This window comes from Vibrio sp. 1557 (assembly GCF_033340175.1).
Taxonomy (GTDB): domain Bacteria; phylum Pseudomonadota; class Gammaproteobacteria; order Enterobacterales; family Vibrionaceae; genus Vibrio; species Vibrio alginolyticus.
Genome location: NZ_JAWOVZ010000008.1, coordinates 57,672 through 115,342, shown reverse-complemented (window position 1 = coordinate 115,342; position 57,671 = coordinate 57,672). Strand labels below are relative to the sequence as shown.

The 57,671-nt window shown below is 45.1% G+C and carries 56 protein-coding genes (2 of these 56 cut by a window edge); 26 read left to right on the top strand and 30 right to left on the bottom strand.

Features of this window, described 5'->3' with window-relative positions; all coding sequences use genetic code 11:
* Window positions 1-334 carry the 5' portion of a GNAT family N-acetyltransferase gene (locus tag R7070_RS12240; RefSeq protein ID WP_025768243.1) on the bottom strand. The gene continues 152 nt to the left of window position 1, outside the view, so the window shows 334 of its 486 coding nt (coding positions 1-334); the start codon lies at window positions 332-334; its stop codon lies beyond the left edge, outside the window.
* Between the two features lie 931 nt (window positions 335-1,265).
* Between R7070_RS12240 and R7070_RS12235 the strand changes: the two genes are divergently transcribed.
* From R7070_RS12235 to R7070_RS12200, 8 genes are all read left to right on the top strand, one after another.
* The gene (locus R7070_RS12235) at window positions 1,266-1,559 is read left to right on the top strand and encodes a hypothetical protein (RefSeq protein ID WP_033905520.1); all 294 of its coding nucleotides are present in this window, start codon (window positions 1,266-1,268) and stop codon (window positions 1,557-1,559) included.
* Complete coding sequence (locus R7070_RS12230) at window positions 1,556-2,005, top strand: YaiI/YqxD family protein (protein WP_005380310.1); 450 nt, start codon at window positions 1,556-1,558, stop codon at window positions 2,003-2,005. Before R7070_RS12235 ends, R7070_RS12230 begins: the two co-directional genes overlap by 4 nt.
* Before the next feature lie 194 nt (window positions 2,006-2,199).
* Entirely contained in the window at window positions 2,200-3,189 is a 990-nt protein-coding gene (locus R7070_RS12225) for a ketoacyl-ACP synthase III (RefSeq protein WP_005385334.1), read from the top strand.
* Window positions 3,186-4,172, top strand: a complete 987-nt coding sequence (locus R7070_RS12220; protein ID WP_033905521.1) for an NAD-dependent epimerase/dehydratase family protein — start codon at window positions 3,186-3,188, stop codon at window positions 4,170-4,172. The genes R7070_RS12225 and R7070_RS12220 overlap by 4 nt, the downstream gene beginning before the upstream one ends.
* The gene (locus R7070_RS12215) at window positions 4,141-5,004 is read left to right on the top strand and encodes an MBL fold metallo-hydrolase (RefSeq protein ID WP_005380307.1); all 864 of its coding nucleotides are present in this window, start codon (window positions 4,141-4,143) and stop codon (window positions 5,002-5,004) included. Before R7070_RS12220 ends, R7070_RS12215 begins: the two co-directional genes overlap by 32 nt.
* Window positions 4,992-6,260 carry a F390 synthetase-related protein gene (locus R7070_RS12210; protein ID WP_213889679.1) on the top strand — a complete coding sequence of 423 codons (1,269 nt, stop codon included), beginning with the start codon at window positions 4,992-4,994 and terminating at the stop codon, window positions 6,258-6,260. The genes R7070_RS12215 and R7070_RS12210 overlap by 13 nt, the downstream gene beginning before the upstream one ends.
* Complete coding sequence (locus tag R7070_RS12205; protein ID WP_138939018.1) at window positions 6,248-7,360, top strand: ATP-grasp domain-containing protein; 1,113 nt, start codon at window positions 6,248-6,250, stop codon at window positions 7,358-7,360. Before R7070_RS12210 ends, R7070_RS12205 begins: the two co-directional genes overlap by 13 nt.
* A complete protein-coding gene (locus tag R7070_RS12200; protein WP_213889676.1) occupies window positions 7,357-8,430 on the top strand; it encodes a hypothetical protein in 1,074 nt (357 codons plus the stop codon). The genes R7070_RS12205 and R7070_RS12200 overlap by 4 nt, the downstream gene beginning before the upstream one ends.
* 106 nt (window positions 8,431-8,536) lie before the next feature.
* Here the strand turns inward: R7070_RS12200 and R7070_RS12195 are convergent, their stop codons facing one another.
* The 3 genes from R7070_RS12195 to R7070_RS12185 form a co-directional block, all read right to left on the bottom strand.
* On the bottom strand, window positions 8,537-10,123 hold the full coding sequence (locus R7070_RS12195; RefSeq protein ID WP_005380301.1) for an AbgT family transporter: 1,587 nt from the start codon (window positions 10,121-10,123) through the stop codon (window positions 8,537-8,539).
* A gap of 229 nt (window positions 10,124-10,352) precedes the next feature.
* Window positions 10,353-10,478 carry a type B 50S ribosomal protein L36 gene (ykgO, locus tag R7070_RS12190; RefSeq protein ID WP_005380299.1) on the bottom strand — a complete coding sequence of 42 codons (126 nt, stop codon included), beginning with the start codon at window positions 10,476-10,478 and terminating at the stop codon, window positions 10,353-10,355.
* Window positions 10,479-10,481: 3 nt separating this feature from the next.
* Complete coding sequence (locus R7070_RS12185; protein ID WP_005380295.1) at window positions 10,482-10,742, bottom strand: type B 50S ribosomal protein L31; 261 nt, start codon at window positions 10,740-10,742, stop codon at window positions 10,482-10,484.
* Window positions 10,743-10,865: 123 nt separating this feature from the next.
* Here R7070_RS12185 and tsaA point away from each other — a divergent pair, with 123 nt between their 5' ends.
* The 5 genes from tsaA to R7070_RS12160 all read left to right on the top strand — a co-directional run bounded on the left by tsaA (window position 10,866) and on the right by R7070_RS12160 (window position 14,745).
* Window positions 10,866-11,561, top strand: a complete 696-nt coding sequence (gene tsaA, locus R7070_RS12180; protein ID WP_025768239.1) for a tRNA (N6-threonylcarbamoyladenosine(37)-N6)-methyltransferase TrmO — start codon at window positions 10,866-10,868, stop codon at window positions 11,559-11,561.
* A gap of 111 nt (window positions 11,562-11,672) precedes the next feature.
* On the top strand, window positions 11,673-13,388 hold the full coding sequence (locus R7070_RS12175; protein ID WP_005380292.1) for a proline--tRNA ligase: 1,716 nt from the start codon (window positions 11,673-11,675) through the stop codon (window positions 13,386-13,388).
* A 179-nt stretch (window positions 13,389-13,567) separates the two neighbouring features.
* A complete protein-coding gene (locus R7070_RS12170; protein WP_005380291.1) occupies window positions 13,568-14,236 on the top strand; it encodes a tellurite resistance TerB family protein in 669 nt (222 codons plus the stop codon).
* Window positions 14,237-14,347: 111 nt separating this feature from the next.
* A complete protein-coding gene (locus R7070_RS12165) occupies window positions 14,348-14,554 on the top strand; it encodes a YaeP family protein (protein WP_005391765.1) in 207 nt (68 codons plus the stop codon).
* The gene (locus tag R7070_RS12160) at window positions 14,554-14,745 is read left to right on the top strand and encodes a DUF4250 domain-containing protein (protein WP_005380289.1); all 192 of its coding nucleotides are present in this window, start codon (window positions 14,554-14,556) and stop codon (window positions 14,743-14,745) included. Before R7070_RS12165 ends, R7070_RS12160 begins: the two co-directional genes overlap by 1 nt.
* 104 nt (window positions 14,746-14,849) lie before the next feature.
* Here the strand turns inward: R7070_RS12160 and R7070_RS12155 are convergent, their stop codons facing one another.
* Window positions 14,850-16,214 (bottom strand): sodium-dependent transporter, encoded by a 1,365-nt coding sequence (locus tag R7070_RS12155; RefSeq protein ID WP_033905531.1) that lies wholly within the window; start codon window positions 16,212-16,214, stop codon window positions 14,850-14,852.
* Window positions 16,215-16,592: 378 nt separating this feature from the next.
* Between R7070_RS12155 and R7070_RS12150 the strand changes: the two genes are divergently transcribed.
* Complete coding sequence (locus tag R7070_RS12150; protein WP_213874854.1) at window positions 16,593-19,139, top strand: Ig-like domain-containing protein; 2,547 nt, start codon at window positions 16,593-16,595, stop codon at window positions 19,137-19,139.
* 90 nt (window positions 19,140-19,229) lie between these two features.
* Here the strand turns inward: R7070_RS12150 and R7070_RS12145 are convergent, their stop codons facing one another.
* A complete protein-coding gene (locus R7070_RS12145; RefSeq protein WP_005385316.1) occupies window positions 19,230-19,973 on the bottom strand; it encodes a YggN family protein in 744 nt (247 codons plus the stop codon).
* 61 nt (window positions 19,974-20,034) lie between these two features.
* On the bottom strand, window positions 20,035-20,514 hold the full coding sequence (locus tag R7070_RS12140) for a GreA/GreB family elongation factor (RefSeq protein ID WP_053349827.1): 480 nt from the start codon (window positions 20,512-20,514) through the stop codon (window positions 20,035-20,037).
* A 76-nt stretch (window positions 20,515-20,590) separates the two neighbouring features.
* On the opposite strand from R7070_RS12140, the gene R7070_RS12135 reads away from it, so the two are divergent.
* Complete coding sequence (locus tag R7070_RS12135; protein WP_256900255.1) at window positions 20,591-22,516, top strand: ATP-dependent DNA helicase RecQ; 1,926 nt, start codon at window positions 20,591-20,593, stop codon at window positions 22,514-22,516.
* Here R7070_RS12135 and dinB read toward each other — a convergent pair.
* Together dinB and R7070_RS12125 are read right to left on the bottom strand one after the other, a co-directional pair.
* On the bottom strand, window positions 22,513-23,577 hold the full coding sequence (gene dinB, locus R7070_RS12130) for a DNA polymerase IV (protein WP_025768236.1): 1,065 nt from the start codon (window positions 23,575-23,577) through the stop codon (window positions 22,513-22,515). The two genes, R7070_RS12135 and dinB, sit on opposite strands and share 4 nt — an antisense overlap.
* A 76-nt stretch (window positions 23,578-23,653) precedes the next feature.
* Complete coding sequence (locus tag R7070_RS12125; protein ID WP_005380277.1) at window positions 23,654-23,887, bottom strand: DUF2789 domain-containing protein; 234 nt, start codon at window positions 23,885-23,887, stop codon at window positions 23,654-23,656.
* 187 nt (window positions 23,888-24,074) lie between these two features.
* Between R7070_RS12125 and R7070_RS12120 the strand changes: the two genes are divergently transcribed.
* Window positions 24,075-25,292, top strand: a complete 1,218-nt coding sequence (locus tag R7070_RS12120; protein ID WP_005380276.1) for a response regulator — start codon at window positions 24,075-24,077, stop codon at window positions 25,290-25,292.
* Window positions 25,293-25,450: 158 nt separating this feature from the next.
* Here the strand turns inward: R7070_RS12120 and nqrM are convergent, their stop codons facing one another.
* The 9 genes from nqrM to bolA all read right to left on the bottom strand — a co-directional run bounded on the left by nqrM (window position 25,451) and on the right by bolA (window position 33,494).
* Window positions 25,451-25,684, bottom strand: a complete 234-nt coding sequence (gene nqrM, locus R7070_RS12115) for a (Na+)-NQR maturation NqrM (RefSeq protein WP_005380273.1) — start codon at window positions 25,682-25,684, stop codon at window positions 25,451-25,453.
* 22 nt (window positions 25,685-25,706) lie between these two features.
* The gene (locus R7070_RS12110) at window positions 25,707-26,711 is read right to left on the bottom strand and encodes an FAD:protein FMN transferase (RefSeq protein ID WP_005380272.1); all 1,005 of its coding nucleotides are present in this window, start codon (window positions 26,709-26,711) and stop codon (window positions 25,707-25,709) included.
* A 157-nt stretch (window positions 26,712-26,868) separates the two neighbouring features.
* Window positions 26,869-28,092 carry an NADH:ubiquinone reductase (Na(+)-transporting) subunit F gene (nqrF, locus tag R7070_RS12105; RefSeq protein WP_005380271.1) on the bottom strand — a complete coding sequence of 408 codons (1,224 nt, stop codon included), beginning with the start codon at window positions 28,090-28,092 and terminating at the stop codon, window positions 26,869-26,871.
* A 33-nt stretch (window positions 28,093-28,125) separates the two neighbouring features.
* A complete protein-coding gene (nqrE, locus tag R7070_RS12100) occupies window positions 28,126-28,722 on the bottom strand; it encodes an NADH:ubiquinone reductase (Na(+)-transporting) subunit E (protein ID WP_005380270.1) in 597 nt (198 codons plus the stop codon).
* A 7-nt stretch (window positions 28,723-28,729) separates the two neighbouring features.
* Complete coding sequence (locus tag R7070_RS12095; protein ID WP_005380269.1) at window positions 28,730-29,362, bottom strand: NADH:ubiquinone reductase (Na(+)-transporting) subunit D; 633 nt, start codon at window positions 29,360-29,362, stop codon at window positions 28,730-28,732.
* Complete coding sequence (locus tag R7070_RS12090) at window positions 29,362-30,132, bottom strand: Na(+)-translocating NADH-quinone reductase subunit C (RefSeq protein WP_005380267.1); 771 nt, start codon at window positions 30,130-30,132, stop codon at window positions 29,362-29,364. Before R7070_RS12090 ends, R7070_RS12095 begins: the two co-directional genes overlap by 1 nt.
* Window positions 30,122-31,366: an NADH:ubiquinone reductase (Na(+)-transporting) subunit B gene (locus R7070_RS12085; protein ID WP_005380265.1), complete on the bottom strand. Its 1,245-nt coding sequence runs from the start codon at window positions 31,364-31,366 to the stop codon at window positions 30,122-30,124. The genes R7070_RS12090 and R7070_RS12085 overlap by 11 nt, the downstream gene beginning before the upstream one ends.
* Before the next feature lie 5 nt (window positions 31,367-31,371).
* Window positions 31,372-32,712: a Na(+)-translocating NADH-quinone reductase subunit A gene (locus R7070_RS12080; RefSeq protein WP_005380264.1), complete on the bottom strand. Its 1,341-nt coding sequence runs from the start codon at window positions 32,710-32,712 to the stop codon at window positions 31,372-31,374.
* A 473-nt stretch (window positions 32,713-33,185) separates the two neighbouring features.
* The gene (bolA, locus tag R7070_RS12075) at window positions 33,186-33,494 is read right to left on the bottom strand and encodes a transcriptional regulator BolA (RefSeq protein WP_005380262.1); all 309 of its coding nucleotides are present in this window, start codon (window positions 33,492-33,494) and stop codon (window positions 33,186-33,188) included.
* Window positions 33,495-33,737: 243 nt separating this feature from the next.
* On the opposite strand from bolA, the gene R7070_RS12070 reads away from it, so the two are divergent.
* The 4 genes from R7070_RS12070 (at window position 33,738) to R7070_RS12055 (ending at window position 37,463) form a co-directional block, all read left to right on the top strand.
* Entirely contained in the window at window positions 33,738-34,892 is a 1,155-nt protein-coding gene (locus R7070_RS12070) for a methyltransferase (RefSeq protein WP_005380260.1), read from the top strand.
* A 32-nt stretch (window positions 34,893-34,924) separates the two neighbouring features.
* The gene (locus R7070_RS12065) at window positions 34,925-35,494 is read left to right on the top strand and encodes a YajG family lipoprotein (RefSeq protein WP_005380259.1); all 570 of its coding nucleotides are present in this window, start codon (window positions 34,925-34,927) and stop codon (window positions 35,492-35,494) included.
* The gene (locus tag R7070_RS12060) at window positions 35,494-36,039 is read left to right on the top strand and encodes a peptidylprolyl isomerase (protein WP_005380258.1); all 546 of its coding nucleotides are present in this window, start codon (window positions 35,494-35,496) and stop codon (window positions 36,037-36,039) included. Before R7070_RS12065 ends, R7070_RS12060 begins: the two co-directional genes overlap by 1 nt.
* Before the next feature lie 71 nt (window positions 36,040-36,110).
* On the top strand, window positions 36,111-37,463 hold the full coding sequence (locus R7070_RS12055; RefSeq protein WP_005380257.1) for an AmpG family muropeptide MFS transporter: 1,353 nt from the start codon (window positions 36,111-36,113) through the stop codon (window positions 37,461-37,463).
* Window positions 37,464-37,526: 63 nt separating this feature from the next.
* On the opposite strand, the gene R7070_RS12050 is transcribed toward R7070_RS12055, so the two are convergent.
* From R7070_RS12050 to R7070_RS12035, 4 genes are read right to left on the bottom strand one after another with little or no spacing between them, the layout of a single operon-like run.
* Complete coding sequence (locus tag R7070_RS12050) at window positions 37,527-38,186, bottom strand: ChrR family anti-sigma-E factor (protein ID WP_005380256.1); 660 nt, start codon at window positions 38,184-38,186, stop codon at window positions 37,527-37,529.
* Window positions 38,183-38,767 carry an RNA polymerase sigma factor gene (locus R7070_RS12045; RefSeq protein ID WP_017636022.1) on the bottom strand — a complete coding sequence of 195 codons (585 nt, stop codon included), beginning with the start codon at window positions 38,765-38,767 and terminating at the stop codon, window positions 38,183-38,185. Before R7070_RS12045 ends, R7070_RS12050 begins: the two co-directional genes overlap by 4 nt.
* A gap of 44 nt (window positions 38,768-38,811) precedes the next feature.
* On the bottom strand, window positions 38,812-40,170 hold the full coding sequence (locus R7070_RS12040; RefSeq protein WP_213867031.1) for a DUF4397 domain-containing protein: 1,359 nt from the start codon (window positions 40,168-40,170) through the stop codon (window positions 38,812-38,814).
* Entirely contained in the window at window positions 40,167-40,763 is a 597-nt protein-coding gene (locus R7070_RS12035) for an LON peptidase substrate-binding domain-containing protein (RefSeq protein ID WP_017636020.1), read from the bottom strand. The genes R7070_RS12040 and R7070_RS12035 overlap by 4 nt, the downstream gene beginning before the upstream one ends.
* A 323-nt stretch (window positions 40,764-41,086) precedes the next feature.
* Here R7070_RS12035 and R7070_RS12030 point away from each other — a divergent pair, with 323 nt between their 5' ends.
* The 4 genes from R7070_RS12030 (at window position 41,087) to csdA (ending at window position 44,690) form a co-directional block, all read left to right on the top strand.
* The gene (locus tag R7070_RS12030) at window positions 41,087-41,884 is read left to right on the top strand and encodes an outer membrane protein OmpK (RefSeq protein WP_005380251.1); all 798 of its coding nucleotides are present in this window, start codon (window positions 41,087-41,089) and stop codon (window positions 41,882-41,884) included.
* A gap of 108 nt (window positions 41,885-41,992) precedes the next feature.
* Window positions 41,993-42,883, top strand: a complete 891-nt coding sequence (panE, locus tag R7070_RS12025; protein WP_256900256.1) for a 2-dehydropantoate 2-reductase — start codon at window positions 41,993-41,995, stop codon at window positions 42,881-42,883.
* Window positions 42,880-43,479: a DJ-1 family glyoxalase III gene (locus R7070_RS12020; RefSeq protein ID WP_006742560.1), complete on the top strand. Its 600-nt coding sequence runs from the start codon at window positions 42,880-42,882 to the stop codon at window positions 43,477-43,479. Before panE ends, R7070_RS12020 begins: the two co-directional genes overlap by 4 nt.
* On the top strand, window positions 43,479-44,690 hold the full coding sequence (gene csdA, locus R7070_RS12015; RefSeq protein ID WP_017636018.1) for a cysteine desulfurase CsdA: 1,212 nt from the start codon (window positions 43,479-43,481) through the stop codon (window positions 44,688-44,690). The genes R7070_RS12020 and csdA overlap by 1 nt, the downstream gene beginning before the upstream one ends.
* Before the next feature lie 33 nt (window positions 44,691-44,723).
* Here csdA and R7070_RS12010 read toward each other — a convergent pair whose 3' ends face one another.
* The 5 genes from R7070_RS12010 to R7070_RS11990 all read right to left on the bottom strand — a co-directional run bounded on the left by R7070_RS12010 (window position 44,724) and on the right by R7070_RS11990 (window position 49,143).
* Window positions 44,724-45,644: a GGDEF domain-containing protein gene (locus tag R7070_RS12010; RefSeq protein WP_025768228.1), complete on the bottom strand. Its 921-nt coding sequence runs from the start codon at window positions 45,642-45,644 to the stop codon at window positions 44,724-44,726.
* A gap of 309 nt (window positions 45,645-45,953) precedes the next feature.
* On the bottom strand, window positions 45,954-46,382 hold the full coding sequence (gene csdE, locus R7070_RS12005) for a cysteine desulfurase sulfur acceptor subunit CsdE (protein WP_256900257.1): 429 nt from the start codon (window positions 46,380-46,382) through the stop codon (window positions 45,954-45,956).
* Window positions 46,383-46,401: 19 nt separating this feature from the next.
* Window positions 46,402-47,211, bottom strand: coding sequence for a tRNA cyclic N6-threonylcarbamoyladenosine(37) synthase TcdA (tcdA, locus tag R7070_RS12000; protein WP_005380241.1), 810 nt, complete (start codon window positions 47,209-47,211; stop codon window positions 46,402-46,404).
* 99 nt (window positions 47,212-47,310) lie between these two features.
* Entirely contained in the window at window positions 47,311-48,414 is a 1,104-nt protein-coding gene (gene mltA / locus R7070_RS11995) for a murein transglycosylase A (protein WP_054577574.1), read from the bottom strand.
* A gap of 273 nt (window positions 48,415-48,687) precedes the next feature.
* Window positions 48,688-49,143 carry a DUF2850 domain-containing protein gene (locus R7070_RS11990; protein ID WP_005380234.1) on the bottom strand — a complete coding sequence of 152 codons (456 nt, stop codon included), beginning with the start codon at window positions 49,141-49,143 and terminating at the stop codon, window positions 48,688-48,690.
* Between the two features lie 162 nt (window positions 49,144-49,305).
* Between R7070_RS11990 and argA the strand changes: the two genes are divergently transcribed.
* Both argA and R7070_RS11980 read left to right on the top strand, forming a co-directional pair.
* Window positions 49,306-50,643 carry an amino-acid N-acetyltransferase gene (argA, locus tag R7070_RS11985; RefSeq protein ID WP_012841478.1) on the top strand — a complete coding sequence of 446 codons (1,338 nt, stop codon included), beginning with the start codon at window positions 49,306-49,308 and terminating at the stop codon, window positions 50,641-50,643.
* 416 nt (window positions 50,644-51,059) lie between these two features.
* Window positions 51,060-51,248: a hypothetical protein gene (locus tag R7070_RS11980; protein WP_005380230.1), complete on the top strand. Its 189-nt coding sequence runs from the start codon at window positions 51,060-51,062 to the stop codon at window positions 51,246-51,248.
* A gap of 34 nt (window positions 51,249-51,282) precedes the next feature.
* On the opposite strand, the gene recD is transcribed toward R7070_RS11980, so the two are convergent.
* The 3 genes from recD to recC form a co-directional block, all read right to left on the bottom strand.
* Window positions 51,283-53,430, bottom strand: a complete 2,148-nt coding sequence (gene recD, locus R7070_RS11975; RefSeq protein ID WP_225466433.1) for an exodeoxyribonuclease V subunit alpha — start codon at window positions 53,428-53,430, stop codon at window positions 51,283-51,285.
* Window positions 53,430-57,104, bottom strand: coding sequence for an exodeoxyribonuclease V subunit beta (recB, locus tag R7070_RS11970; RefSeq protein WP_225466464.1), 3,675 nt, complete (start codon window positions 57,102-57,104; stop codon window positions 53,430-53,432). The genes recD and recB overlap by 1 nt, the downstream gene beginning before the upstream one ends.
* A 326-nt stretch (window positions 57,105-57,430) precedes the next feature.
* A protein-coding gene (gene recC / locus R7070_RS11965; RefSeq protein WP_225466432.1) for an exodeoxyribonuclease V subunit gamma crosses the window boundary here: on the bottom strand, window positions 57,431-57,671 show its final stretch. 3,251 nt of this gene lie beyond the right edge of the window; the window shows 241 of its 3,492 coding nt (coding positions 3,252-3,492); its start codon lies off the right edge, out of view; its stop codon occupies window positions 57,431-57,433.

Genomic DNA, 57,671 nt, shown 5'->3' with positions numbered 1-57,671 from the left:
TCACCTTATTCAAGCCCAACTCACGGCACGCTTTGGGGAAAAATGCTTTTAGTGCTTCTGTTGCTAACCCTTTACCCCAATATGATTTATCAAAAATAAACCCTAATTCAGGTTCGGAATCGAGATTAGCAATGAACACGTGCCCCATATAGTCACGACTGGTGCTCTCTAGCACTGCCATACTATAAATGTTCTCATCATCCAGTATTTTCTCAAACATCTGTTTGGCAGACGCAACTGTATACGGACCATTCAATTCAGCACGGTTTTTCGCACAGCAATTCAGCATGACGAATTCTAGTTGCAACGACTCATTGTAGGGTAGAAGAAGCATTCTTCTGGTTACTATGGCCACATCTGTTCCTTGATTACAACAAACTTAATCCATCCGCAGATCACAAACTCGATGAGCTGAACATGCTCAATGATTGCGGGCTAACACCTTGTAGAGAAGCCGAAAGTTAAACCAACTGGTTGGAAAGGATATTGATCTGAGTTGTTTTTTATTAAGTGTTATTAGGAATTTATATATTTTGTGATATTGATATCCCCAAATAACATCGAGATGCTTAATTCAATGAGAACACTGGATATCGTTTTTATATAAGAAAGACCCCGACACATAAGTATCGGGGTCATGGTCTTACTCGCAGCAGTCCGGCTACTAAAAGTGCTCCATGCATCATCCATAATAGTGGCTGATTCCGTCAGCTTATTCCTTACGTCGCCGTCCTAGCGGTGTCCTTATCATCCTGACTGCTAACATTCCTCGTTAGCACACGTCACTTGTTCCTTGAGCGGTGTCCCTTGCATCTTCCTGATGCTGTCCATAACCTCAATCCTAGAGGGGTCCATTGTCTATCCTTAGTCATCAACATCCTATTGATGATCGTATCCTTACAATGTCCTACGCTCCATGCTTGATTAATCATCCTGACCAACCAAATCGTCTTCCTGACGATAACCAAATCCTTGGTGCTTTCCTGTTCCATGTCTGCTTCCTGCTGACAACTCTCAATTTACGCCTTTTCCAAAAATAGACAATCTATCTAAGATAAATATTTGGCTCCCACATTGGTTAACAAGTTGTTAAATCATTATTTATCAGAAACTTAAGCTCTTCAGCTTCTCTTTTTCCGCTTACGAAATCGTTTTCTCTCACAACCTATGTAAGAGATCTCTCACACTACACTCTCCAAAATGCCATTCGCCAAATTAGCGCACTCAACGTATGATGATAGATATATCGTTGTTAAGGATTAAAAATGTTAACTCAAGACGTTACTAAAGAATTAGAAGCGGCAATGGAACAGTTGCAACAACAAGGAAAAGAGCCAACCGTAGCGTTAGTGAAAGCACGATTGAAAACGCCAGTTCCAATGCCAGCGTTAATCACCGCAATAAAAAGTTGGAAGAGTGCTCAACGCGTACCCAAGGTTGAAATCGCAGCACAACACCACACCGATAATGATCGTCTTGAAGCCCTAGAACACACCGTAAAAATGCTAGCCATTCGTATTGAAGAGTTAGAAGCGAAACTCAGTGAGAAATCATCATGAAGTTATGGGTAGATGCAGACGCGTGTCCGAAAGTTATTCGCGAAACCATTGTGCGTGCCGCCGAGCGTACGGGGATTGAATGTACGTTTGTCGCTAACCACGTTGTCCCTGTGCCGAAAAGAGACAACATCCACTCGCTACAAGTCCCTGCGGGATTTGACATCGCAGACAACGAAATCGTCAAGCGTGTAGAAGCCAACGATTTGGTGATCACGTCAGATATTCCGCTTGCAGATGAGGTTATCTCTAAAGGCGCTCAAGCCCTCAGTTCTCGTGGCGAGCTCTATACAAAAGACACCATCAAAGCTCGCCTAAATATCCGCGACTTTATGGAAACCATGCGTTCAAGCGGAATTCAGACAGGTGGGCCCGCCGCGCTTTCTCAAACCGATCGACGCGAATTTGCAAACCATTTGGATCGTATTTTGGCGAAATTTAAGAAGTAACCCTCACTCTATTCATATTGAGCCAGCAAATAAAAGCCTGGCTCATTCCTGAAAATTCATTCTCAGCATTGCACCCAAAGCGTGCTCTTACTCCCATTTGTTTTGTTCTGTTTATTTTTCATCTCGCTCACCATAGCTTCAATATGCAACGTGGTTTATTTTGAACGACGTTTTTAATAAGTGTATAGAGAATAATGGGCTTTAACATCGTTTCCAGTGGAAGCTACCTGCCAACGAATCAATGGTCTGATCGAGAGATGGATCACTTCCTAAAATTAGCGCCAGGGACCTGCCGAAATAAATTCGACGTTGAATATCGTCATGTAGCCAATACAAAAGAGACCGCTATTTACATGGCGGTGCAGGCAATAGAGCAGTGTTTAGGAAACACACATACCTTAAGCTCCGTTGATCTCCTTATCTACGCTAGCGGTACACACCACCAGTCTCTACCCTACGACGCTTCAGCGGTTCTCGCCGCGTTAGACGCTCCAACATGGCTAGAAAGCTTTGATTTGAACAGCACCTGTTTATCCTTTCTCTCTGCGCTTGATCTTGCTCAGAGTCTATTCTTAGCAAAACGGTACCGTCGGATTCTTATTGTCACCAGCGAACTCGCCACTGGCATCACACTGAATCGAAATTTTACGCTCAAACCAGAAGTTGCAACCTTATTCGCGGACGGTGCCGCCGCATTTTTGCTCGAAGAACACAACGATGATGGATTGCTCACCAGTCACTTTGAAACGCATCATACCGGGTATTCATTTTGTCAAATTAAGGGCGGAGGTAGTCATATCAATCCGCATACCTCCGAGCATCAAGCCTATTTAAAAAGTTGCCAGTTTGAGATGGAGGGCAAAGCACTCTTTAAGCATGTGCGTAAAGCCTTACCAGCGTTTCTAAAAAAAGGGTTTGACGCCTCTCCGGTAACACTCGGCGATATTGATTATTTTCTTCCTCATCAAGCCAGCGCGCATGGATTAAAAAAACTGCCTTCACTCACCGGGCTACCAACAGAGAAAACCGTTAATCACTTTTCGACTTTGGGAAACCAAGTCGCCGCCTCACTCCCAATTAACTTACACTGGCTGCGTAATCAGCCAGAAACCGCAGGAAAACATGTGTTATTAGCTGGCACCGCCGCAGGGTTGTCGCTAGGGATGGGAGTGCTAAAACTATGAAGATATTGGTCACTGGTGGCAGCGGGATGTTGGGTAGCGCAATTCTGAGAATGTTTCACCAGCAACATGAACTGCACTTTACAGCACGAAACACAGTCATCGCTAAACAACTCGCCGAGCAATTCGATGTTATCCCACATATAGTCGATTTAAGAGACCACTCAGCAGTTCATGCGGTATGCCAAGGTATGGATGCAATCATCCATTGTGCCGCTCTCTCAAGCCCATGGGGAAAGTGGCAGGCGTTTTATCAAGCCAATGTAGATGCCACCAAAAACCTCGTCAATGCGGCTAATACCCATCAAATCTCGCGTTTTATCCATATTTCCTCCACCAGCGTCTACTTTGACCATCAAGACCGTTGGAATATTCGAGAAACCGACGCCATAGCTTCATACTGGTGTAATGATTACGCACACACAAAATACCTATCGGAAATTGAAGCCGTAAAAGGCCAAAGCAAAGCGATCATTTTAAGACCGCGTGGCATTTTTGGACCCAATGATCGCGCGATTATCCCAAGAGTGCTTAAGGCGATAAAAAACAACACTCTGCTTCTGCCATCGGGTAGAAATCCTGTGGTTGATCTGACCTATGTCGACAACGTTGCCCATGCAGCGATGCTCGCTTGCACTCAGGCAGACCGACTTCAGCATGGTGATGTGTTCAACATTTCCAACAACGAACCAATGCCAATTGAGACTGTTCTGCAAGCTTTATGTGAGGGGTTAAACCTAAAAGTAACGTTACAATCATTACCATACGGTGTGGTATCACCATTATTAAAGCTCAGTGAGCAAATACGAAGGCACTTACCACATCAGCCAGAACCAAGGCTCACCTCATACAGCGCAGGATTGTTTAACTATCATCAAACTCTGGATATCAGCAAGGCTAAACAAACACTGAATTACCAACCGCTTTTTTCAATTCAAGAAGGAATACAGCAGTATGCAAACTGGTCTAAAAATAAAAATCTTTGAGGCTGGACACTGCGTACACCCAGGCTTTGTTGTCAAACCAGGTTCTGGTATCAAGCCTAGAGCATTTCCGGCAGCCGTTGCGTTAATTCAGCACCCAACACAAGGCAACATCCTGTTTGACACGGGATATCACGAGCATTTTTTTAGCGCGACTCGTCCCTTCCCTGAACGTTTTTATGCTTGGACAACACCTTGTCGCTATAAAAAAGAACACGGAATTGTTGCGCAGTTAGCAAAAGAAAGTCTCAAACCTCATGATATTGAACACTTAGTGCTCTCCCACTTCCATGCTGATCACATTGCTGCCGTGTCTGAGTTTTCCCACTCTCAATTGCATTGCCAACAAAAAGGGGTAGATGCAATTACTAAAAGTGGTCGAATTGGAGGCGTAAGAAAAGGATACCTAAAAGCTCTACTTCCTCCACAGCTTGAACCTAACTTATTCATTCATAGTGATTTTTCTGTACCAATCAGCCAAATTCTTCCTCAGTGCCAAGGTGTTAATTTGCTCTGTAAAGACATGTTCGACGATGGATTTATTTATATGGTTAGCTTGCCAGGCCATGCAGCTGGCCAAGTGGGCTTGCTAGTTAAAAGAGACCAAAGTTGGCTGTTCTTACTCGCCGATGCATGCTGGTTAATCGAGAGCTTGAGTGAAAATATCGATCAACATTGGCTGGCGAACATGCTTTGCGATGATACAAAAGCCTATAAAAACACCCTCTCCGAGTTGAGAAGTTGCTACCAACAAACCCACCACTTTGTTCGCTTCGTGCCTTCACATTGTCAGGAAACTATCCAGCAGCTAATCAAAGAAGGATGGATGAAGTGAGAACGCTTATCTCAGAATTCTGGCGAACCCGCTACCGCCCCTTCGGCTCAAGGGAACAAGTCGAAACATGGCAGCAACAACACTTAACGCAGCACTTGGATTGGGTATGCCGTCATTCACCGTATTACCGCTCACTTCAAGGTGCACCACTCAGTGATTTCCCTATCATGAATAAGCAAACCATGATGGAGAACCTCTCGGAGTTGAATACGAAAGGCTTAGATGCTGAACAGCTAATGCAACAAGCACTCGACGCAGAACAGTCACGCAACTTCGCCGCTTCGAAAGTTGGCGATGTTACTGTTGGGCTTTCTTCGGGCACATCAGGCATGCGCGGGTTGTTTCTTGCTGACAAACAGGAAACACAACTATGGGCTGGCAATATATTGGCTCGCCTGTTGCCCAACCTATGGCAAAAACACCGAATTGCTCTAGCCTTGCGCGCCAACAGCCCACTGTATAAATCCGTCGCGAAAGGGCCTGTAACATTTTTTTATGCCGATTTAACCAAACCTTACCAAGAATGGATAAAAGAGCTGGATGAGTTCCAACCCACGCTTTTGGTTGGTAGTGCGCAAGCTCTTCAGCTCTGCGCCCAGTTCAGCGGTCAATTTGGTCAACCCGCAATTCAACCACAGCGGATCATTTCTGGTGCAGAAGTCCTAACCGAGAGTGACCGTCACTTTATTTCTCAACGGTTCGACAGCGAACTCCATGAAGTCTATCAATGTACTGAAGGTTTTCTTGCATGTACGGATCAGCATGGACAAATGCGCTGGAATCAAGATGTTGTTTACATCGAAAAACATTGGCTGAATACCGAACGTACTCATTACAGCCCAATCATTACCGATTTTCGTCGTAAAACTCAGCCAATTATTCGTTATCAGCTCGACGATATTATTGAGAATAAACAGGATAATGGCGTATTTGAACCTCTTGGCACGGTTGCCGGACGATGTGGTGATCGCCTCACGCTAAACGCAAACCACGTCCCAGTTACGGTGTTACCAGATCTCATCTACCGCGCTATAACACTATCTGCCAAAGGTCGCGTGGATTACCGAATCACCCAAACAGGGTCACAAGCCATTCAAATTGAAGCGGATGTTCACCACCATCGGGTTATACACCAAGCCTTGATAAAGTTGTTTGACCAATTGCGGCTTGATCCTGTCAGATTCAGTTACCGCCCTGCGCCTATTTGGACGCCAATGAATAAACAACGACGTGTGGTGAACATATGCGGGTCTTAATCACCGGAGCCCGAGCACCAGTTGCACTAGAGTGGGCAACCATGTGTATTCATCATGGACATGACGTAATTCTCACCGATTCGCTAAAAAAACCTCTAGGATCGTTTTTGCGAGGCATCGAGTCTTATATCCCCACCGCTTCACCTCGATTTGCGTTTCCCACCTATCAACAGCAGATCCTAAAAATCATTACTCAGATGCGTATTGATATAGTGATACCCACTTGTGAAGAAGTTTATTACTTGGCTCATGTTGCCAAACAATGCCCAGAAGTAGATTTTTTTCTGCCCAATGTGGGACTACTCAATGCCCTGCACAACAAGTTGACCGTCTTTGAACAGCTTCAAAGTTTGCCAGAAATCACACTTCCAAAAACTCGTTTGGTCGCTGATAAAAGTGAGATTGAAATTAATAAGAGAACCGTTCTAAAGCCCGTTTACTCTCGGTTTGGCGGGCAAGTCATAAGAGATGTGACAACTCAGTCTATTTCTGCCGCCACGATATCGCCCCTTTACCCTTGGGTTCAGCAACAAAAAATCCATGGGACTCCGGTGTGTAACTATGCCATTTTTGAACATGGTGACCTTAAAGCACACCAAGCTTATGTGCCGAAATACTGTGTAAACGGCTCGGCCGCCAGTGCTTTTCAGCCGATCTCGTGCGAACGACTAGATACATTTATCGCAGCTTTTGGTAAACGTCATACTTATCATGGGCAAGTGTCGTTTGACTTCATCAAATCACAAGATGAACTCTACGTGATTGAATGTAACCCAAGAGCCACCAGTGGTTTGCACCTACTCTCGTCTCGATGCAACCAACTGCTTCCTAATATGGAGTTTACCAGTCCTTCCAAGCAGCGATTGCATCATTTAGGTCCAATAACACTCATCGCGAAAGGTGGATTATCCCTGTTCAAGGCTCGAACTTGGCAAGATTGGTGGTCTGGAGTGAATGTGATGCAACAGCATAACTTACCGGCCGGGAGCCAAATCCGGAGTATGTTTGAATTACTCCGGTTAGCTAGGCAGAACAAGACGAAGTGGAGCGACGCTTCTACCGTTGATATTGAGTGGAATGGAGAGGCATTGAACTCATGACACTTTCCTCTCAAGAATGGCATAAAACTTTTTTCACTCTTATGCAGTCGAATCCCATTGATGAATGCACAGCAAGCTTTGGTTGCTACTATATCGATGATGTTGCCATTCCCTACTCCGTAACACCAAAAATACCAAACAACTGTTATGCCGTGTCCCCTATGACACTGCTTAGTGGCTACGCCGAAGAAGAGCTTCACAAAGTCAAAAATGTGGTTGTTCGATGGGTATGTAAGTTACTTATTAATATGACTAAACCAATCTTATCACTGGCTGGATTGGATCAAGTCCAAACGCTCAACAATCAGTGCTTGTCCACCAATATGTATAGCGAACAATGGGCAGCCTTAAATCTCGATGAACTGCGTCGCGTCGCACTCGATCAATACCCCACCTTTCCCTTGGTGCTTCGCTCCCTCAACCAGCGTCAGCATTTATACTTAATTCAGCGATTGAAGCAGCCAAAATGGCAAAGCTTGGTAACACGACAAGTGTATTTACTTGATGATTGGCAAGCGTTCAGCTTCAACCGAGATTTAACGAAAGACTTCAAACTGCTTAATGATAAAGATTGGCAGTTTAGGTCACTGACCACTGATGAAGAATTTCAGCGTGCCAAAGAGTTATATGACATGCTTTACCTTGATAAATACAGCCTCAATAACATCCAGTTTTCAAGCCAATATTTAAAACAGGCGAGCCAGAACAAATTAGTACATTTAGTGGGACTGTTTTATCAAGAAGAGATGCTGGCTACGTTAGGCATTGTAGAAATTGATAATGATATGACTTGCCCAATTTTTGGCTACGATACCAATAAGCCACAACGCCTCGCATTGTATCGTCGAATATCGGCCTATACCATCCGCCATGCCATGATATACCAGCGTCGCTTTAATATGAGCTCAGGCGCTCCGGCTTTTAAACGCAACAGAAAAGCCCGGCCAGAAATTGAATTTAGCTATGTTTATATTGCGCACTTACCTTGGTACAAACGCATAATTTGGAAAAGCTTGTGCTGGCTCACTCAGCACTTTTATCGCCCTTTGTTGATACGTTTTCAGCTATAAACCGACATCTATAATCAGGTAAGCCTGCGTACACAGTCTCAATCGATAAAAAAGCCTGCGACGTTCGCAGGCTTTTTATAATGGAGCTGTGTGAGGTAACCGTTTTCTACGGTGTGTAGTATGTTGCTGCGCCAGGGCCTACTGGTAAACCAAATACGAATACCCATAGGTAGAACAGCACACTCCAACCTACAATGAAGCAGATTGAGTAAGGTAGCATGGTCGCGATCAGCGTACCGATACCTAAGTTCTTCATGTAACGAGTCGCTACGGCAAGAATCAAACCAAAGTAGCTCATCATTGGAGTAATGATGTTTGTCGTCGAGTCACCAATTCGGTAAGCAGCCTGAATCGTTTCCGGTGCATAACCAACAAGCATCAACATAGGAACAAAAATCGGAGCCGTTACTGCCCACTGTGCCGATGCCGAACCAATCATTAGGTTGATAAATCCACACATCAGGATGAAGGCAAAGAACAACATTGGGCCAGTTAAGCCAATTTCTTGCAGGAAGCTAGCGCCAGCAACCGCGAATACCTGACCGAAGTTAGTCCATTTAAAGAAAGCAACGAACTGAGCCGCAAAGAAAACTAATACAATGTACATGCCCATAGAAGACATAGATTTCGCCATTGCATCAATTACATCGCGATCCGTCTTCATCGTGCCAACAACTTTACCAAACACAAAGCCTGGAATAGCAAAGAACACAAAGATGAATGCCACGATACTTTTCAGGAATGGTGAACCTGCAATTGTACCTGCATCAGAACGTAGAATGCCGTCTTCTGGAACAACCGTCCAAGCAAGCAGCGCTGAAACAACCAGTACAGCAACACCTGCTAGTTTTAGGCCTTTCTTCTCAATGTCTGTTAAGCCACCCATTTTGTCGTTCGACAAATCTTCTGAGGCTTCTTCTTCACTGTATTTGCCAAGCTTTGGCTCAACAATTTTTTCAGTAACAAACGCACCTGTGATTGCAATGAAGAATGTCGACACAAACATGAAGTACCAGTTAACTTCTGGACCAACAGTGTAAGTTGGGTCAATCATTTGCGCCGCCGTTTCAGTAATGCCTGACAACAGCGGGTCAACCGTACCAATAAGTAGGTTTGCTGAGTAACCACCAGATACACCAGCGAACGCCGCAGCAAGACCGGCAAGTGGATGACGACCTAAAGAATGGAACAGCATTGCAGCCAGTGGAATAAGTACCACATAGCCAAGCTCTGATGCCGTATTTGAAATGATACCCGCGAAAACGACCGTCACTGTTACCATGCGTTGAGATGCACCCATTACTAAGCCACGCATTGCTGCAGATAGCAAGCCTGAGTATTCAGCAATAGCAACACCCAACATCGCAACCAATACCGTACCCAAAGGTGCAAAGCCGACAAAGTTTTTCACTAGATTGGTAACGATTAGTTCAAGGCCATCAGCGTTAAGCAAGCTAACGACATGAATCATGCCATCCGCGGCACGACCTTTTGCACCCTCAGGACGAGGATCAACTACGGAAACTTCGAAGTATCCTGCAATACCCGACATCACCAGAATGGCTAAACAGAAAATGGCAAATAGTGTGATCGGGTGGGGTAATAAGTTCCCCAAATATTCGACAGTATCCAAAAAGCGCGTAAACAGCGGCTTCTTAGGCGAGTTTTGTTTAATTGAATCAGATGAACTCATCTGTTCCCTCCTTGTTTTTATTCCTATGCAAATGTGACAAAAATGTCAAAAAGCGTGCGAAGGGTACTTGAGTAGAAGGTCAAATAAAAGCCCTAAATGTTACAAACTGTGACAAACAGAGGCATTTATAACCAACATTGAATAAAAATGTAGATATTTCATCCATGTAAGATAATTAACTCAACATTATCAATTAAACAAAACCATAAGTTAGATATATGCAGGTTGATTACTTTTGCACAGCTTTGAATCTCGGGTTCGTTTTACAAATGACATAAAGACGCCCTCTCCGTTTTACAATCTGGCAATCCGGATGACGACTTTTTGCACTTTTTAATGATTTTACTACCTTCATGATTTATTCCTTTTCGCTCTTAAATTGACCAAAACGACGGTTGAAGTTCGCAATGCGACCTTCGGTTTGTACAACGCGCTGTTTACCGGTGTAGTACGGGTGAGAAGCTGACGACACATCTAACGTAAAGTAAGGGTAAGTTTTGCCATCTTTCCATTCTATGGTTCTCTCCGTTTTCAACGTAGAACCAACGACAAAGTACTTATCTACACTGGTGTCGTGGAACACCACAGGACGATATTCAGGGTGGATTCCTGGTTTCATAATACTTTTCCTTTTAATTGAATTGTTATGTTATAACATTTTAATTAATAATCATTATCAACAAGAAAAGCAAGAGAAATTTGTGATACTTTTCATCTCAATGAATTCTTAAAGATGTCCACCATGTATTCCATCGAACCCATCGGCGTCATTGAGACACCGTACAAAGAAAAGTTTGCAGTTCCGCGCCAACCACGCTTAGTACCAGAGGCTAAAGCACGCGTAAAACTGTTAGGTGCAGCAAATAGCCCTGAAGCAGTGCGTGGGCTAGAACAGTTCTCTCACGTTTGGTTGTTGTTTCTATTTGATCAGAATCTGGAAGCTGGTTGGAAACCAACTGTACGTCCGCCACGATTAGGCGGCAATGAACGAATTGGTGTCTTTGCCTCGCGCTCGACTTTCCGTCCAAACGGAATCGGAATGTCAGCCGTTGAAGTGAAAGGAGTCACTAAGCAAGGCGATCAAATCTATCTTGATTTAGGCAGTGTAGATCTCGTGGATGGGACACCGATTGTGGATATTAAGCCTTATATTCCCTATTCGGATTCTATTTCGGAAGCACAAGGCGGATACGCAGACCAAGAACCAGAAAAGTCACAAGTCACCTTTTCTGCTCAAGCATTAGCAACGATAGAAAATCGACCCGATACTGACTATGTAAGATCAGTCATTGAACAAGTTCTGGCACAAGATCCTCGCCCTGCATATAAGAAAAACAAGCCGGACGACAAAGAATATGCGGTAAATTTGTTCGACTTGAACGTAAAGTTCACAGCAACAAGCAACTTAATAACGGTTACCGCTATTGAAAGCTTTTGACAAACGCAATTGGCTGATATTATAGACGGCTAACAAATTTCCCTTTAGGGAACTCCCATACTCCTGCTTATTCAAGCTTGAGTATCTAACTTAAATAAACGGATAAATTTAATGCGTACCAGTAATTATCTTCTTTCTACTCTGAAGGAGACTCCAAACGACGCAGAAGTAGTGAGCCACCAGCTCATGCTACGTGCAGGTATGATCCGTAAGCTGGCTTCAGGTTTATACACCTGGCTACCTACTGGTCTACGTGTACTGCGTAAAGTCGAAAACATCGTTCGTCAAGAAATCGACAATGCAGGCGCAGTCGAAACTTTGATGCCCGTTGTTCAGCCGTTTGAACTATGGGAAGAGACAGGCCGCAGCGAAAAGATGGGTCCTGAGCTACTTCGCTTTACTGACCGTCATGTTCGTCCGTTTGTACTTAGCCCAACCGCTGAAGAAGTGATCACTAGCCTTGTTCGCAATGAAGTGAGCTCTTACAAACAGCTTCCGCTAAACCTGTACCAAATCCAAACCAAATTCCGTGACGAACGTCGTCCACGCTTCGGTGTAATGCGTTCACGTGAATTCTCAATGATGGATGCGTACAGCTTTGACATTGATAAAGACGGACTACAAAAGTCATACGACGCAATGCATGATGCTTACTGTAAAGCATTCGATCGCATGGGTCTGGATTACCGTCCTGTACTTGCAGATAGCGGTGCTATCGGTGGTAGCGGCTCTCAAGAGTTCCACGTACTGGCTGAAAGCGGCGAAGATATCATCGCATTTTCTAGCGAGTCAGATTACGCGGCAAACATTGAAAAAGCAGAAGCACTAGCTCCAGCCTCTGAGGCTGCGGCACCAACACAAGAAATGACGTTGGTTGATACGCCAAACGCGAAAACAATCGCTGAATTGGTTGAGCAGTTCGAACTACCAATTGAAAAAACAGTGAAAACACTGTTTGTGAAAGCATCTGACGAAGTTGATGCGCCAATCATCGCGCTTATTATTCGTGGTGATCATGAACTGAACGAAGTGAAAGCAGAAAACCTTCCTCAGGTTGCAGCTCCACTGGAAATGGCATCTGAAGAAGAAATTCGTGCGCTTATCGGTGCAGGCCCTGGTTCACTAGGCCCTGTTGGCCTTAAACTGCCGTTCATTGTTGACCGCAGCGTTGCGGTAATGAGCGACTTCGGTGCGGGCGCGAACATCGATGGCAAACACTACTTCGGTATTAACTGGGGTCGTGATGTAGAGCTTGGCCAAGTTGAAGACCTACGTAACGTTGTGGAAGGTGACCCAAGCCCATGTGGCAAGGGCATTATCCAGCTTAAGCGTGGTATCGAAGTTGGCCATATCTTCCAACTAGGTAACGCTTACTCCGCAGCGATGAACTGTGGTGTACTGGGTCCTGATGGTAAGAACGTCATCCTAGAAATGGGTTGTTACGGTATCGGTATCACTCGCGTAGTAGCGGCTGCTATTGAACAAAACCACGACAAATACGGCATCATCTGGCCAGATGCAATCGCACCATTCCAGGTAGCGATCGTTCCAATGAACATGCACAAGTCAGAAGAAGTGAAAGAAGCCGCTGAGAAATTGTACGCTGAGCTAACGGCAATGGGCATCGAAGTGCTATTTGACGACCGAAAAGAACGCCCAGGCGTAATGTTCTCTGACATGGAGCTTATTGGTGTACCGCATACCATTATTATCGGTGACCGCTCAATGAAAGAAGGCAACTTCGAATACAAGAACCGTGCTACTGGTGAGAAAACAGCAGTCGCAATGACTGACATTGTTGAGCACGTAAAAGCTCAACTAAAGTAAGCACTCGACGAGTTCGCATTTGAAGTAGTTTCAAATAGTTAAAAAGGGTTGGCTTCGGTCAGCCCTTTTTTATTACAGCTCAACGCCCTCCCTCGACCTTTTTCGAACTATTCACTTTGTTAATCTTTGGTTCAGCTTCTTGCTATTAAACTGATTTCATCATCTAAAGGAGGTCAGTTATGGATTTAAAAAGTCTTCTAAACCAAGCACTCAAATCAGACTTACTTAAGCAAGGTGCAGATGCATTGGGCAAACAAACCAACAACATCAAATCCTCATCAAATTCAAGTAGCCTAAAAACGCTAGGAGCAGGTGCTGTAGGCGGAGGCCTCATCGGTATGCTGATGGGCTCAAAGAAAAGTAAAAAAATGACTAAAAAAATAGGGTCAAGCGCATTAAAAGTCGGTGGCGCAGCTGCGCTTGGAGCCTTGGCCTACAAAGTGTATAACGACTGGCAAGCCAAGCAATCCGGTCAAGGTGTTCAAGAAACCTTTGACCCCGATGACAGTAAACACAGTGTCTTAATTTTAAAAGCAATGATTGGAGCTGCAAAAGCTGATGGTCACGTTGATGAAGAGGAAATGGCTCGCATTGAACAAGCTCTCGCGGATATGGGCGCAGATGAGCACGTTCGTCACCTCGTTCAGCAAGAGTTAAACAAACCGCTTGATCCTGCTGAAATTGCTAATCAGGCGACCTCTCCTCAACAAGCGTCAGAAATTTACCTGGCGTCTTTGATCGTCGCTGATGAACAAAACTTTATGGAAAAAGCGTATCTGCAAGAACTAGCAAAACAACTTCAACTTTCGCCAGAAGTCACTCAGCAGTTAGAAGCACAAATGCAGTGATTAAATCTCGCTCAAGCAAACCTTCAACTTGAGCCAAAACAACTCTGTACTTTGAGTTTCAAATCCGCTGTGTGTATATTGAGATAAGTTATCATTTAGTGGAAAGAAAACATGCAAGTATACGGCTGTTGTGAACTGGTTCGTGAGCTTTATGCTCAGATTGGTAGTGGCGATCAAGCTTATATTCCCCAAGCAATTTCATGTGCAGTTAAAGCACTGAACGATGTTGCAGCGGATGAGTCCCTGCCTAAAGAAGTGCGTGAAAAAGCGGCATTTGCTGCGGCAAACCTACTGATTTCAGATTTTGAGGATAAGTAATGAATCTAGCGAACTTTGAATCCATGGATCCTGTCATGCTGATGAGCATTGTGAATATGAAGCTACGCGACGACTTCGGTGGTGACTTAGATAAACTGGTGGCTTTCTTCGATATCGAACGCACAGCACTGGAGACAAAACTGGCTTCTGCTGGTTTTGACTTTCTTCCAGAAGCAGGACAATTCCGTTAATCAACACCATTCTTGGCGGATAACCGAAACGAGAATAACCAATATGAAAAAGGGCTTGATGAGTTACCATCAAGCCCTTTTCTTTTATTCGATAGGCGTCTCGGTTAGCCAAATGAAGCCCAGATGACTGTCGCCACAAGAATTGGACATACAAACTTCACATACGCAGGCCATAACTTACCAAACCAACCTTGCGTAAACTCCGGGCAACCTTGCTCAAGCTCTTTGATTTTTGAGTTGCGATTCCATACCCAACCACCAAATAAGCAGAATAAGAGCGCAGCGGTTGGTTGTAGATACTGAGTAGCAACCGTCGCGACCATACCAAATAGAGCACCAAAATTATAAACAATCACCACACTGAACAAAGCAATGAGACCACCTAAAACCCAGCTCGTTGCGCTGCGCTTAGTATTGAAGCGCTCACTCACTAAAGCCACTGGACACTCTAACATTGAAATGGAAGACGTTAGCGCCGCAATCGTCAGCAATAAGAAGAACACAATAGAGAATAATTGACCAAGCAAACCTAAACTATCAAACATTAGTGGCAATACCGTAAACACTAACGTATCTGAGCTTAAGAGAGAGCCATCTTCTGCATAGATTTGAACGCCCTTTTGCATTGCTACAAACATCGCTGGCATCACCACTAACCCTGCAATGAAAGCAACGGCAGTATCTACCATGGTCACGTTCATCGCCATCTTTGGTAGGTTTTCTTTCTTACTCAAGTAAGATCCGTAAATCAACATTGAGCAGCCACCGATCGTAAGCGAGAAGAAGCCCTGTCCCATTGCGGCAAGAATCAACTTGCGGTCCCATACCTTTTCAAAATCCGGCACTAGGTAATGTTTCAGACCTTCCATCGCACCGTTTTGCGTCATGATGTAAGCAAATAGCAGAGCAAACAGAACAAACAATGCTGGCATCAAACGTGTGGACCACTTCTCAATACCTTGTTTTACGCCACCTTGTACGATGAGAATCGTCAGTACATAAAAAGTAATGGTTCCGAACAAGTTACGTTCAACACTAAAGCCCTTTAGCCATTGAGTTGCAGCTTCTAACCCCATTAGATCTGTGATTGCACCCAGTAAAAAGCAGATCAACCAACCACCAACAATTGAATAAAACGCTAAGACAGCGCTTGGTACGCTTAAACCAATCCAACCCACAATGCCGCCGAGTTTTTTACCGGTAGGGTTATCTGTGATTGCACGCATACTGTCTACAGGGTTGGCTTGACCATGGCGACCAATCGCCATTTCAACCACCAGCATCGGAAATGCGACGATAAGAATCATCACCAAATAAACTAACAGGAAAGCACCGCCACCATTACTGGCTGCTTGAGTTGGGAAGCCCCAAATATTGCCAAGGCCAACTGCGGCACCTGCGGCAGCTAAGATGAACCCGAGACGAGAGCCAAAATGCTCGCGAGGCTGAGAAGAGGTTTGCTGTGTCATACTACTCACACAAAAAAATCATTGAACTAGCTAACTAGTACACTATAGCAATATTCACTATTCAACAAGAGCACCTCGGTTAAATCCTCGACAGTTGAAACAATTTGTAGTCATTCAGCTTGTAAATTTTAACGTACATCTCATATTCATCGCTCAAAAGCCTCGCGACTGTTGTTCGTTTTACGTGGCTGAATTTTACCAATCCTTCTGCCGTGAAGTGAGCCGAAAAATAATGAGCTCTGGTGTAAGGGACGAACTGTTCCTCGTGATACTGTGTCGAAAAGCAGAATATTGTGCTTCGCTTTTTCCCACTAATGTCTATTTATCAGCTAGTTATTACTCTGTTCTCATTTATACCCATGATTCAAGGAGAGGAAAATGAAGGTCACCCTACTTCACGGAGCGATGGTTGTAGCACTCAGCGCCAGCTACCAAGCTCAAGCCTATAACTGTCAAAGTCTACCCGACTGGGACAGCACTGCGACTTATACATCGGGCGCTTTAGTAAAAACGCAAGGAGCCGCTTATGAGGCTGCATATTGGACGCAAGGCAATGATCCCGTGACCAACTCAGGATCTTGGGAAGCATGGAAAGCGTTAGGGCAATGTGATGGTGGAAGCAACAATTTATCACCAACGGTGTCGTTCTCCTCTCCAATAAACAACGCACAAATTCCCGAAGGCAGTGCGATCACTTTGTTAGCCAACGCAGCTGACGAAGATGGCCAAATCACACAAATTGAGTTTGTTGCAGGCAACCAAACCGTTGCTGTGGTAACTCAAGCACCATTCGAAGCTTCTTGGACAGCTATTGAAGGGATCTCGCAATTGACCGCAATTGCGACAGATAATGAGGGAGCTGTTAGCACCACGACGATTTCTATCCAAGTTCAACCACAAGTCGAATTACCGCCACCAAGCATTTCATTGACAAGCCCAGTAGGCACAGAAGTGCTTAATGTAGGCGATAACCTAACCGTAGCCGCTCAAGCTGACGATATTGATGGTGTGGTCACACAAGTTGAGTTCTTCGTAAACAATCAATCTGTCGCCATTGATACTAGCGCACCTTACGAATATCAATGGACCGCTAGTCCAGGTACATACTCGTTCAAAGCACAAGCGACTGATGATACAAACCTCGCAACGATGAGCCAAGAAGTAGCGCTGGTTATTAGTAATTCAGAAACCGGAACGGGCGGATGTGCAGATGCAGTACCTTATGTGGCAGGCACAAGTTATCAAGCTGGCGACCTGGTTTCTCACTTCAACCAAAAATATCGTTGTGATGTTGCTGGTTGGTGCTCCTCGGATGCGACATGGGCTTACGAGCCTGGTGAAGGGCTATACTGGCAAGATGCTTGGAGTGGCCTAGGTGCTTGTTCGACACCACCGCAAGTTACCATTACGGCACCAACGGATGGACAAGTCGTGCTCGCTGGCAGCAATAACGAAATCACGGCAAACGCAAGCGATGCTGATGGCACAGTCACGCAAGTTGAGTTTTTTGCGAACAACACCAGCTTAGGGGTCACCACTCAAGCGCCATATTCCGTTACTTGGAACGCCACACTTATTGGCGCTAACCAGCTTAAAGCCGTCGCAACCGATAATGATAACAACACGTCAGAGTCCCTGGTTGGTGTGGAAGTCAGCGATAAAGATTTGGTCGTCTCTCTGACTTCACCAAGCAGCGGTCAGACCACCGGATTAGGCAAAAGCCTCGCATTAAGCGCCGATGCAACGTCTTTAACTTCAGGCATTAAACACGTTGATTTCATGATCAACGGCTCTATTGTTGCAACCGATACCACCGCACCTTACACAGCCAACTGGACACCAACTGCAATTGGTAACTTTACAGTTAGCGCCCAAGCTGTGGATTTGTCAGGAAGCAATGCATTGTCTGACGCCGCAGCAATAACAGTGGTTGAGCAAGTAGATAAACGCCATAAACTCATCGGTTACTGGCACAATTTTGTAAATGGAGCGGGCTGTCCAATTCGTCTAGCAGATATGGCAGATGCTTGGGATGTGATTGATATTGCCTTTGCTGAAAATGATCGCAACAGTGATGGCACCGTGCACTTTAATCTATATTCAGGCGATATTTACAGCGATTGTCCAGCACTCGATCCAACACAATTCAAGCAGGACATGGCAGCGCTTCAAGCTAAAGGTAAGAAGTTTGTTCTCTCTCTTGGCGGCGCAGAAGGCACGATTACGCTGAATACCGACCAAGATGAAGCCAACTTTGTCTCTAGCCTAACAGGTCTTATCGCTGAGTGGGGCTTTGATGGTCTAGATGTGGATTTAGAGAGTGGTTCTAACTTAGTTCATGGCTCGCAAATTCAAGCTCGCCTTGGTCGTGCTTTGCTTCAAATAGAGCAAAACATGGGTGGCGATATGTACCTAACCATGGCGCCTGAGCACCCTTATGTTCAAGGTGGTTATGTGGCTTACAGCGGTATTTGGGGGGCGTACATCCCTGTGATTAACGAGACACGCAGCACGCTCGACTTGCTTCACGTCCAGTTATATAACAACGGTGGTTTGCCAAACCCATACTTGCCAAGCAGTGCACCAGAAGGCTCTGTGGATATGATGGTAGCGCAATCTAAAATGCTTATCGAAGGCTTTGAATTGGCCGACGGCACTCAGTTTGCACCACTACGTGATGATCAAGTCGCAATCGGCTTACCTTCAGGTCCTAGCTCGGCAAATTCAGGGCAGGCTCCGACACAGAATATTATCAGCGCACTAGATTGTTTAACCAAAGGCACTTCATGTGGCACCGTTAAGCCAGCGTTCAATTACCCGAATTATGCAGGAGTAATGACATGGTCTATCAACTGGGATCAGCATGATGGTTTTAACTTCTCAAAACCTGTCGGCGATAAGCTCACCAAGATGAACGCGCAATAAGCAACCAAAGAACAAGCGAGTAAAACGCAAAGAGAGCACAATAGTGCTCTCTTTCTTTATCTCATCGAGTTTTTACTTTTTAATGAGTAATTAAATCGTAAATACTCGGTAATCTTTTAGCTCAGGGATTTTCTTCAACAAATCGTCTTCTTGCCCTGCCATGTCATCCAACGAGTCACACAAGTCTTCTGCTTGTTGCTCTACCTCTTTCGAATGCTCAGCTAAACGCTCTTCTACTTTCGCGCTGAGTTCAGCCATACTCTCCGATAATGCAGTGAGGTTTATTCCCCCCTCTTCCTTCATTTTTTTCGATAAAGCATCCAACGAACTCGCTAAAAACTCTTTATTGAAGATCTCTTGTGCTTTTGCAAAGTCTTCAGTCCACCCTTGTGTCATGGACTCAAAACTTTCCGCTGGTAGAATGAAATCGCCATCTTTGTAGTAACGTGATTCAACATCAGCGAAAAAGTCCTGTACTGCGACTTTGACGTTATCAAACGCGCCAGGTGCGTCTAGGCTTTCTGCGACATCATCGATGATGTCATTTGCAAGCGCTAAACCATCACTCGCCAACTGCTTTGCTTGTGGAATATACGCGTTCATTTTTTCGCGATAGTCTTCAATTGCCGCTTTTTGGTCGGCATTGAGTTCAATTAACTCACCTTTGATGAATAGATTGTTATCTTCATCCACGACAGCTTTATCACCTGTCGTTTGGCGAATTTCCAAGCTTTGCCCATCCATACGGACTTCATTATTGATGTCCACACGACACTGCGCTGCATAACCAGTAGCACTGACCATCAGCAATGAGAGTGTAAAAAGCTTTTTCATGTCATTCTCTTTTATTTAACATTACTCGTGTTAAACATAACACTGAGTGATACATGAGATGTCAGCAAACCGTCACGACTTCGTAACAAGTTGTTTTATCTCCTATTTTCACGTCAACCTCATCACCTTCTTCTTTTCCGAACAACGCTCGACCCAGAGGAGATTTAGCTGTTAAGACAAAGACTTCCTGAGCCTGATATTGAACAGTCAAACCACCAGAGCAAGGGCCTACAAAGAAGTGCTTTTCAAGCAAATTCTCATCTGCGAGAACAACGTAAGCGCCAACACCAACAGGCGCATTCTTAAAGTCGCGAGTCACTAAAGAACGATATTGACGCAATTCCTCTTCACTATCTTGGATTCGCATGGCTTGTCCATGAGCAAGATACGCGGCTTCAAGTGCCAATGTATCGTACTTGTGCTCGGGAACAGTTTCTTCATCTGTCGCGGCATCGATCGCTCGCTGAGCCGATGCATGGGCAACTTGAAGTTTTTCTTCCAGATGTTGGATGATAATTTGGACTAAGTCAGCTTTGTTCATACTTTTAGGACGCGCGTTTAGTATTCGGGGTGTGTTAATGTAGCCAAGTTTACCATCAAAGAAAGGTTTCCCTATTATGCAAAGTGACTCGCTGCATCAAACACTTCAATCTGTATTTGGTTTTGACTCATTACGCCAAGGTCAGCAACCCGTTATTGAAGCCGTTATGAATGGTTACTCTGCTGCGGCAATCTTTCCTACAGGCTCGGGGAAGTCACTCTGTTATCAACTACCTGCAACCATATTACCCAACCTTACGTTGGTGATCTCTCCGTTGTTGGCGTTAATGAAGGATCAACTGAGCTTTTTACAAAGTAAAGGAATCGCTGCCGCTTCTATCGATAGCAGTCAAAGTAGAGAAGAAGCACAACAGGTCATGGCTGGCGTGAAGAATGGACAAATCAAAATCTTGATGATTTCTGTTGAGCGGCTAAAAAATGAGCGTTTTCGTGAATTCATTCGCCAAGTACCGATTTCTTTGATGGTCATTGATGAAGCGCACTGTATTTCCGAATGGGGGCATAACTTTCGTCCAGATTATCTCAAACTACCGCAATATCAACGTGAACTGAACATCCCACAGTCTTTACTTCTCACCGCAACGGCAACGCCTGCAGTTATTGAAGACATGCAAAAAAAGTTCGATATTGCCAGTGAACATATTACCGTTACAGGCTTCTACCGCTCTAATCTGGATATCTCGGTGATCCCGTGTGAGGAAACAAAGAAACAAGAACAGCTCAGTGAGATCATCGCCTCTTCACCTAAGCTTCCGACCATCGTATACGTGACGCAGCAGCAAACAGCAGAACGAGTAGCAAAGTCATTAATCCATATTGGCATTAACGCTCACGCATACCACGCTGGCATGAAAAGCGACGTTCGTGAACAAATCCAACAGCAGTTCATGGATGGCCAAATTGACTGTATTGTTGCAACGATTGCATTTGGTATGGGGGTCGATAAATCTGATATTCGCCGCGTCATTCACTTCGACTTACCCAAATCAATCGAGAACTACGCACAAGAGATTGGACGTGCAGGCAGGGACGGGCAACGCTCTGAGTGCATTCTGCTAGGCAATACGTCCGGCTTAACGGTGTTGGAGAACTTTGTCTATGGCGACACACCAGAATTTACGTCAATTAACTATGTAGTCGAGCAAGCGAAAGAACATGCTCCACAATGGGAGGTAGTGCCACTGCGTTTGTCGCGTGAAAGTAATATCCGCCAATTGCCACTCAAAACCTTGTTGGTTTATTTGGAGCTACATAACGTCATTGAAGCAAAGTACAGTTACTTTGCGGAATATCGTTTTAAGTTTTTGCACGATCAGCAATTTATTGTGAATCAATTTCAAGGCGAGCGACGTCAATTTGTGGAGGCTATTTTTTCCTGCTCACAAAAAGCCAAAGTGTGGTGCCAAGTTGATCTAGAAGCGCTATGGATGAACTATCAATCGGAACGCAGCCGAGTTGTCGCAGCGCTCGACTATTTTCACCAGAACGGCTGGATAGAACTAGAGAGCAAACAACTGACGGACGTGTACTCAGTTATGCCAACCAAACAGAGCTCGGATGTTTTAATCCAACAACTGTATGAACTGTTCCAATCCAAAGAAAGCAAAGATATCGAAAGAATCCACACCATGCTGCACTTGTTCCAGTCCGAGCACTGTTTGAGCTCACAATTGGCGAACTACTTTGCGGATCACGATGCACCAAAGCAATGTGGTCACTGCTCCGTGTGTCGTGGTCACGTCGCCACATTCACAGCACCAGAACCTGAAGATATTGAACAATCTCAAGTATCGATATGGGCGCGGGAGTTTATTCAGCTTTCCCCATCGGCCATCAGTAATGATGCCGTTGCTCGCTTCTTGTGCGGAATCAGCACTCCTTTGATTAGCCAGCTAAAAGCCTCAAAGCTAGCAGGTTATGGTGCAATGGCAAATGTAAGTTTTGAGCAGGTATTAACGCAGGTAGAAACGGTAAGGGCCTAAAAAAAGCTCAATTGACGCGCTTGGTCTTCGGGCTTGAGCATCACGTTCAAGCCTAAAAGGCGAATTTCCCGTCCATTTTGGCGTTTAAGAATATCTCTTAGCAAGATCTTGAAGTCCTCAAGCTCTAATTGCGGATGGATGTGCTCAATTGTTGTCAGTTGAAAGTCGGCAAATTTGACTTTAATACCTTGTTTAATAATCGACTTATCTGGGCTTGCACGCTCTAAACGTTTCTCGAGTTCAGGATAAAGTTTCTCCTCAATCACTTGCCAACATTCATCATAGGTTGCGATGTTCTGGCTGAATGTCCTTTCCACACCAACGGACTTTCTCTCGCGCTCAACAACGACTTCTCGATTATCAATTCCATGGCTTCGCTGCCATAAGGAGGCACCCTGACGACCAAACTGCCTCAACAACTCTCGATAGTCACTGTTTTTAATGTCCTCACATCGATAAAAACCGGCTTGGTGGAGCTTCTCAAGACTCACCTTCCCCACACCAGGAATGTTCTCTAGCGGAAGACTATCGATAACCTCTTGGACTTTCTCTGGCGGAATCACAAACTGACCGTTGGGCTTGTTCATGTCTGACGCGACCTTGGCAAGAAACTTTATCGGAGCAATGCCCGCCGATGCCGTCAACCCAAGTTCACTCCAGATATCGCGGCGAATTGACTCTGCGATCAACGTAGCGGAGCCACGGCAAGCTGTCGAGTCCGTGACATCGAGGTATGCTTCATCCAATGAGAGAGGTTCAATGATAGGCGTATAACGCTCAAAAATAGCACGAATCTGCTGAGAGACTTGCTTATATACATGCATTCTACCGGGCACAACCAACAAATGAGGACAGAGTTGCAGCGCGCGCGCCGTTGACATTGCACTGCGAACACCATATTTACGCGCATCATAATTACAGGTGCTAATCACTCCACGCTGCTTTTCATGTCCGCCAACAGCGAGTGCAATGCCACGGTAACTGGGGTTATCTCTCATCTCTACGGCAGCATAAAAACAATCCATATCGACATGAATAATTTTTCTAATTCGATCTGACATAGCCATCAAAGCACTGTTCAAAAAAACAGTATAAATCAAATCTACCTCAAGAGAAATGGGCGTGTTTAAGCGAACGTCAATCTCGAAGCATTACGTCCAATTGATCGACTAATTCGGCCCAATCTGCATCTTCTTCGATGGCTTGTTTTAGAAAGTTCGCCTGTGACATCGTCCAAAAGCTAGCTTCATGTAAAGGCGCAGAATCTCTTTTGTGTCGATGTTGATTAATAAAATCTTTCATTTCTTGAGGAGAGCTACCGAGGCCCAGTTGTTGAAATAGCTCAGCCATACCATGTTGATGCATTTCCATACTACTTTCTCCCTACGTTAGCTAAACATAATTATATAACTAAGACAGGAATAATGATGTGATGTTAACGGATGCGTGTCAAACATTTGAGTAGTTGTTCTACTTTTGGTTGACATGTGTTTTTTGATGGCGATAAGTTTAATTTTAGTTATCATTGATTTTAAACAATTAATTTTGGGGACTGCGCTTGAGTAATAAGATTCTGGTTGTTGAAGATAGTCGTGCATTTAAAAACTTTCTTTGCCAAACAATAAGCCAAGCTGGTTATGAGGTCATCGCAGCGGAAAGCTACGCGGAGGCAAAGAACTTGTTATCTTCAGCACAGGACCTCTTCTGTGCGGTTTTAGACTATTGTTTACCGGATGCTCAAGATGGCGAGATTATTGACCTCGTTTTGGAACATGGTCATCGTGTCATTGTTTTAACGGCTCGATTTCAAGAAGACACTCGCGAAAAGATGCTTGCAAAAGGTGTCCTCGACTATATTTTGAAAGACAGCATGGCGTCCGTTTCCTATCTATTACCACTCCTCAAGCGACTAACCAACAATCAACAACACAAATGTTTAGTCGTTGATGATTCACACACCGTAAGAAGACACATTGCCCAACTTTTGGAGCATCAATATATTCAGACGTTGGAAGCTGACAATGGGCAAAAAGCCCTAGAGCTTGTCGAGCAAAATCCAGATATCACTCTCGTTTTAACCGACCATGATATGCCCGTTAAAGATGGCATTACTATGGTGCGTGAATTACGTCGGAAGTGGGATAAAAATCAATTAGCCATTCTCGGCTTGTCGGGTAGTAACTCTAAGACCATGACGGCTAGGTTTCTAAAAGCAGGGGCCAATGACTTTTTATACAAGCCATTTAATCAAGAAGAATTTTTTTGCCGTATTCACCAACTGTTAGATATCAAAGACGCAACATCTGAACTGTTTAAAATGGCAAATCAAGATGCGCTAACGGGCTTATGGAACCGCCGCTTTCTGTTTGAGCAACCCCATGTAGAAAACGCTCAAAGAAACATCGCGATGCTTGATATCGATTTCTTTAAGCAAGTAAATGATACACACGGACATGAGGGCGGCGATGCAGTGTTAGTCATGATAGCGAATATTCTAAAAATCTATTTTCCAAATGATATTGTCGCTAGGCTTGGTGGCGAGGAGTTTTGTATTCAAGCCAGTGGCGACTATGACGGCTTTCTAACACGCTTAGAACAAATGAGACAGCGCATAGAAAAAACGCCAATAACTTATTTGGACAAAAACATTCTTGTGACCGCGAGTATTGGTGTAAGCAACATCGAGGGGGAGCTGGAACAACAAATAAAAGTGGCGGATGAGCGACTTTACATGGCCAAAGAGAACGGACGTAACCAAATCATTTCTTCGTCCTAATGACTATCAGTGTGGTCTTGCTCTGTAACATGAGAGAAAGAAACAACAAAACACGGTATTGGGCTCTTTCTCGGACATCTGAGCTTTGGTTAGCTGCCTAAAAATAAAGCTCAGCAGAACGCTGAGCTTTATCACTTTCTTAGTACGATTAACCAATACTAAGCAATTCTATCTTTTTCCCACGCCGCCAATTTCTCAGCACGCGCAGCCTCGCGCGCTTCACGTTTTTTACGCGCATCGCAGGGTTCTGGACAATTACACACTTTTTCGATGCCAACTGCCCCTAAGCCACCACAGCTACCTTTCACGACTTTCTTTTGGAAAATGTATCCGACAGCCATTGCAGTGATTACCGCGACAAACACAGCAAAGGTAATTAGAAATGTATTCATAAAAACATGCTCACTTCTGTTGTTATTTCTTCATGAATGGCTTGTATGCTTCCGAAGCCAACTCTTTAAAACCATCTTCCGTTTTCACAATCATGAAAACAGGAATATTATTTTCGTTCGCAATTGCCATGCCTTTGTCTTCACCTAGCACCATAAGACCAGTTGCAAGACCATCAGCAGTCATCGACGATTTATCTAATACCGTTACAGACACCACTTTATGATGAATTGGTTTGCCTGTTCGTGGATTAATAATATGAGAGTATCTCACACCATTACTCTCAAAGTAATTACGATAGTCACCACTTGTTGCAATTGCCATGTCGCCTGGTTCAATAATTTCTTGAATTGAACGTTCATCAACGGTCGGTTTTTCAATTGCGATACGCCAAGGCACACCTTCACGATTGACACCTTTGAGACGCATTTCACCGCCAACTTCGACCATAAAGTTCTGTACCCCTTCAGATTGAAGGTAGTCAGCAACCACGTCAACCCCCCAACCTTTCGCAATCGTCGATAGGTCGACGTACAAGTTAGGAAGGTCTTTGGACAGTGTATTACCATCAACAGATAGGTGGTGAATACCGGTATTTGCTTTGCGAGCAGCGAGTTCTTCATCGGTTGGAACTACATCTGGACGAGCTTCTGGACCAAACCCCCACAGGTTAACTAGAGGGCCGACCGTCACATCCAATGCACCTAAAGTAAGACCGTTAAGGCGAATTGCTTCTTTCACTACCGTTGCAGTTTGTGTCGAAACTGTAAATGGCTCGCTCGTTTGATGCTGATTAAAACGACTTAACTCTGAGTCGTCACGATAGGTCGACATTTGGTCATTAACCTCTTCCAATAAGCGATCAATTTCTGTCTGCATCGCTTTTGGCGTTGGAATACCATCTTGCTCGATATACTTGATGTTGTAAGAAGTCCCCATGGTAGGGCCACTTAAATGAATTTGATCGGCAGGCTGCTCACAGCCAGCCAAAATCAATAGAGAAGCAAATGCAACAAGCCACTTTTTCACTTGTTAACTCCCAATGTTGTTGAATTGATATGGGAAATAGGATCAATCCTTTCAATCCGATTACCTATATCAACTGTTGAGTATCAGTTTTATGTCTATAAAAAATAATGGCTAGCTCTCTTGGAGAGCTAGCCATAGATTCAATCACTTGGAGGAATTAACCACCGAAGTCATCTAGTAGGATGTTTTCATCCTCTACACCTAGATCTTTTAGCATGCCGATTACAGCAGCGTTCATCATAGGTGGACCACACATGTAGTATTCACAGTCTTCTGGCGCTTCGTGATCACGTAGGTAGTTCTCGTAAAGAACGTTGTGAATAAAGCCAGTGTAACCATCCCAGTTATCTTCTGGAAGTGGATCAGACAGTGCACAGTGCCATACGAAGTTGTCATTCTCAGCTTGTAGCATATCGAAGTCTTCTACGTAGAACATTTCACGCTTAGAACGTGCGCCGTACCAGAAAGACATCTTACGCTTAGAGTGCAGACGCTTAAGTTGGTCGAAGATGTGTGAGCGCATTGGAGCCATACCAGCACCACCACCAACGAATACCATTTCTGCATCTGTATCTTTCGCAAAGAACTCACCAAATGGACCAGAAATAGTACACTTGTCGCCTTCTTTTAGAGACCAGATGTACGAAGACATGATGCCTGGTGGTACGTCTGGGTTGTTCGGCGGCGGAGTTGCGATACGAACGTTAAGCATGATGATACCGTGCTCTTCTGGGTAGTTAGCCATAGAGTATGCACGAATGGTCTCTTCATTAACTTTAGACTCGTAACGGAAAAGGTTGAACTTCTCCCAGTCTTCACGGTATTCCTCAGGAATATCGTAGTCTGCGTATTTCACGTGGTGAGCAGGAGCTTCAATCTGGATGTAACCACCAGCACGGAAAGGTACTGATTCGCCATCTGGAATTTGCAGCTTAAGCTCTTTGATGAATGTCGCTTTGTTATCGTTAGAGATAACAGTACATTCCCACTTCTTAACGCCGAAGATTTCTTCAGGAAGCTCGATATCCATGTCAGTTTTCATTGCAACCTGACACGCTAGACGCTCACCTTCACGCGCTTCACCTTTAGTAATATGGTCAAGCTCGGTTGGTAGGATGTCGCCACCACCTGATTTAACTTTTACGCGACACTGACCACATGAGCCACCGCCACCACAAGCAGAAGATACGAATACGCCAGCACCTGCTAGAGCACTCAGTAGCTTACCACCTGGTTGTGTAACGATCGCCAGAGAAGGGTCATCGTTCACAGAAATTGTAATGTCACCTGTTGGTACAAGCTTAGACTTAGCGAAAAGAATCACTAGTACTAGTGCTAGTACGATCAGAGTAAACATCACTACACCAAGAATAATGTCCATTGACTATTCCTTAATTGTTGCGGTTTACCCGACTTACAGTTGAACACCAGAGAAAGACATAAAGCCTAACGCCATAAGACCTACAGTGATAAATGTGATACCAAGACCACGTAGACCTGGAGGTACGTCAGAGTACTTCATCTTCTCACGGATACCTGCAAGAGCAACGATTGCTAGCATCCAGCCCACACCAGAGCCGAAACCGTAAACGATCGATTCAGCAAAGTTGTAGTCACGTTGTACCATGAAAGATACACCACCGAAGATTGCACAGTTTACTGTGATCAGCGGTAGGAAGATGCCTAGCGCGTTGTACAAAGGTGGGAAGAAACGGTCTAGGACCATCTCTAGAATCTGTACAAGTGCTGCAATTACACCGATAAAGGTGATGAAGTTTAGGAAGCTAAGGTCCACGCCCTCAACTAACGCGTTCTCTCTCAGAACTAGGTTGTATACCAGGTTGTTCACAGGAACAGCGATAGTCAGAACTACCACAACTGCAACACCTAGGCCGAAAGAGGTCTTAACCTTCTTAGATACGGCAAGGAAAGTACACATACCTAGGAAGAAAGACAGAGCCATGTTTTCGATGAAAATCGATTTAACTAACAGACTAATGTAATGTTCCATGACGTCCTTACTCCTTCGCTTCTACTTGTTCTGGTTTCAGAATACGGATTACCCAGATAAGGAAGCCGATTAGGAAGAATGCTGATGGTGCTAGTAGCATTAGGCCGTTAGGCTGGTACCAACCACCGTTGCTCACTAGAGGTAGAACTTCTAGACCAAATAGTTTGCCTGAGCCAAATAGCTCACGGAAGAAACCTACAGTGATAAGAACGAAGCCGTAACCTAGACCGTTACCAATACCGTCAATAAGAGATGGTACTGGCGCAGACTTCATTGCGAATGCTTCAGCACGACCCATTACGATACAGTTAGTGATAATCAGACCAACGAATACAGATAGCTGTTTAGAGATATCGTATAGGTAAGCTTTTAGCACTTGGTCTACCACGATTACTAACGATGCGATGATTGCCATCTGAACGATGATACGCACACTGTTAGGAATGTGGTTACGGATCAATGAAACAGAGAAGTTAGACAACGCAGTTACAAATGTTACCGCTAGTGTCATTACAAAAGCTGTTTCTAGTTTAGTTGTTACTGCAAGAGCAGAACATACACCAAGAACTTGTAGCGCGATTGGGTTGTTATCCAACACTGGCGCTAGGATGCTCTTTTTAACGTTTTGTGCACTAGACATTAGTTAAGTTCTCCGTCACGAACTTTTGCTAGGAAAGGACCAAAGCCCATATCACCTAACCAGAAGTCAAATGTGTGTTGAACACCATTACTAGTGAGCGTCGCTCCTGATAGGCCATCAACACCGTGCTCAGAACCTTGCGGTGCGCCGCCTTTCACGACCTTAATCGCTGGCTGGTGATCTTCATTGTACAATTTCTTGCCAATGAATTGATCGCGCCATGAAGGGTTCTCTACTTCACCACCAAGTCCAGGAGTTTCACCTTGCTCGTAGTAAGTAATAGCAGACACAGTGTTACCATCAGTTTCAACGGCTACAAAGGCATACATCATCGACCATAGTCCTTTACCGTGCATAGGCAGGATAACTTTTTGGACTTCATCTTGATCTTTTACAAGGTACACCACTGCTGTATTCGCGCGACGACGGATATCAGCTACGTCTTCTTCTGGTGTCAATGCGATTGAACGTTCTGCATCTTTTGATGCTTCACGTTGATCGTACGTAGATGCATTACCCTCAGTAAAGTTACCTGTTTCAAGGTCTACTAGACGAGGTTCGATGTACTCAGCAAATAGCTCTGGTACTTTCTTACCGTTTGCGTCAATGCCTGCAACTTCAACGATCTTTGATTGCTTATCTAGGACAGCGTTAGCTTTTTGCTTATCACGCAGACCTACTGCTGCTGTTGATACGATGATTGAACAAACAAGGCTCAACCCGATAACAACACCCAGCGTCTTTTTAATGCTGTCGTTATTACTTGCCATAGCGTGCTAGTCTCCGCTTGATGTTCTTCTCAATCACTACATGGTCGAACAGAGGTGCGAATAGGTTCGCGAATAGAATCGCCAGCATCATACCTTCTGGGTACGCTGGGTTAACTACACGGATCATCACACACATTGCACCAATCAGGATGCCGTACCACCATTTACCTTTGCTAGTAAATGACGCTGATACTGGGTCCGTTGCCATGAAGAACATACCGAATGCAAAACCACCTAGAACTAGGTGCCAGTGCCATGGCATATTAAACATTGGATTAGTGTCAGAACCGATCACGTTAAACAGAGTCGATACTGCGATCATACCGATCATCACACCCGCAATGATGCGCCATGAAGCGATTCGCATGTAAACGATCATCGCTGCACCGATCATTAGAGCTAGAGTCGATACTTCACCAATAGAGCCAGGGATGTTACCGATGAACGCGTCCATCCAAGTGATAGGAGCGCCAGTTACTGTGTTAACTAGAGCACCGTTACCACCTTGAGCCCATTGGCTAAGAGCAGTTGCACCAGAGAAGCCGTCAGCTGCAGTCCATACTACGTCACCCGAAATTTGTGCTGGGTAAGCGAAGAATAGAAATGCACGACCTGCAAGTGCAGGGTTAAGGAAGTTACGACCTGTACCACCGAAGATCTCTTTTGCTACAACAACACCAAATGTGATACCTAGTGCCGCTTGCCATAGAGGTAGCGTTGGTGGAACGATAAGTGCGAATAAGATAGAAGTTACAAAGAAACCTTCGTTAACTTCGTGTTTACGCACCATACAGAACAACACTTCCCAGAAGCCACCAACAATAAATACTGTTGCGTAGATTGGCAGGAAGTAAGTCGCACCTAGTAGCATCTTACTGCCAACACCCGCTTCCGCACCGATAGTGCCGCCAAGCATTTCTGTTAGCCAGTAGTGCCAGTTACCTGCGATAACTGTCGCTAGTTGGTCACCAGCGTACATGTGGTTAAGTGCTGCAATAGCTTGGCCACCTGCGTTGTACATACCCCAGAACATTGCTGGGAATACCGCAAACCAAACCATGATCATGATACGTTTTAGGTCAACGCTATCACGAACGTGCGAGCTTTTATTTGTTACGATACCTGGGGTGTAAAAAACTGTTGCTACAGCTTCGTACAGGGCAAACCATTTTTCGTGTTTGCCACCAGGCTCAAAATGATGCTCGATGTCTTCAAGAAACTTTTTAAGAGCCATGAAAATTACCCTTCCTTCTCGATAGTATCTAGGCATTCACGAAGTAACGTACCGTACTCGTACTTACCTGGACATACAAAGGTACACAATGCTAGATCTTCTTCATCCAGTTCAAGCGCACCCAGTGCTTGAGCACTGTCTGTGTCGCCGGCACATAGATCACGAAGCAGCAAAGTAGGCTCCATATCTAGAGGCATTACGCGTTCGTAGTTGCCAATTGGAACCATTGAACGATCACTACCATTGGTCGTCGTTGTCATATTGAACAACTGACCTTTGAATACGTGACCAAGGAAAGAGCGAGTTACCGAGAACTTATTCTTACCAGGCATTGCCCAGCCAAATAGTTCTTTTTCACGGCCTTCACGTAATACAGAAACCTGTTGATGGTAACGGCCAAGGTATGCGTGTGGACCAGTTGCATGTGTACCTGTTAGTACTGAACCAGAGATCACACGAACTTCGCCAGGCATCAGCTCGTTATCTGTTAGGTCATCTAAGCTTGCACCCATTACGGTACGAACTAGACGAGGGTTATTCACAACTGGGCCAGCTAGAGACACAACACGATCTGTGCATAGCTCACCAGTTAGGAACAGCTTACCGAACGCGATAACGTCTTGGTAGTTGATGCTCCATGCCACATTCTCTGCATTTACTGGGTATAGGAAATGCATGTGGGTGCCAGCAAGACCTGCTGGGTGAGGGCCATCGAAGACGTGTTCTTCTACGTTAGACTGTGAAGAGCGTGGCAAGCTAGTGCCAGATTTACATACGTAAACCTTGCCTTCTGTCAGGGCTGAAAGAATGTCTAGACCAGCAATGAATGCTTCTTGTTGCTCATTAATGATCAACTCAGGCTTAGCTGCTAGTGGATTAGTATCCATTGCAGTTACGAAAATAGCCTTAGTAGAAGACTCGATTGCAGGAACCTTGCTAAACGGACGAGTACGTAAAGCGGTCCATAAGCCAGAGTCAACCAACTGAGTCTTGATCACTTCACGATCTAGACCTGAAAGTTGAGCGGCTTCGAACTTATCAAATGTCACCTGCTCTTCACCTGCCACTTCAATCACTACAGATTGAAGGACACGTTTAGCGCCACGGTTAACTTCGATCACTTTACCGGCTGCTGGTGCAGTAAATTTCACGCCTGGGTTCTTTTTATCTTCAAAAAGAACTTGCGCTTTTTTCACTTCATCACCAACGCGGACATGCATGGTAGGTCGCATGCCAACGTACTCTTCGCCAAGCAAGGCGACTTTTTTGATGGTCTTACCATCATTAATCACCTGGGATGGAGTTCCTGCGATAGGAAGATCCAAGCCCTTCTTTATTGTAATCATACGCACTTGCACTACTTTTATCGGGAAAAAGATTCTTTTGATTGCGTAACTTTTAGACACGACATCAGTGTCCGGTTTTGATGTTGTTTTAAACATCAAAATCGCAACATCCTATTAAAAATCTCGTCACAAGGAATACGCGAGATTTATCAGGTGCCGTAGTCTAGCATTTTTTAGGAACTTGATGCCATGATCAATCATTAGAATAGAGGGGTTATTTCGGTAGAATCAGGTCTAAAAGGTCAAAGAATAGTCATAACTTTGACCCATCGCACAAATGCCATATTCCATACATATCTTATGGAAAAGTGATATTCATCGCCTGAAATATTCTGCAATTTCCATTCATTTGTTGAAACACTGTTAACACATTTTTTAACCAGAATTTGTGCCACGTTAACGTCCCTAAAGAATGTAAAACGAAAAAAGATGGCCTTAAGCCACCTTTCTCTGCACCTTTATATCTTGCGTTTTTAGTGACCACCACCCATACACATCGGGCTATCAGGGGCGCCATCTTGTTCACGCTTCCACTCTTCATCAGTATATGTATGAATAGCTAATGCATGAATGTGGTTGTCCAGTTCATCTGCCAAAATTTGATGAACTTGACGATGGCGCCCAATCAAACGCTGTCCCGCGAACGAATCACTCACAACAATCACTTTGAAATGACTCTCTGAGCCTGGTGGCACATTATGCATGTAGCTCTCATTAATGACTTTGAGATAGCTGGGTTGCAGCTCACTGTGTAGTTTCTTCTCTATGATTTCTTGGATCATATTCGTTCCTCATTGATGCGAATTCCATAAGTATATACCTAAGTAAAGCAGACATGCATCACTCAAACGTCACTCTCATTATTGACGCACTTTGTAGACATATTGTCTCAAGGCGCTTGACTCCACGAACATGTCTAAAGAACAGCCATCACTGAACTCGTAAAATTTGACAGCTTTTTGTATCTCGACACGTCATCATTTGCGACAATAACACTTAATTTCTAAATCAACTTACATTTAGCTATGAAAACCGAACTGAACCTTCACGAGCGAAGCTTAACACTTCATCGTTTCCCAAAACGTAGTAACGAAACGCTACAAGCGTGGGATGCCGGTGATGAGTATCTTATTAATCATGTTGAAGAGCTTGCTTTGCCAGACAATCAAAACATCCTCGTGATTAATGACAGCTTTGGTGCCCTCTCCTGCTGGTTTTCGGAAAAGCACCATGTAACGCTAATGAGTGATTCATTCATCTCACATAAAGGTGCACAGCAAAATCTCGAGCAAAACCAGTGCAATAAAGTAGCGTTTGCCACCACGATGGACCTCGTTCCTGCCAATATTGATCTCGTCTTGCTGCAACTGCCCAAAAGTAACCGCCATCTAGTGTGGATACTAAGCCAATTAAGAAAGGCGCTACCGGCTTCCTGCCCCGTCATTGCAGTCAATAAAGCGAAAGACATTCATACTTCGACGCTAAAACTGTTTGAAAAATACTTAGGCGAAACAAAAACATCTTTGGCCTGGAAAAAGCACAGATTGGTGTTTTCTCAAGCAACAGTTGAGCCTACGATTGAAGTAATGCCTTTCACGACTTGGCGCGTTGATGGCGAAGATATCGAACTCAAGAACATGCCAAATGTCTATTCAGGAGAAAGTTTAGATTTAGGTGCACGCTTTATGCTGCAGCACCTGCCTCAAGACCCTTCAATAGACAATGTCATCGACCTCGGCTGCGGCAATGGTGTTCTGTCTGTTAAATTTGGTCAGTTGAATCCAAATGCTCGGCTAACATGTGTTGATGAAAGCTTTATGGCGCTTGAGTCGGCAAAACAGAACCTACGCGACAACCTTGGTGAAAATAGAGACATACAGTGCATAGCGAACAATTGCTTGGACGGTTTTAAACACAGCAGCAGCTCTATGGTTATGTGTAATCCACCGTTTCATCAACAACAGGCAATCACCGATCATATTGCTTGGCAAATGTTCTGCGATGCTAAACAAGTATTAAGTGAAAATGGCCGTTTACTGGTTATCGGAAATCGTCACCTCGGGTACGACGCAAAACTCAAACGTCTGTTTGGCGATAAAAATGTGAAACTTATCGCTTCCAACAATAAGTTTGTGATTTTACAGGCTACAAAAAATCCTGCTAAATTAAGCGCAAAATAAGCTTTAGCAAAATAGTTAAAAGGAATAATAAAATGAGAAAATTGGTACTTGCGGCTTCGGTTGCGTTGCTTGCTGCGTGTTCAGCCCCTCAACAACCTCAGCTGAACCTGATGCCAGAAAGCACATTGAGCACCAATCCAATTGTTCAAGGCAAGACTTACAGTTTGACCAGCAAAGATGTACGTGCAGCGCAGTACGTGGCGTTGGTGGATAACGGCCGTTCGAACATTCTTCCTCTTCATGCTAAACAGAATTTACGTATTGCGTTAGAAGAAGCATTAGAGAAGCAATTCTCATCTCAAGGTTTCCATGCGGATCTAAACAGCAACAACGCGATTGAATTGAGCGTTCAAGAAGCGTTGGTCAACGTGAAGCATTCGGTGATGGAAAATGAGATGGATGCTAAAGTTGTGCTGGAAATCACAGCAGAGACACCTGAGGGCAAGCTAGTCAAAACTTATACAGGTACAGCAAAGCGATCTGGCACATTGAGTGCTTCTGATGCCGATATTGAAGAGACATTGAATGATGTGGTGACATTGACGCTTAAAGAGATTGCCAATGACCCTGAGCTTCGTCAATACATGCAGGAGCGTTTCTAATGTTACGCAAAGCGATTCTGTCCTTAGCACTACTCAGCTGCAGCGTTTGGGCTGGACCAAAAGTAGCGTTTGAAACGACACTTGGTTCATTTACGGTTGAGTTAAACGAAGAGAAAGCACCTATCACTGTCGCTAATTTTCTAAAATATGTAGAAGATGGGAGCTACGAGGGTACTATTTTTCATCGTATTATCCCAGGCTTCATGGCACAAGGTGGCGGCTTTAACCAAGATATGCAGATGGTGAAAACATACGCGCCAATCAAAAACGAAGGAAATAATGGTCTAAACAATGACCGTGCTACCATCGCCATGGCACGAACCAATGCACCAAACTCTGCAACTCGTCAGTTTTTCGTCAACTTAGTCGACAATGACTTTCTCAACTATGGCGCTCGACCACCAGGTTATGCTGTATTTGGTGAGGTTACTGAGGGGTTCGACGTTATCCAGAAAATGGCTCAGCAGCCGACCACGACGGTAGGCCGAATGCGTGATGTACCAGAGACGCAAATCGTCATCACCAAAGCTACACTACTTAAATAGCCAAAACGATAAGCCCTTTGAATAATCGAAGGGCTTTCTCTTTCAACGGCTTCATTTTATTGGATTGATTTATGTCTTCATTACCTTCCATCACTTGGTTGGAAACGGTAAAAAGTTACCTCGATAAACGACTCATGTGGGTTTTCATGCTGGGCTGCTCTAGCGGCTTTCCGTGGGTTCTTATCGGTTCAAACATGTCAGGTTGGCTAAAAGATGCCGGCTTGACCCTCTCCGCAATTGGCTATTTTGGTAGCGTTTTTGCGGTCTATGCGATCAACTTTCTGTGGGCACCTCTGGTTGACCGCGTGAAGCTGCCAGTCCTCTTTAGACTACTGGGGCAAAGACGTAGCTGGATTTTCTTTTGTCAAAGTATCGTACTCGTCGCTACCCTATTTATTGCCGGCGTTAATCCAGCGGAAAACTTGGTGTTTGCGTCACTACTCGCCTTGTGCATTGCAACGGCTTCAGCGACACAAGACATCGCAATTGATGCTTTTCGTATTGATACTTTCCCAAAGTCAGAAGAGTCTAAACTGCCTCAAGCTTCTGCAATGGCGGTCATTGGCTGGTGGACAGGTTATTCACTACCGGGTTATTTAGCGTTTGTTAATGCTGACAGTGTCGGTTGGAATGGTGTGTACTACGGGATGGCGGTGATAGTCGGCATTCTAATGGTCTTTACGATTTTAGTCGGTGAACCGAAGACTCAACGCGAACAACTTCAGTCTGCCGCTGAACAACGCCACAAAGAAGTGGTTGGTTCAAAAGTCGTAGCTTGGTTTACCGTGACTGTTGTAGAACCTTTCCTTGATTTCTTTAATCGCAATGGCGTCCGTGTCGCGATTACTCTGTTGCTGTTCGTTTTCCTATTTAAAATTGGCGAAGCGTTTTTGGGCAGGATGTCGATCGCGTTCTATAAAGATATTGGTTTTAGCAATGAACAAATTGGCTATTACTCCAAACTGATCGGTTGGGGAGCCACCATCTTCTTTACTTTTGTCGGAAGCATGTTCAACGTTAGGTTTGGTATTGTACGTGGATTAATGATCGGCGGTATTGCTATGTCTGCCAGTAACTTGATGTTTGCTTGGATTGCTTCGGTAGGCCCAAACGAGCACTTGTACTTAGCCACGATTATTGTCGATAACTTTACGACTGCTTTCTCAACTGTCGCTTTTGTTTCATTTTTGACGATTCTAACCGGGCAAGCATTTTCGGCAACTCAGTATGCGTTGCTTGCCTCTCTAGGAAACTTCGGACGGACGACTCTTGCTTCTTTCAGTGGCGAGCTAGTGGATTATCTTAATGATTGGAGCACATTCTTCGTGCTTACCGCTGTCATGGTCGTGCCAAGCTTGATTATGTTGTACTCGCTACGACATTACTTTGATGCTCTATTGGAAAAAGCACGTCACAAACATTAACGAAACATATAAAAAACCACCGAATTCGGTGGTTTTTGTTTTGCGAGATATAAGATAAGAGGTCTATGGGTATAACCCTTTACCAAACATATTAAATATACGTGCCACGCCTTGAGTAAAGATCATCGGCTCAGTCAATACGGTTAAACACAAGCAGTCTTCTCCGGCCTTAGTGTAAGGGCTGTGCTTCACTGATGCGTCTCTAATCATCAAATCGCCTTCTTCATATTGGCCATCCTCGTCACTAAATCCACCATGTAGGATCAATGTAGACTCCAGGCCTTTGTGCGTATGTTGAGGAATTTGCACATCTTCCCCGATGTACATTAAGCTGACACGAGCGTCTTCCCCTAGGTCAATCTGAGCACTGAAAACCTTGCCTCCGTAACTTCTCCATGACCCTACGAGGTCAGAGAAACGCGCTAGAGTTTTAGGAAGAGCGAAGCTTTTTCCTGCCACATTAACAGCAGCAGAGTCGCGGATCACGATATTATCAGTCGCTGGCTCCGCATTGATGATGTCATTAAACATGTCGTCAAATTCAGAAACATACTCAGAAGGTATGTCACTTACGATGTTCGCTTGACTTGCTTCGACTTGGTTCACATAAGCTCGGCACTTGGTGCATGTTTCTAAATGGGTTGCGACCACAAGACCAGAAACTGCATCAATGCTTCCCGAAGCGTATGCTTCTAACAAGCTGTTATCTGGGTGTTTGTTCATAGTTGCTCCGTATGCATTGAATGCCTTAGCTTTTCTACTGCAAGCCTCAGCCTGGATTTTACGGTACCGAGGGGTATATCAAATAATTCCGCGACCTGTTGATGAGGTAACTCTTCAAGATATACCGCTTGTAAAACATCTCTCTGGTTTTTCGGTAATATATCTAAAAACTTAACCACCTGTTCTTTCAACATATCTTGTTCTGGTGAATAGTGATCAACAAGATCAGGTGGATAATACTCTGACGGCCAAATGTCATCAGAATGAATGTGTAATTCCTTACCTTTCTGTTTTCTCAGCAGATCAAAACAAAGGTTTCGGATTATGGTATATATCCAAGTCGATAACGCGCTCTTTTCACCATCATAGAGGTGCGCTTTCTGCCAAACTGTCGCCATGGTCTCTTGCACCATCTCCATAGCAACTTGCTCATTACCAACATGTTTGTAAGCGAATTGCTTCAGCTTGGGTGCGTAAAAACGGAATACAAAAGCGAAAGCATCTTTGTCTCGATCCTTCACTTTATCCATGTAATCGTTCCAATCACTGCGCCCCAGTTTTTTCGGGCTATCACTCATCATAATCGGCCTTAATTTGTGGGAGGAGTCTCCTCCTCCCATTCGTCCTAATCGGTCACGTCATCGACCAACAAGTTGAAACCACCGTTGTTCCCATCATCAATGGCAACGACTTGGTACACAACACCGTTCATTACATTGACTGGTGCTGAGTCAACCGCAACAATACTTGGGTTACCAGCCACTGTTACCGTTACATAATATGTACCTTCAGCGACATATAATCCTTGTACGCTATTTTTATACGCAAAATTAGCAATAGTTGGATCACTTCCATCTATTCCTGCACTCGTAGTGAGGTAAATATCCACCATTTCCGCTATAGGATTAGCCGCCGCGTGTGTCACATTCAATGTCGCGCTAGTCGCCACAGCGCGTCTCATATCTTCAACAACCAGAGCTTCGATATCAATCGCTGGGCTAACAACACCGACTGCATAAACACTGTAATCCATTCCACCTGCAACCATTAACCCGTCAACATCTATGATCGGATTGGTTGTTGTGCCATCCACGTAAACGTCAATATCGTAAGCGCCAGCAGCAAGATCCAAATAACCACGAATCTCTTTGAACGCTAAGTCGGCAAGAGGAGCGAAGGCCGCCCCGTTAACGTTAACATCGACGACTGGCGCTCCATCGACAAGGTGTCCGACTCTTACTTCAGCTTGGCTGCCCATATCTTCAATTATAGAAGAGCCCGAACCGTCCAACACCAAGAGTTTGACAGGTGACGTGCTATTCGAATCTCCTGTGCCGATAGCGGCAATCGTCAAGTTGGAGTTAGCCGCAAGAGGTACTGTGCCGGAGTCAAAAGCAACGCTGTCTCCTACGGCAAGTCGAACTTGATACTCACCAGCTGGGATGTTCAATACGTCGGTAGAAGCTTTGTAAGCAAGGTTAGTTATTGGAGTCGCGCTAGCAAGAGCAACACCTGGCTCAGTGACATAAAGATCAACAGCAGGAACGCCTGAAGCTGCATGAACAACTTGAACATCTAGACTATTGGCATCAGCCATTGAATCGGCGCTGCGAGTCACAACTAAAGGCTCAACTGGGTTTGGCGAACCATCGGCATCGCCAACAACGAACACGTTATAATTGAGGTCGGAATCAAGATCTAGTTCTGTTTTAGGTATTACGGTCGCGGTTTCATTACCTGGGAGCTGAACATCGACCTGAATCGAATTCATCCCCTCTCGCAATTTAACGTAGCCAGATCCCACACCATAATCAACATTCGTTAATGATGGTTTATCGTTGATCCACACATTTGCAAGCGGCGCATCAGAAGACGCGTGCACTGCTTGTAAATTGGAATACTCGATAGTGTCACTGTCGGAGCCACACGCCGCCAGTCCTAATGTCGCAACAATAGTTAGCGCAGCTTTATTAAATCCTTTCATATCCTTGCCTCTTTGTTAGTCGGGGCTTCTATGGCTTCTGTCAGAAATTGCAACGCAGGAATACAGTCCTCTGCGCCGACTAGCTGTTCGAACAGATTGCAGTCTAGGGGTAGTAACTCAAGCCAACGCTGAGTAACCCAAGCAGAGTCATCGTAAAAACGATGCTGGTAGAGGCTTCCAAGTTGAGGAAACTCTTCATAAACATGGGATAACTGCTGGCTTAAAAAGAAGAAATCTGGTGAGTTGTCTAGATGTTGCCAATTGTCTAACCATTCAACCTCTGCATGACGTAAGCCATCCGCATCTGCACGGACGCGTTTGACAACAAAGCGTTGCTCACCAGCAACTGTAATACCAAGAAGGCCATCACTGAGTGTTTCAAAATCAACGATCCTGACCAAAGTTCCGATAGATGAAACGTTACCCACGTCTTTAGGGTCACCTTCACTTCCTACTAGGCAAACTCCAAAGCCCACATTTTGTAGGCTGCATTCCTTTACCATTCGCTTATATCGTGGCTCAAAAATGCGCAGATTCATTTTACCTTCAGGGAGTACAACTGAAGTGAGTGGGAATAACATGACTTCTTTCATTCAAACGTCCTCTTTGATTCACGGATACATACGAATCCCTTATCACTCCGATCACTAACGATTTATGTTGGTTAATCGACTGGCTTAAAAAGTCATAAAATCGCTCACGCAAACGATCCAAATCACACATTTATTGCAATAAAATGCAACAAACAAAAAGTTCCGTAAATAAAGATAATTTCGTGATGCAACTCACCAAAAACGTTTCATTTTGCACCCTTTATCACTTTCATTTGGGATTTTTATCGCTATTATTCCCGCCAATTGGAAAGCGCAGCACAGATTGCGTGTTCTGAATCATTACAAACATAGAGAGTCCCCTTATGCGTAAATCACTTTTAGCTCTTAGCCTTCTAGCGGCTACTTCAGCTCCAGTTATGGCGGCAGATTACTCTGACGGCGATATTCACAAAAACGATTACAAGTGGATGCAATTTAACCTAATGGGTGCATTTGACGAACTTCCAGGTGAGTCTTCACACGACTACCTAGAAATGGAATTCGGCGGCCGCTCTGGTATCTTCGACCTTTACGGCTACGTTGATGTATTCAACCTAACTTCTGATCCAGGTAGCGACAAAGCTGGCGCAGAGAAGATCTTTATGAAATTCGCTCCACGTATGTCTCTAGATGCGGTAACTGGTAAAGACCTATCTTTCGGTCCAGTTCAAGAGCTATACGTTGCAACTCTAATCGAGTGGGGTGGTAACTCTGGTGTTAACTCTCAAAAAATCGGTCTAGGTTCTGACGTAATGGTTCCTTGGTTTGGTAAAGTTGGTGTTAACCTATACGGCACTTACGACGGCAACAAAAAGGATTGGAACGGTTTCCAAATCTCGACTAACTGGTTCAAACCATTCTACTTCTTCGAAAACGGTTCATTCATTTCTTACCAAGGCTACATCGATTACCAATTCGGTATGGATGATGCTGCTGGTAACAAGTTTGGTTCAACCGCGTCAAACGGTGGTGCAATGTTCAACGGTATCTACTGGCACTCAGACCGCTTCGCAGTGGGTTACGGTCTAAAAGGTTACAAAGACGTGTACGGTATCAAAGATACTGATGGGTTCAAGTCAACTGGCTTTGGCCACTACCTTGCTGTAACTTACAAGTTCTAATTGAACCACTAAGTTTGCTCAAAAATGGCGCCTTTCGGCGCCATTTTTATTTGCTTTCCTTTTTTCCCTCATTATCCTTGCAGCAAACCTTTTTAATGAGAGCGTTTGGTGAATATCCTTATCCTCGGTCCAGGTGCGGTGGGCTCACTCTGGGCAACAAAATTTAAGCTTGCCGGGCACAATGTTTCATTGTGGGGAAGAAGTTCTGAAAGCCAACAATCACTTCAGTTGGATGACACACCCGCAATCGTATTCAGTAATCAAGATATTTCCTCCGTAAATAAAGCAGATCTCATTTTGATCACGGTAAAAGCTTGGCAAGTGGAAGACGCCATTCAGCCTTTACTGCCTCATATCAACGCAGACACGATTATCATGCTGATGCACAATGGTATGGGTACCGCCTCTGGCGTGGAGAAGGCTCTGCCAAACAATCCTATCGTGCTCGCCACAACGACGCACGGCGCATACAAACCAGATAACCAACACGTACTGCATACCGGTCACGGAACAACGCAAGTGGGTGGTTATAATGACAAAGGAATGCAGTGCGCTTTTCTGCAAGATGTTATGCATCATGCTCTTCCAGAGGCCATTTGGAATCCACACATCCAATCTGCGTTATGGACTAAGTTAGCAATTAACTGCGCGATTAACCCACTGACTGCGATTCAGCAGTGTAAGAATGGTGAGCTTGCGCAGCCCGAGTTTAAGATACAACTCGAAAGCATCACTCAAGAACTGGTTGAAGTAATGAGTAAAGAAGGTATTGCTATCGAGTTTCGCTCTCTTTTCGATACGGTAATGCAAGTGGTGAACGCCACAGCTGAGAACTATTCTTCAATGAGACAAGACGTATTCCATCAGCGTCGAACGGAAATTGATTTTATAACCGGATACCTGTTAAAGGCTGCCGAGAAACATCGCATCAATACGCCTGAGAATTTAAAACTTTACCAACGCATCAAACAAATAGAACAAAGCTGGACAGAACAATGAGTAAGAAAATCTTAGTGCCAATCGCTCCGGGCACCGAAGAAATGGAAGCCGTCACCGTTATCGACATGATGGTTCGCGCGGGTTATGACGTTACGGTAGCGAGTGCTGCTTTTGATGGCTCATTGACGATGAAAGCTTCTCGCGGAGTCACACTAACAGCCGATTGTAAACTGGTCGATATCGCTGATGATGAGTTTGACGCCATAGCGCTTTCTGGTGGTGTTGGTGGTGCAGAAATTTTTCGTGATAGTACGGTGATGATAGAAATCCTTAAGCAGCACATCTACGAGGGAAAATTGGTCGCAGCTATCTGCGCAGCACCGGCGTTGGTATTGCAACACCATGATCTTTTCCCACAATCACTGATGACCTGTCACCCGAGCTTTCAGTCACATATCCCGGAAGAGAAGTGGCGCAGCAAACGCGTGACCTTTGATATCAACCACAACCTGATCACCAGTCAAGGTCCGGGCACTGCTTTAGAGTTCGCAATGGAAGTAATCATTCAACTCTCAGGTAAAAAACACGCATGGTCAGTTGCTGAACCAATGATCCCTCTGCCTACTCTGCATTACCATAAGCTTGGTGAAGAATAATGTTTGACGTAAATGCTGTACGTGAGCAATTTCCCGCTCTAAATCAATCCGTCAACGATACGCCCTTAGTGTATCTAGATAGCGCAGCGACAACGCAAAAACCGCAATGTGTGATTGATGTCATCAGTCATTACTACAGTGCGCAAAATGCCAATGTTCACCGTGGTAGTCATAGTTTAACGGCTAATGCCACCAGCCAATTTGAAGCGGCACGAGAACGAGTGGCAAACTTTATTGGTGCAAACAGCTCTAAAGAGATCATTTGGACACGGGGCGCAACCGAAGCACTGAACTTAATTGCTCAAACCTACGCCCGTAGCACGTTACAACCAGGTGATGAGATCTTGATTAGCGAGATGGAGCACCACGCCAACATCGTGCCCTGGCAAATCGTGGCAGAGCAAACGGGTGCTAAAGTCATTAAAGTTCCGATGACATCAGATTGCCAGTTCGACATCAGTGCATTTGAGGCGCTTCTGTCTGACCGCTGTAAAATTGTTGCTTGCGCGCAAATAACCAACGTAACAGGCACACGCCAACCTATAGAAAAAATCACTGAACTGGCGCACAACGTTGGCGCGGTTATTGTAGTTGATGGCGCGCAAGGCATCGTACATGAGCAACTTGATTTATCGGCATCAGATATCGATTTCTACGTTTTCTCAGGTCACAAACTTTATGCACCAGCAGGCATTGGGGTTTTATACGGCAAGCTTGAACTTTTGGAAGCCATGCCACCATGGCACGGCGGCGGTAAAATGGTTGAACGCGTTTCTTTCGAAAAAACGACGTTTTCTGCACTTCCTGGAAAATTTGAAGCGGGCACACCAAACGTTGCGGGCGCGATTGCTCTAGCGAAAGCCATTGAGTGGTACCAAGGTTTTGACCATCACGAAGTAGAGACTCATCTCCATGCGCTTCAGGATAAGGCCTACCAAGCACTAAGCGCTTTGGATGACATCCATATTCTAGGCTATCAACCGAATGCCTCTGTACTGACCTTCGTAATGGACGGCGTTCATCACCAAGATATTGCGACGCTGCTCGATCAACAAGGCATTGCGGTACGAGCAGGACACCACTGCGCTCACCCATTGATGGATGCGCTAAATGTGAAAGGCACGGTACGCGTCTCTTTTGGTATTTATAACACGACGAGCGATGTGGAAAGACTCATCGCCGCCGTAGAAAAAGCCGTCGACATGCTATAACGCCAACGGTTTGATTTGGAGTAACCAACAAGGTTACTCCATCTGCCTATCCAGAGTCGCCACGCAATTTCTGCCATTTCTTTTCGCAGCATAAAGCGCTTTATCTGCATGCGCATACAAACGTTTGGTGGTTTCATTTCTGCCTATTTCCACCACGCCTACACTCACCGTGACCGGAATTTCAATCTTTTCAAATTCGAACTGACAATTTTGAATGTGGGAACGTACTTCCTCTCCTACCTCTTTCGCCGCCGACAGAGAAGTTTCTGGCAAAATAATCGCAAACTCCTCCCCTCCGACTCTTGCAAAAATTTCGTCTTTGACGAGTAAGTGAGAAACCAAATCAGCTAAGGTCTCTAAGACATAATCCCCCGCATCATGACCACGTTTATCATTGATGACTTTAAAAAAGTCCAAATCAAACAATAACAACGCGGAGTGATAATCTGGAGCTTGGGATTTAATAACTTCTTCTGTGAGCTTTTCGAAAAAAACACGTCGATTGTAGATGTTGGTAAGAGCATCAATTTGGCTTTGATGGCGAAGAAGGGTTTCAACTCGGTGGCGATTGGAGATGTTGCGTGTAAGAATAAGGACAACGCGACGACCCCGGTATTTTATAGCGAGTGGGCAGATCTTGCCTTCGTAGTATAGGTCGCCTCTTGGTCCACTGTTGGCATCTATTCCCTGAATGCTGTCGGCGCACATCTTGTACTCGATCGTCACAATACTGTCTTGTTTCAGTGATCGACTGATCTGCTCGATAAACCAGTCGGCTTTATCTTTTTCAAGTACACCGTGAAGTGTCTTACCTATCAAATTACTTCCATCGTGATAGGCTTTTTTATCTGTTCCTCCAAAAACATCAATATAGATACCATCTTCACTCAGAATAAAAGTGGGGTCTGGCATTCCGGATAACACGTCTTGCGCATGTTCCAAGGTGAATTGCATATAGGGAGGTTCCTAGCATTTGTATCTAAGTAACCCAATCGCTTCCAAGTGTGTTTCCACATTGGGGAATAGGAGCGGATGGGGCATATGTCTATTATCTAATATAGACAAATTTTAAATACAATTGAGTTTATAAAAACCAAGTGGGCAATATAATGAACCAGGATCAATAGAATGGTTAATTAACGCTAAAATAGTCGACCATTTGCATACTTTTTATCCATATGCAAAAAATATCTCAACTCAGATACAAAAAACGCCAAACAGCTAGGCTATTCGGCGTTTTTTAAGAGTTGGAAAAATAACTCGTTACACGGCGACTTGCTTAATCTGCTCTACAATAGCTTTCAAGCCATTACCACGTGACGGGCTTAAATGGGAGACAAGCCCCAGCTGATCAAAATAAGCATCAATATCAAATGCTTGAATTTGATCGGCCGTTTTACCGTCATAAGCTGCCATTACCAAGGCAATCAATCCACGGACGATACGCGCATCGGAGTCCGCACAAAAATGCCAAACGCCATCTTGCTCTTGGCTCACTAACCACAGCAAGCTTTCACAACCCGAAACGGTAACTTGTTCTGATTTCAGCTCTTCTGGCATTTGTGGCAGCTTTTTACCCCACTGAATAACCTGACGGTAGCGATCTTCCCAGCCTTGAAATTGCTGCATAGTCGCTACAATGTCTTCGCTGGTGATATCTGTACCAAATGGAGAAACGGGAAAATCTGTCATGATGCGCTCTTCTTCTAGTTTACTTCTTATATTTTGAAATCAACTTCTCAACGATTCGCGATACCGCGACAAAGCCAAACGTTGCAGTTACCACAGTCGCCGCACCAAAACCGCTAGCACAATCCATACGTTTTGGGCCTTCCGCTGTCGACTTCACACCACACACTGAACCGTCTGCTTGAGGGTACTTCAGCTGCTCGGTTGAAAACACGCAATCAATACCAAACTTACGAGCCGGATTCTTAGGGAAGTTATGATGACGACGCAAGGTGTCTTTGATTTTCTTCGCTAGAGGATCTTGGATCGTTTTCGTTAAATCAGCGACCATGATCTGCGTTGGGTCAACCTGACCACCAGCGCCCCCCGTAGTGATCACTTTGATCTTGTTGCTGCGGCAATACGCCAACAAAGACGCCTTCGCTTTTACGCTGTCAATCGCATCTAGCACGTAATCAAACTCTTTGCTTAAGTACTCATGTTGATTGTCTGGCGTGATGAAATCATCAATCAGATTGACTTTACACTCTGGGTTGATCAATTTGACACGCTCGGCCATAACTTCAATTTTGCTTTGGCCAACGGTGCCCGTCATCGCATGAATTTGGCGGTTAATATTCGTGACACAAACATCATCCATATCAATCAGAGTCAACTCACCGATCCCAGTACGGGCCAGCGCTTCGACCGCCCATGAACCCACGCCACCAATACCAATAACACAAACGTGTGCAGCGCGAAGAATGTCCACTTCACTGTTGCCATAAAGACGACGAGTGCCGCCAAAGCGTTGATTGTAGCTGTCAGATGCTGGGGTATCGAGTTCACGCATATTGAAGTCCAGATGATCGATAGAAAAACAAAGAGTGCGATTTATACGCACTCTTTGATGAAATGTCTAGATAAGAGGCGGTTCCTCTTTCTTGGGTCGCTATTGTAGCTTTTCTGGCGGCAAAGCCCAAGGCGCTTGAGTTGGTGAGTTTTCCAGCCCAAGTTTCCAAACTCGACCAAAATGCTTGTAGTGCCCTGCTTCCGTTCCTGCTCTCGCACCAATGCCATGATACAGATCCAAATGGTTCTGTTTTACCGCACCACCAGTGTCTAAAACGATCAGCATTCGCAGTTGATGAGCACCGCTCCACGTACCATCCGCATTCAGCAATGGTACTTCCGCCAAGATTGGTGTGCCCATTGGTAAGATAGAACGGTCACCCGCGACCGCGGCCATTGGTAACAAAGGAATACCAGCCGATCCCGTTACTGGCGCTTCCGCTTTTGGCGCAAAGAAGACGTAAGAAGGGTTTTGCTCCAACAACTCGCGTACTGTTGCGTCGTCGTTGTCCATTACCCACTCTTTAATCGCTTTGAGAGACATTTTTTCACGCGGCACTTCACCACGTTCAATCAAAATGCGGCCAATACTAACGTAAGCTTTATTATTTTTCCCTGCGTACGCGAAGTACTCCAACGTATCATCATCTTCAAAATGCACATAGCCACTGCCCTGCACTTCCATCATAAACGGGTCAATACGGTTAGGCGCATAACCTAGCACTAAACCTTGGCCATCTAATGCCCCGTTGTAGATCTCCGCACGAGTCGGACAATCTGATGAGCAGTTTGGCTTGCCATAAACTGGGTACTTAAAAATGTCGTTTGGTGTATGACGCAGCTCCATCACGGGAGAAAAGTATCCGGTAAACAGCACATTACCTTTTTTATCACCACCACCCAATTGCGCGGCTTGAATGCCAAACGCACTCAACGCACTGGTATCTCCGCTCTGTTGCGCCCACTCACTTAATCGTTGATATAGCGGTTGGTATATCTTCGCCATGGATGGTGACTTTATCACCACTTGCTCAGCTTGCTTGTTAAATTCAGTAAAATCGCGTGGTTTGTTAGACTCAACTACGTCCACTTTATTGAGGATCTGAGGAAACTCACCATCAAGATATTGCTGAGCACGATCATTTTGTTGAGCACAGCCAAAGAGTAGGCTCAAAGAGATAATAGGAAGGAGTTTTTTTAACACGTGTCTTTTCCGTAAAAGAGAATAGCAAAAGGATGGCAAACAAATGCATACGGTGCAATTGAAAAGCAACGACAAAATGTTTCAACGCTAAGCCAATCCGTTTACTCGTTGTGAATTCATTCAGTTAATGCAACATGATAGCAGCGGAAGAATTACGGAATTGTCCGGATTATGTTTGAAAGTAAGATTTACTGATTGAGAGATGAAATTGTGATCATCCATGTGACTCACAGACGCAAGAGATCTCTGCTTAACAGACAAAGATAAAAACGACTATCTTACCGCAATCCTTGCACGCCCCTCTAAACGGAATACAGGTAGATAATGTGCATTAGCATCCAGCTTCATTTCTGCATGCTGCTTACCCACAAAATTGAAGTGCCGCTCATTTGAACCCACTCGATACGAAAACGAATCCCCATCGAATTCAAAACTGGTCGCCACTGTAGAACCATTTACGGTAACACCGCGCTCACTCAACACAAATTCTTCACGAGCATAAGGCGCAACATCTTGCTCAACCCAGCGACCATAAATTGTCGATTTGGGAATGGGCGGATTAATGGTTCGAGTAATCAAATCACTATACAGCATGCACACGACAACGGTTCCAACTATCGCTATAAGCATGAGAGAACGCTCTAGCCACTTACGAAGCATTGATTTAGATGACGTTTTTGACAGATTTGAAGCAGTGATCGCAGCATTCTTATTAACAGCAGAAGACATGAGGTTCACGTATTGAGGAAAGACGCCACCATTGTAACCTTCCCTCTTAACGGGACCAAGAACCTACCTCAATATGTTTGTGCTTTATTCCAAAATTTCGCCTTGCCACTCAATGAATAAAAAGGCATTATTTTAACATAATTAAACAAAGGAATGGCTGTAGTGAAAATTCGTAGTACTGCTCTCGTAAAAGGATTCCGTCAATCAACACCTTATGTCAATGCTCACCGCGGAAAAACCATGGTGATCATGCTGGGCGGAGAAGCCGTCGCACACAAAAATTTTGGCAATATTATTAATGATATCGCACTCATGCACAGCCTCGGAATCAAAGTCGTGGTGGTGTATGGTGCACGTCCTCAAATTAATCAGCTGCTAGAAAAACAAGACCTCACTACGCCTTACCACAAAAATATCCGCATTACGGATGAATCGGCTTTATCTGTTGTTATGCAAGCTGCCGGACAACTTCAGCTTGCGATTACTGCGCGCCTATCAATGAGCCTCAACAATACTCCGATGGCAGGTACCCAGCTCAATGTCGTTAGCGGAAACTACATCATTGCCCAACCACTCGGCGTTGATGATGGTGTGGACTATTGCCATAGTGGACGTATTCGCCGCATTGACACCGACGCGATTAATCGCACTCTTGATCAAGGTTCAATTGTTCTGCTAGGTCCCATTGCTAGCTCTGTGACTGGCGAGTGCTTCAATTTATTATCGGAAGAAGTCGCCACCCAACTAGCGATAAAGCTGGGTGCGGATAAGCTGATTGGTTTTTGCTCCGAACAAGGTGTCATTGATGACAACGGCAATGCTGTCGCCGAGTTACTACCAATTGAGGCGGAGCATGTCATCAAAACGCTTTCTGAAAATACGTCTCCTGACCTAGATTACAACACTGGAACACTGCGCTTTCTTAAAGGCTCTATTGCCGCTTGCCGTGCCGGAGTACCTCGTAGCCACTTGATCAGTTATAAAGTAGATGGCGCCTTAATTCAGGAGTTGTTCTCTTTCGACGGTATCGGTACCCAAGTTGTTATGGCGAGTGCTGAACAAGTGAGGCAAGCTAATATTGACGATATTGGCGGTATCTTAGACCTCATTCGCCCGTTAGAAGAACAAGGTGTACTGGTTAGGCGCTCTCGAGAACAGCTAGAGCAAGAGATTGGAAAATTTACCATCATCGAAAAAGACGGCTTGATTATTGGCTGTGCTGCCCTTTATCCATACCCAGAAGAGCGTAAAGCTGAGATGGCTTGCGTAGCGATTCACCCTGACTATCGTGATGGAAACCGAGGTTTGTTACTGCTCAACTACATGAAACATCGTTCTAAATCCGAAACCATTGATCAGATTTTTGTCCTCACGACACACAGTTTGCATTGGTTCAGAGAGCAAGGTTTTTACGAAGTCAGTGTCGACTATTTGCCTGGAGCCAAACAAGGGTTATATAACTTCCAGCGTAAGTCCAAAATCTTAGCGTTAGATTTATAGCTTAACCTTAAATCAGGGAGCGAAACTTAACGTTCCACTATACCAACTAACCTCAAAGGGCAGGATTTAGTTCATTAACGCTCAACCCTGCACATCGAGCTTGTTTAGGAACGAGTTTGTTGAGGAGTAAGGCCACACATAAACCCTACTCCGGACTAGCGGGTCATCATGTAAACCCAACTTAGAAATGCGCAAACCATTGCTTGATTTTTGTTCCAATTTTATCTTTTAAATATACATTTGGTTGGCTATACTCTGCTCGCTAGTGATTGGTTTTTAACCAATACGAATGGATCTAGGTGATGTAATTAGCCTTCACCCTAAAATACTGGGCAATTGAAAAACTAGTTAGCTCCGTATTGCACACCAAGGACAGTTGTTAATCTGACTTTAAATAAGCCGAGACGAGCACTGTTATGAGAACAATCATTTGTAATTCGCTTCAAAGCTTCTGGGATATGGCTGACAATCAGTTTTTAGAAGGCCTAGACGTCCACTGTGTTTTCCCCGTAAATGACGCTATCCGAGATTTTATTCTTGCTTATCAACAGCAATACAAAATACGCAGCGTGTCTTTTACCAATGCGTTTGCAAAACATGCATAAAAGAAGACCGAGCCATAAGCTCGGTCTTCTTGTTTTAGTTGGTAAGCCGCTTTACTAACCCACTCGCGCGAGTGGTTTTCACCTTAATGCCTCGCTTCAGAACATTGAGCTCGGCGTAAAGAGCTAAACGCTTTTTCGCGCGGGTAATGCCTGTGTAAATCAACTCACGGGTTAATATCGGGCTAAAGTCTGGTGGCAAAATCATCAGGGTGTAATCAAATTCACTGCCTTGCGATTTATGGATGGTCATGGCGTAAGCCGTTTCATGTTCAGGTACTCGGCTTGGCAAGACCGATTTCACACTGCCGTCAGGTAACTCGAAAAAGACTTTCAAACGCGGTTCTTCTTCACTGTCATCTCGCATACAAATACCAATATCACCGTTATACAAACCTAAACCGTGATCATTACGCGTAACCATGACAGGTCTGCCGTGATACCAAATTTCATCCTGAACTTGAATTAACTTGCGCGCCGCAAGCGCTTTCTCGATGCGTTGGTTTAGCCCAGCCACACCGAAGTCACCTTCACGGATCGCGCACAGCAATCGGCATTGGTTGAAGGTATCTAACACCGCTTTGGCTTTGTGCGTTAGCGACTCTAGCTCTCCGGTTTTAGGATCAGTTTCCTGTTGTCCAATGCGTTTGAGGTAACGACCGTATTCCTGCACCAACGTCTGCATCATTTGGTTGTAATGTTGACTACTTAGCGCGAAATGTTCGATGTCAGAAAAGTCACGCGCCCAGACGTTATCTACGCTCGCAGCAGAACCTGAGTTAACCGCTTTTGCCAACTGACCAATGCCTGAGCGAGCGTCAAATCGGTAGCTCTTTTGCAGCATACATAAACTATCAGCAATGCTAGATGCACTGGTACCTGTATGGGCTAAAGTATCGAAACCCGCCAGTTTTGCGATGGCTGACGCCTGCTCTTTGCCATAACCCAATGCATGGAACGAACAGATATCACCCAACACTGCCCCTGCTTCAACTGAGGCAAGTTGGTCTTTATCACCTAGCAAAATCAGCCGCGCATGTTTCGGTAAGGCATCGACCACTTTGTACATCATTGGCAAATCGACCATCGACGCTTCGTCGATAACCAAAATATCCAAATGCAGTGGATTTTGCTTGTTGTGACGAAATTCTGCGCTATTAGGAATCGCGCCCAGCAACCGATGTAAAGTACTCGATTCAGTCGGAATTTTGGCTTTTAGCTCCGGAGAAACTGGCAGTTCTTGCACTGCTTTACCAATGGACTCGGTTAATCGCGCCGCCGCTTTCCCCGTCGGGGCCACCAGCTTGATGGTTAGATTTTTCTCGTGTGTCGCCTGTTCAATCAAAGCAGCAAGCAATTTGGTTACTGTCGTCGTTTTACCCGTACCAGGGCCACCAGAAATCACAGCAAATCGACGAGTTAACGCAACCGCCGCCGCGACTTTTTGCCAGTTCACACAAGCTGAAAGTGGCACCAGCTCATCCAGTTGATGCAAATCCTGAACCTTGCGCGCATTGCTAAGCACGGAATCAATGGCGTGCCAATCCAACGATTCGCTTGCGACCACATCAAGGTGATCACACACCAATTGTTGACGTAACACTTGGTTGCTGCTTCCCGCTTCTACTGCTTTGCCCAACGCGTTAAACAGAAAATGGTATTGGCGTGCGAACAGATGGTTGAGCAACTCGGATAATCGCACAAACTCTTGTGGTTGCAAGTTAACTGCGGCGCCCAACTGATTGAGCTTTTCCGCCAGTGTCACTTCATAATGCCAATAGCGGTGCAGATACAGACGCTCGCCATCGAACATCAGCGGCAAGGCTTCTCCTTGCGCGCCGACCACGGTGGAATTTTTTAATACTTGAATCCAGTCTATGTCTTGCAACTGTGTGTTGAGCGCCAATGCCGACTCACCAAACAGCCCTAGCTTACTGGCTAAATCCGTAGATTGCCCTTGTGCATCGAACAGAGACAGACAGATATGTCCTTTGCCAAGCTCACTACTGACAACACCCGCGATAAACGCCAATGCTTGACTGTCCGACTGTTCATCATGCGTTTGAGAATCAATAAAACAGGCGAATTGGTAGTCGAGCTGACGAATAGCACCTTTGTGCGCCAAGCGTTCCAGCACTACCAATAGACTATCTTGGCCAGAATGAAGATTGCGATTTGTCGTCATTAAAGTAGCTCCATCTGCCCGGCTTGAGTTGAGCGCGTTTCAAGTGCTTGACCATCAATCAAACGATCCATCTCTTGTAAGAACTCTAAGGTTGGTTTCGCGGCAAAAATGCCGTGGTCACTCTGCCCATCCATACCGCGCAAGAACAAGTAATACACGCCACCGAAGTGCTGCTCATATTGATAATTCGCCAATCGGCTGCGTAGGAAACGATGCAGTGCTAACGCATAAATCTGGTACTGCAAATCGTAGCGGTGATCCGCCATCGCCGATTTCAGAGCCTCACCATGGTAGTGCGTCACATCGTCGCCAAGATGATTCGATTTCCAGTCAAGCACGTAGTATTTACCTTGATGTTCAAACACCAAGTCGATAAAACCTTTGAGCATGCCTTGCACGGTTTGGAAACCTAAATCACCCGCTTTCGCCGACAACGGATCGTGACGTTGAATGACTCGGTTTAACGCCGGTGCAGACAACACTTCAATCGGCAGCAAAAATTCCATCTCCACCAAACGTTGCGACGGTGCTTTTTGATTCAGCAGCAAAGACTTACCATCCAACGGCGTTGCGAGTACGGTATCAATCAATTGCTGTAAAATGGGCAACCACTCTTCATCGAGCTGTTCGCTTTCCATCAAGCCAAGGATGATTTGTGTATTCTCTTCCGTCGTGGCTGGCTGAGTAAATTCAATTTCCTCAAACAGGCTGTGCAGGAACGTACCCGGACGCGCACCACGAGGGAAGGTAAAAATAGAACGCTCTGGCTCCACCAAATCCGCTTCGTCTTGTTCTTCAGATGAGTCGATATCAAAACCCGTAATCTCAATCGTGGCATCATGCTCGGCGTGATGAGAACCTTGCTTGACCAAGCCAGAGTAACTGGTGATGCGCCAGTTTCTGTCGATAGGGTTTTGCAGTTCTTTCGCACTAAGATCGTGTACTTCTTCTTGTGGCGCTACGTACTTGTCTTCGAGTTGCTGCGGCGGATCGGTCACAACGACACAATCAAGCTCGTCTTGTTGCTTTGTTAAACCTTGGTGCAAATCGTTGATGCCACCTTCTTGACCATTCTGAATCAAATAGCCAATCGCACTGCGGTGTACGCCAGTTGGCTCTTTGGTCGAACGGCCATTGCGCAAAGGTGAGGCTCCAATAAAACACGCATACACAGCTCGCGTTAGTGCCACGTATATCAAGCGTAAGTCTTCCGCCAAACGCTCTTTATCCGCTTGCTTCATGGACGCATCGTTGCCTGTGATATCCAGTACCGTGCGGTCATTGGCTGCATCGTAATATTTGGCTTCGCTGGCTTCTCGATAGCTGAACACAAACGGCAGAAATACGAGGTCATACTCCAAGCCTTTTGATTTGTGAATAGTTACGATCTGCACTAAGTTACGTTCCGATTCTAAACGTTGGATTTGGTCATCACTGCCACCCAAACCGTTTTCCGCATCACTGATAGACTGAGCGAGCCAACGCAGCAGACCGTGGTCACTATCCAGTTCATTACTGGCTTGTTGAAGCAGTTCACCAATGTGCATTAAATCGGTAAGTACTCGCTCACCATTCTCACCCTGTGAACTCGCGCCTTCTTCTAGTAATCGCTCGGCAATATGGCGTTTGCTGATCACCGCGCGCAACATCGGCAGCACACCACGTTGAACCCAAAGTTTGCGATATTCTTTGAATTCGTTTACGGCGTTTTCCCACACCACTTCATCGTTATTAAGCGCATCCAAACTTGCTGCGTCGAGGGCAAACAGCTCAGAGGCAAGACTTGCACGCAGCGCACGGTCATTTTCTGGCGTCAGCACCGCTTGCAGCAAACGCTGTAAATCCTGCGCCACTGAACTGGTAAACACACTGTCTCGGTTAGACAGGTACACGCTGGCAATGCCTTGATCAGCCAACGCTTGTTTGATCATTCGACCTTCACTACCTGTTCGAACCAACACCGCGATATCGCCCGCTTGAACCGCTTTCTGTTTTTCGCCATTCGCCAGACACGCTTGCCCCTGTTGAGCCTGCGTCAAAATGGTTTGGATTTGGCTTGCGGTCGCCTCCGCCATTCGAGTCAAATACTCGCCTTTTGGTAGCGGTTTATCGTCTGCTTCTTGCAACCAATAAGTCAGCGCGGGTTGCTTTTGACCACCCATAGTCCAAATGCGTTTTTCGGCATTGGGACTGTATTTTACAGGTAAGAACGGGATGTCCGAATCATAGATAAATGGACTGTCTGGCAAAGCAAATACTTGGTTTACCGCCTGCACCATATCTGCGCTAGAACGCCAGTTGGTTCCTAACGTGTAGTGGGCACTTACTTGGTTACGCGCTTTGATATAGGTGAAAATGTCTGCGCCACGAAAGCCATAAATCGCCTGCTTGGGGTCCCCGATCATAAACAAACCACATTCCGGGTTGCTCAGATAAATACGGCTGAAAATACTGTATTGAAGCGGGTCGGTATCTTGGAACTCGTCAATCATTGCGACAGGATACAAAGTACGAATACGCGCCGCTAAAAGCTCGCTTTCGTCCGTATCGATAGAAGCAGAAAGTTGCGTCAGCAAATCATCGAAAGAGAGCCACTGTTTTTGATTTTTCGCGTTGGCCAGCATCACACGACAATGCTCAATCGCATGCGCAAGCAGTGGCGCTTTTAAGCTGATTGGATTGGCAAGAAATGTTTCAATGGCTTCAAATACCGCGTGCTGCGGCGCACTGCCTTTCGGTGTTTTTTCCAACAAGACGTTTTGCGCGAATTTCTCCAGCTTGTCTGGATAATCGTAACCTGTGGTTTCCGTTGCTGCCCAAGCGTTTACCGCCTCCAACCACGTCGGCAGAGACTTTTTGGTGTAGCTGCGTTTGTTAATATCTGAATCTGAAATCAGCGTGAAGAAGTCATCTTGGCTTTCTCGCCACTGTGCTTTTAATTCATCAATTTTTTTCAAGTTTTCAGTATGAAGATCAGCCAAACTGCCTTTCATTGCAGGAACAGAAAGGCTTAACGGCGCACCAGTTAAGTAATTGCTGATGTCAGACAACAACGCAGATGGAGAGCTCCATAGCTGGCGAATTTCCCCAGCCAAGGTAAACGGCAACGGGTAGAAATTGCGACGCCAGTAATCGGCTACAACTTGCGCTTTTAGGTGACTTTCATCGGTCACAAACTCGTTATTAAATCGGCTGCCAGATTCAAACGCATTTTGCGTTAGCATACGTTGGCAAAAACCGTGAATGGTGTAGACCGCCGCCTCGTCCATCTGACGCTCTGCCTGCAATAAAATTTCTGCGGCTTGCTTGTGATCGTCAAACTCATTAAGCAAAGGTTGGATCACCGGATCGGAACTCTGTCCACGCGCAAACGCGATTCGCGCATCATGGATTCTTGCCCTGATACGATCGCGTAATTCCGCAGTTGCCGCTTCGGTAAAGGTTACGACCAGAATTTGGTCGACCGTAAGCGGTACGCGATGCCGAGTTTCCGCGCTGCCGTGACCAAGCAAAAGGCGCAGATATAAACCTGCAATAGTGAAGGTTTTACCTGTACCTGCTGATGCCTCGATTAACCTCGCACCATGCAGAGGAAACGTCATCGGTTCTAGTGGCGTTGGTTGAGGTTGCTCTGTGCGGTCTAACGTATGTAGAGGACACTCTGCACCTGACATTTGATCCATAACGCTGAATCTCTCCGGATTATTTACTAGGACGTATCACCTAATAAATGTGATCTATAGTTAAAAATTCTATTAATATGTTTAACAAGTTGGATAATTTAGAGCTTTGTGAGATCTTTCTCACGGTTATCCATAAGACGTACCGTTAGTATGCGCCCCACGAGATAAGCCAAACCTTTTGGCGGCACAACTCAAATGAATTAAACAAAAGTATCATGGTCCCTCTGACCTTGTGGCCGTACAGCGAACGCCCTACAAAAAATAATGATTTTCTGGCGGCCACCCTACTCTTCCTTCTCTTTATCCAACTGTCTTTATTACGCTTTTACGTCATCAGTGTCTTGAACCGCTAAGCGCGCACCTTGCAAAACTAATGCTGTCAGCAAACGAACTTCTGAGGCCAACTCATCATTCCAAGCAGGCCAAATTCGAGAGATGTACGCATTACTGCCTTCGCCCGGGCTCATGAAGCCATCATTGAATGCGTCAGCCATTTTCTTCAAAGATTTCTCTTCGTCATCGACCCACTGACCACGGCTAAAGCCCGCTTCAACACAA

Bases quoted from the DNA above. Each gene is read 5' to 3' on its own strand.
- R7070_RS12165 (WP_005391765.1), top strand. From the start codon at position 14,348: ATGCAAGTATACGGCTGTTGTGAACTGGTTCGTGAGCTTTATGCTCAG.
- R7070_RS12040 (WP_213867031.1), bottom strand. From the start codon at position 40,170: ATGAAAGGATTTAATAAAGCTGCGCTAACTATTGTTGCGACATTAGGA.
- R7070_RS12055 (WP_005380257.1), top strand. From the start codon at position 36,111: ATGTCTTCATTACCTTCCATCACTTGGTTGGAAACGGTAAAAAGTTAC.
- R7070_RS12060 (WP_005380258.1), top strand. From the start codon at position 35,494: ATGTTACGCAAAGCGATTCTGTCCTTAGCACTACTCAGCTGCAGCGTT.
- R7070_RS12140 (WP_053349827.1), bottom strand. From the start codon at position 20,514: ATGAACAAAGCTGACTTAGTCCAAATTATCATCCAACATCTGGAAGAA.
- R7070_RS12145 (WP_005385316.1), bottom strand. From the start codon at position 19,973: ATGAAAAAGCTTTTTACACTCTCATTGCTGATGGTCAGTGCTACTGGT.
- csdA (WP_017636018.1), top strand. From the start codon at position 43,479: ATGTTTGACGTAAATGCTGTACGTGAGCAATTTCCCGCTCTAAATCAA.
- bolA (WP_005380262.1), bottom strand. From the start codon at position 33,494: ATGATCCAAGAAATCATAGAGAAGAAACTACACAGTGAGCTGCAACCC.
- R7070_RS12045 (WP_017636022.1), bottom strand. From the start codon at position 38,767: ATGATGAGTGATAGCCCGAAAAAACTGGGGCGCAGTGATTGGAACGAT.
- R7070_RS12095 (WP_005380269.1), bottom strand. From the start codon at position 29,362: ATGTCTAGTGCACAAAACGTTAAAAAGAGCATCCTAGCGCCAGTGTTG.
- R7070_RS12160 (WP_005380289.1), top strand. From the start codon at position 14,554: ATGAATCTAGCGAACTTTGAATCCATGGATCCTGTCATGCTGATGAGC.
- R7070_RS12020 (WP_006742560.1), top strand. From the start codon at position 42,880: ATGAGTAAGAAAATCTTAGTGCCAATCGCTCCGGGCACCGAAGAAATG.
- tcdA (WP_005380241.1), bottom strand. From the start codon at position 47,211: ATGCGTGAACTCGATACCCCAGCATCTGACAGCTACAATCAACGCTTT.
- R7070_RS12150 (WP_213874854.1), top strand. From the start codon at position 16,593: ATGAAGGTCACCCTACTTCACGGAGCGATGGTTGTAGCACTCAGCGCC.
- nqrF (WP_005380271.1), bottom strand. From the start codon at position 28,092: ATGGACATTATTCTTGGTGTAGTGATGTTTACTCTGATCGTACTAGCA.
- R7070_RS12225 (WP_005385334.1), top strand. From the start codon at position 2,200: ATGGGCTTTAACATCGTTTCCAGTGGAAGCTACCTGCCAACGAATCAA.
- tsaA (WP_025768239.1), top strand. From the start codon at position 10,866: ATGTATTCCATCGAACCCATCGGCGTCATTGAGACACCGTACAAAGAA.
- R7070_RS12175 (WP_005380292.1), top strand. From the start codon at position 11,673: ATGCGTACCAGTAATTATCTTCTTTCTACTCTGAAGGAGACTCCAAAC.
- R7070_RS12230 (WP_005380310.1), top strand. From the start codon at position 1,556: ATGAAGTTATGGGTAGATGCAGACGCGTGTCCGAAAGTTATTCGCGAA.
- R7070_RS12210 (WP_213889679.1), top strand. From the start codon at position 4,992: ATGGATGAAGTGAGAACGCTTATCTCAGAATTCTGGCGAACCCGCTAC.
- R7070_RS12030 (WP_005380251.1), top strand. From the start codon at position 41,087: ATGCGTAAATCACTTTTAGCTCTTAGCCTTCTAGCGGCTACTTCAGCT.
- R7070_RS12170 (WP_005380291.1), top strand. From the start codon at position 13,568: ATGGATTTAAAAAGTCTTCTAAACCAAGCACTCAAATCAGACTTACTT.
- R7070_RS12155 (WP_033905531.1), bottom strand. From the start codon at position 16,214: ATGACACAGCAAACCTCTTCTCAGCCTCGCGAGCATTTTGGCTCTCGT.
- R7070_RS12185 (WP_005380295.1), bottom strand. From the start codon at position 10,742: ATGAAACCAGGAATCCACCCTGAATATCGTCCTGTGGTGTTCCACGAC.
- R7070_RS12085 (WP_005380265.1), bottom strand. From the start codon at position 31,366: ATGGCTCTTAAAAAGTTTCTTGAAGACATCGAGCATCATTTTGAGCCT.
- R7070_RS12035 (WP_017636020.1), bottom strand. From the start codon at position 40,763: ATGAAAGAAGTCATGTTATTCCCACTCACTTCAGTTGTACTCCCTGAA.
- ykgO (WP_005380299.1), bottom strand. From the start codon at position 10,478: ATGAAGGTAGTAAAATCATTAAAAAGTGCAAAAAGTCGTCATCCGGAT.
- R7070_RS12125 (WP_005380277.1), bottom strand. From the start codon at position 23,887: ATGGAAATGCATCAACATGGTATGGCTGAGCTATTTCAACAACTGGGC.
- R7070_RS11980 (WP_005380230.1), top strand. From the start codon at position 51,060: ATGAGAACAATCATTTGTAATTCGCTTCAAAGCTTCTGGGATATGGCT.
- R7070_RS12200 (WP_213889676.1), top strand. From the start codon at position 7,357: ATGACACTTTCCTCTCAAGAATGGCATAAAACTTTTTTCACTCTTATG.
- recD (WP_225466433.1), bottom strand. From the start codon at position 53,430: ATGACGACAAATCGCAATCTTCATTCTGGCCAAGATAGTCTATTGGTA.
- R7070_RS12080 (WP_005380264.1), bottom strand. From the start codon at position 32,712: ATGATTACAATAAAGAAGGGCTTGGATCTTCCTATCGCAGGAACTCCA.
- R7070_RS12070 (WP_005380260.1), top strand. From the start codon at position 33,738: ATGAAAACCGAACTGAACCTTCACGAGCGAAGCTTAACACTTCATCGT.
- R7070_RS12050 (WP_005380256.1), bottom strand. From the start codon at position 38,186: ATGAACAAACACCCAGATAACAGCTTGTTAGAAGCATACGCTTCGGGA.
- R7070_RS12205 (WP_138939018.1), top strand. From the start codon at position 6,248: ATGCGGGTCTTAATCACCGGAGCCCGAGCACCAGTTGCACTAGAGTGG.
- R7070_RS12195 (WP_005380301.1), bottom strand. From the start codon at position 10,123: ATGAGTTCATCTGATTCAATTAAACAAAACTCGCCTAAGAAGCCGCTG.
- nqrE (WP_005380270.1), bottom strand. From the start codon at position 28,722: ATGGAACATTACATTAGTCTGTTAGTTAAATCGATTTTCATCGAAAAC.
- R7070_RS12010 (WP_025768228.1), bottom strand. From the start codon at position 45,644: ATGCAATTCACCTTGGAACATGCGCAAGACGTGTTATCCGGAATGCCA.
- R7070_RS12090 (WP_005380267.1), bottom strand. From the start codon at position 30,132: ATGGCAAGTAATAACGACAGCATTAAAAAGACGCTGGGTGTTGTTATC.
- R7070_RS12135 (WP_256900255.1), top strand. From the start codon at position 20,591: ATGCAAAGTGACTCGCTGCATCAAACACTTCAATCTGTATTTGGTTTT.
- csdE (WP_256900257.1), bottom strand. From the start codon at position 46,382: ATGACAGATTTTCCCGTTTCTCCATTTGGTACAGATATCACCAGCGAA.
- R7070_RS12215 (WP_005380307.1), top strand. From the start codon at position 4,141: ATGCAAACTGGTCTAAAAATAAAAATCTTTGAGGCTGGACACTGCGTA.
- R7070_RS12065 (WP_005380259.1), top strand. From the start codon at position 34,925: ATGAGAAAATTGGTACTTGCGGCTTCGGTTGCGTTGCTTGCTGCGTGT.
- R7070_RS11990 (WP_005380234.1), bottom strand. From the start codon at position 49,143: ATGTCTTCTGCTGTTAATAAGAATGCTGCGATCACTGCTTCAAATCTG.
- nqrM (WP_005380273.1), bottom strand. From the start codon at position 25,684: ATGAATACATTTCTAATTACCTTTGCTGTGTTTGTCGCGGTAATCACT.
- dinB (WP_025768236.1), bottom strand. From the start codon at position 23,577: ATGTCAGATCGAATTAGAAAAATTATTCATGTCGATATGGATTGTTTT.
- R7070_RS12235 (WP_033905520.1), top strand. From the start codon at position 1,266: ATGTTAACTCAAGACGTTACTAAAGAATTAGAAGCGGCAATGGAACAG.
- recB (WP_225466464.1), bottom strand. From the start codon at position 57,104: ATGTCAGGTGCAGAGTGTCCTCTACATACGTTAGACCGCACAGAGCAA.
- R7070_RS12220 (WP_033905521.1), top strand. From the start codon at position 3,186: ATGAAGATATTGGTCACTGGTGGCAGCGGGATGTTGGGTAGCGCAATT.